Here is a 56,998-nt window from a genome sequence, read left to right as displayed (position 1 = left end):
TCAAGCGCTGTTCCATGTCACTCGTGACGTTCCCCTGGGGGATGCGTTGGCGATGGCTTCTGATTTTCTGTTTCTGGCCAAGGCGCTGAGCAAGGATGCGGCTTATGCCAGGGATACGGATTATCACGCCTGGGCTGCGCATTACCTGACTTCGATGAGCAAGGCGTTGGTGGATGATGCGGTGAAGGTGCTGACGCGGGATCGGGGTTGTGCGGCGGTATCCAAGCGGGCGGGGGCGAAGGCTGAGGGTTAGTGGTTGAGGCCTGTGGGTGTGGTTTGTGAGGGTGGTGGCTGGTTCGGCATTTTTGTTGACTGAGCGGACGCTATCGCTGGCAAGCCAGCTCCCACAGGTATTGCGGTGGGCTGTCGGGGGGTGGTTGGGCTGGCGGTATCGCCAGCCATCCTGCGCTGAAGAAATGTCCTACGGTTACTTCAGCGCTTTTACGACGCGAACGTCGATGGGAAAGCCATCCGCACCGGCCAGTTTCTTCCATCCCACGTACTGAAAAATCCCTTCCTGATCAATGAAGTCGCCTCGCTCCACGGTTTCACCGCCCAGCACGGCGACGTATTTGTAGACGCCGCAGCTGCCATCCGAACGATGGACGGTGTACACCACGTAGGGTTTGACGTATTGCGCGGCGCGGAAATGGCGGCCGCAGCCAAAATCGACTGTGATCATCAAGGTCTTCAGATTGTCTTCGCCATCCAGCTCGGCGTGCTGGTCGAGGGCGCCGATTTCGCCGACGTCGGTGAAGCCCATAGAGCGAGCACGTTTGTATTCCGGTGAGTTCAGGTGCTCGGTTTGGGCTTGGCGGAAATGCTGATCCATCGCCTCGTCGTTTTCAGCACCGCCCTTGGCCGCTAGGTCTTTGGCTTGGGAGACGACGCTTTCACAACGGGCGTAATCGGGGGAGCCGAGGCTTGGCTGGGCCAGGTTCTTGCGGTGTACCGTAATGGTTCGCAGAAAACCCTGGATGTTGGGCAAGACATCCATGGCCATCTTGCGCCCATTCTGTACATCGGTCACATCCCGCTGTAACTGCTGGCAATCGGAGAGGTAGGTTTTCCAGGCGTATTCCGGGGATTCTTCCCAATCGGCGAGTGCCGGGGTCATCACGACGGCGAAAGTGATCGCGCAGAACAGACGCGAGGCTGGAGCGAGAGTGAGCATGTGTAGTCCGTTACAGAGTTGAGGGCAGTGGCGCGACGCTACTGTTTTGTCATTTTGCTGTCCACTGGCAGCCAAGGGGACAGACTCGGACGAAGAAGTGGGACGACGAAGAAGTGGGACAGATTTATTTCTCAAGAAGAAATAAAAATTACTCCCTTTTAGCGGTCCACTTTTAGCGTTAGTGTCGTCCACTTTTTTAGCATCCAAAGATAATAAGCACGCCTTTTACTACATGCTAAAATCAAACGACCAAAAGCCAAAAAACAAACGCGACAAAAAGCAACATTCCAGCGGTAATCCAGAGTGCCAACAGCTTTCTCTTTAGGCTTAATGGCAAATTCAACAACTCATCCTTTTCAATTAGACCTCGCCTTTCGCAAAGTTTTGGACATAAGAACATCAATGCCACCGAACCGTTTCTCACCGGTTTACCGAGCAATCCAAACCCAGACAAAGCCTTACAATTACTTGCTACAAACTTACTCTTATCTAAATAACTCTCTATCAACTCAGTAAACAGATAAGAAAACACATACATCCAACATGAAGTCACCATTGCGAAAAAAATTATGAAAACCCCGATACCTGCCAATGCAATATCACTCACTGTTGCAATGACTCATAAAACACTTCATCTACCCATTCGCCAGTTCTCTCGCCACATTGCCCCCCACGCAAGCACCGAACCCACCGCCAACCAAGAAAGGGCACAGCCATTAGCTGGTCTTGAGTCAAGACCAGCCCGAGGGAAAATCGACACAAAATACGCTTTATGACAAAACGACAAATAGCGAATAAAGGGAAATTACAAAAAAAAATACTCCACCGGTGACCCATGGCGCTAACAACTTTCTCTTCAGGTGACGCGGCAAATTTGCCAACTCATTTTTTTCGACAAGACCTCGTCTCTCGCAAAACTCAGGAATTAAAAACATCAAAGCAATTGAACAGTTTCTCACAACTTTACCGAGCACCCCTAAGCCTGACAAACCTTCTCGATTGTTCGCCACAAGCTTACTTCCACCAATATGCTTTTCAATTAAATCGGTGTAGAGATATGAGAACAAAAATATCCAGCATAATGTAAAAAACAAACATACCATTGCTACTAGCCCAACATAGGCCAAAGTAAGTTCAGTCACGGCAAAGCGCCCTCATATACTATTTCACCTATTCGCTCTCCAGCTATACCACCAATTTCTCCACCACCCCATCCACCTAACGCTCCCCCAATAACAGCACAATCCAACGCGCCAGCGCCTCCGGTTGCGAAGCCAACCGCCACACAACCGATCGTAGCCGCACCGCTTCCTACCGCTCCTCCGAAGGTTCCAACAATAATATTTCCTGACAACTTACCACCCTCAACATATTTAGCTTTTCTGCATTCCGTTTCGCGCCCAGTCGTGCATGCAGCGTAGATAGACGTTCCAGCTCCAGCCACACTGAGACCAACACCCAGATAAGTACCTTTTTTCATGAGATTCGAAGCTTTCGCCACTCCATTAATAGTGTCGGCATAACCTGTAATCACCCCTGAGTGCAAATAGCTTTTCGTGGATATGCCAAGCATATTTTTTATCGAGCCTTGATTACGCAGGCCCGAGCCGTATTTAGCAAAACCTTCCAATTGATGATCAAGCTGTTTAAATAGAAACTCGCGCTTCGTCAAAAACTCATTTCGAGCCTGAGTCGCCCCGCTTCTGAGATGATCACGATGAGCTGCTTCAATTTCTTCAAGAGTTTGTTTGATACCATCAAGGTGCTTACTCCACGCACCGCCAATGCTACCTACGCCAATAGATGAATACCCAAGCGTTCTTGTTATGAGTTCATGATTCTCTACTAAAAACCCATCACCCTGCATTCCATTGGCCATGAGTGCCAAGTGAATTTCAAGCGCTTTCTTCATATAGAACGCTTCTTCAGCCGTACACGACGGTGTTGAATTATCACCTACGATTACCAGCTCGCCTGGCAGTACCACCGAATTGACAACATGTGCATTCAACACATCGAATTTTGACATCGAGTTCTTGCCAAGCTGCAATGTCGATTTCAAATAGGAATAAGGTTGCATTCTTGAATTTATAAAACTATAGGTTTCTGGCATGGATGACACCTCAGCAGTATTTTTTGTTGCTGATGCGATCCCAACCACCCGCCACATTACCTCCGCCAGCACCGTCCGTTCTTTTTTGCTGGATATAGATCGTTTTAATCCGCCCATAATTCAAGCTGATGCTTTCGGTAGGTACACCTTCATTTGCGGCTTGTGCGTAACTTGAAATGATGACTTCTTCCAGCACAACTTCGTAGTACTTCTGCTTCTCGCCTCCAGCGCGATGCAGGGTCAGGACGACTTCTTTTAGATGGTCCCCTGCGCAACTGGCCTCTATGAGCTTGCAACTGGACTTGTCCAGATTCTTGGTGAATGTGAAGTCGCTAACGGTCGTGCGCCCCGATGAGGCACCGCCTGCGGAACTGGCAGTAGACGAGGCTTCCTGGTGAGTGCTGAAACTGTACCCGTTAATTTCTATCCAGTCCTTGTGTTGGTCATCAAGCGCTTCGCCTGGAATACCTTCGATTTTGACGTAAGCGTCGAACGCCATGTGACCGTTCCTTGCAGTAGTTGTTTATCAAACTTACAGGAGAGAATTTACGTATTTCGGAACGAGTATTCGCTCATTGGGATATCGTTAAACTGACGATTCGGACCTTTCCTATTTTGTAATGGCTGGCGGGATGTAGGATGTTTCCGGCGTCACTACCTTTTTCTTCGAGGTTGGTGGTGGTTCGGCTGGCGCTATCGCGAGCAGGCTCGCTCCTACATTTGGCGTGCGCGCCCGATAGACATCAGGCGCGTACGTCCATGGGTCAATGCCCCCGCGCCACTCTCATCTAGACTCAATAAGAGGTCGTAGGCAGAACCAAACACGTCGCTTTGGTGCAGGTCATTCAATAGCGGCGTGGCAAGCTGCCTTTTATGCCCAGTAGAGGTGCGGCGAAGACCGTGCCGGGTACAAACAAGATGCCCGCCAAGGGTGCCCTGGCCTACGGCCAAATTGCCACGATACCGTGACGTGGTGTGAGTGCCGCAGCCGACACTTTCGGACGACCGACAGCCATTTGGTTTGTCCGTGACCGTGAGGATTGCTGAATGCCTGATGAGATGTTGCACCTGCCGGTGGTCAACAGTTTGCTGGAGCGCCACAAGGGCTCTGCGGGTGCGCTGTTGCCTATTCTTCATGATATTCAGGAGCACATTGGGTACGTCCCCGATGTCGCCGTCCCCGAGATTGCCCATGCCCTGAACCTGAGCCAGGCCGAGGTGCGTGGGGTGATCAGTTTTTACCATGACTTCCGTACTGCGCCGCCCGCGCGGCATATCCTGCGGCTGTGCCGGGCCGAGTCGTGCAAGAGTCGCGGTGCCGAACAGTTGGCGGCGCAGTTGCGTGAGCGCCTGCAACTGGACGACCACGGCAGCAGTGTCGATGGCAGCATCAGCTTGCGGCCGGTGTATTGCCTTGGGGCATGCGCCTGTTCGCCGGCACTGGAGCTGGATGGTCGGGTGCATGCGCGGCTGAGTGCCGAGCGTCTGGATGCCTTGCTCGACGCTTGCCGGGAGGACGCGTGATGCCGACTCTTTATCTGCCCTGTGATTCGCTGGCCCGTGCTGTGGGTGCCGACGAGGTCTCCACGGCCCTGATCACTCAAGCCCAGGAACGCAATCTGCCGCTGGAGTTGCAGCGCACCAGTTCCCGTGGCCTGTACTGGTTGGAACCGCTGCTGGAAATGGACACCCCGCAAGGTCGTATTGGCTTCGGCCCTCTGACCGCTGACGATGTGCCCTCAGTGCTCGATTCATTAAAAGACGAACCTTCAAAGCATCCACTGGCCTTGGGCCTGGTGGAAGAGTTGCCTTATCTGAAAACTCAGCAGCGCCTGTTGTTTGCCCGCGCTGGCATCACCCAGCCGCTGTCGCTGGAGGATTACCGGGCCCACGGCGGTTTCGAAGGTTTGAACCGGGCCGTCGCCATCGGCGGCGAGCAAACTGCCACGGCAGTGTTCGACTCAGGCCTGCGTGGCCGTGGCGGCGCGGCTTTCCCCGCCGGGATCAAATGGCGCACGGTGCGGGCGACCGAAGCGGCGCAAAAGTACATCGTGTGCAACGCCGACGAAGGCGACTCCGGCACTTTTGCCGACCGCATGCTGATGGAAGGCGACCCTTTCCTGCTGATCGAAGGCATGGCGATTGCCGGCCTGTGCGTCGGCGCCACTTACGGCTACATCTACGTGCGCTCGGAATATCCGGATGCGGTGGTGACCTTACGCAGCGCACTGGAGATCGCCCGGGCGAACGGTTACCTCGGCGCCAATGTCGGCGGCAGCGGTCAGGCCTTCGATATGGAAGTGCGGGTCGGTGCCGGTGCCTACATCTGCGGTGAAGAAACCGCGCTGCTGGACTCTCTGGAAGGCAAGCGCGGGGTCGTGCGCGCCAAGCCGCCGATTCCTGCCTTGAAGGGCCTGTTCGGTCAGCCGACCCTGGTGCACAACGTGCTGACGTTGGCTTCGGTGCCGCTGATTCTGGCCAAGGGTGCGCAGTTCTATCGCGATTACGGCATGGGCCGTTCCCTGGGCACCATGCCTTTCCAGCTGGCGGGCAATATTCGTCAGGGCGGTCTGGTGGAACGGGCTTTTGGCCTGACCCTGCGGGAGTTGGTTGAAGATTACGGCGGCGGCACCGCCAGTGGCCGGCCGCTGAAGGCGGCGCAGGTCGGTGGGCCGCTCGGCGCCTGGGTGCCACCGTCGCAATTCGATACACCGCTGGATTACGAAGCCTTCGCCGCCATTGGCGCGATGCTCGGTCACGGTGGTGTGGTGGTGGCTGACGACAGTCTGGACATGGCTCAGATGGCACGTTTCGCGATGGAGTTCTGCGCCGAGGAATCCTGTGGCAAATGCACGCCATGCCGCATCGGCTCGACTCGCGGTGTCGAGGTGATCGACCGCCTGCTGGCCGCGCCGGACCAGAGCGGTCGCGATGAGCAGGTGATCATCCTCAAGGACCTGTGCGACACGATGCAATACGGTTCGCTGTGCGCGTTGGGCGGCATGGCGCCCTTCCCGGTGGTCAGCGCCCTCAAGTACTTCCCCGCCGACTTCGGCTTGCAGCCCTCGGAGGCCGAGCAATGATCACTCTCTTCGACCCGAAAACCGATATCGATCTGGGTACACCGGCCCGCGACAGCCAGGTGCAAGTCACCCTGAGCATCGACGGCCGCAGCATCAGCGTGCCCGAAGGCACCTCGGTAATGCGCGCCGCTGCGCTACTGGGCACCACCATTCCCAAACTCTGTGCCACCGACAGCCTGGAAGCCTTCGGCTCCTGCCGCATGTGCCTGGTGGAGATCGACGGCATGCGCGGTTACCCGGCGTCCTGCACCACGCCGGTCACTGAAGGCATGAGCGTGCACACCCAGACGCCGAAGCTTGCGACGCTGCGGCGCAATGTCATGGAGTTGTACATCTCCGATCACCCGCTGGACTGCCTGACCTGCTCGGCCAACGGCAATTGCGAGCTGCAAACCGTGGCCGGCCAGGTTGGTCTGCGGGAAGTGCGTTACGGCTATGAAGGCGAGAACCATCTGGAGGACGTGAAGGACACCTCCAACCCCTACTTCGACTATGACCCGAGCAAGTGCATCGTCTGCAACCGCTGCGTGCGCGCCTGCGAAGAAACCCAGGGCACCTTCGCCCTGACGATTACCGGGCGCGGTTTTGAATCCCGTGTGGCCGCTGCCGGTGGGGATAACTTCCTCGATTCGGAATGCGTGTCCTGCGGCGCCTGTGTACAAGCCTGCCCTACTGCGACGCTGATGGAAAAAAGCGTGGTCGAAATGGGCCAGCCCGAACACAGCGTGATCACTACTTGTGCCTATTGCGGCGTGGGCTGCTCGTTCCGCGCCGAGATGAAAGGCGACCAACTGGTGCGCATGGTGCCGGACAAGAACGGCCAGGCCAACCACGGCCATTCCTGCGTCAAGGGCCGCTTTGCCTGGGGTTACGCGACCCACCCGGATCGCATCACCAAGCCGATGATCCGCAAACACATCAACGACCCGTGGCAGGAAGTCAGCTGGGATGAGGCGGTGACCTACGCCGCCAGCGAATTCCGTCGGTTGCAGCAAAAATACGGCCGCGATTCCATCGGTGGCATCACCTCCAGCCGCTGCACCAACGAAGAAACCTACCTGGTGCAAAAACTGGTGCGCGCCGCGTTCGGCAATAACAACGTCGACACCTGTGCGCGGGTCTGTCACTCGCCGACTGGCTATGGCCTGAAACAAACCCTTGGCGAATCGGCGGGCACCCAGAGTTTCGATTCGGTGATGCAGGCCGATGTGATCCTGGTGATGGGCGCCAACCCCAGCGATGCCCACCCGGTATTCGCCTCCCAACTCAAACGTCGCCTGCGTGAAGGCGCACGGTTGATTGTGATTGATCCACGGCGCATTGATCTAGTGGACTCGGTGCATGCCCGCGCCGAGCTGCACTTGGCGCTGCGCCCGGGCACCAACGTCGCCATGCTCAATGCCTTGGCCCACGTGATCGTCACTGAAGGGCTGCTCAATCAGGCCTTCATCGACGCCCGCTGCGAAGGCAGCGATTTTGCCAATTGGCGCGAATTCGTCAGCCGCCCGGACAACTCGCCAGAAGTACTGGGCGCCATCTGCGGCGTGCCCGCGGCCGACATTCGTGCCGCAGCGCGGCTGTATGCCACAGGCGGCAACGCGGCGATCTATTACGGCCTGGGGGTGACCGAGCACAGCCAGGGCAGCACCGCGGTGATGGGCATCGCCAACCTGGCCATGGCCACCGGCAACATCGGTCGCGAAGGTGTAGGCGTGAACCCGTTGCGCGGGCAGAACAACGTGCAGGGCTCTTGTGACATGGGCTCGTTCCCCCACGAACTGCCTGGTTACCGGCATGTCTCCAACGTGGAAGTGCGCACCCAGTTCGAACAGGCGTGGAACGTCACCCTGCAACCCGACCCGGGCCTGCGTATCCCCAACATGTTCGAGGCCGCGCTGGGCGGCAGTTTCAAGGGTTTGTATTGCCAGGGCGAGGACATCGCCCAGAGCGATCCGAATACTCAACACGTCACCGCGGCGCTGTCGGCCATGGAATGCGTGGTGGTGCAGGACATTTTCCTCAACGAAACCGCCAAGTTTGCCCATGTGTTTCTGCCGGGCAGTTCGTTCCTGGAAAAGGACGGCACTTTCACCAACGCCGAACGGCGCATCTCGCGGGTGCGCAAGGTCATGGAGCCGTTGGGTGGCAAGGCCGACTGGGAAGGCACTGTGGCGCTGGCCAACGCGTTGGGCTACCCGATGAATTACCGGCATCCGTCAGAAATCATGGATGAAATCGCCAGCCTGACGCCGACCTTCACCAACGTCAGCTACGCCGAACTGGAGCGTCACGGCAGCCTGCAATGGCCATGCAACGCCGCGGCACCGGACGGCACGCCGACCATGCACATCGAGCAATTCGTGCGCGGCAAGGGGCGCTTCATGCTCACCGGTTATGTGCCTACCGAAGAGAAGGTCAACACGCGTTATCCGCTGCTGCTGACCACCGGGCGCATCCTCAGCCAGTACAACGTCGGCGCCCAGACCCGGCGCACAGAGAACGTTGCCTGGCATGATGAAGACCGCCTGGAAATCCACCCGACCGACGCCGAGAGCCGTGGCATCAATGAAGGTGACTGGGTCGGCATCGGCAGCCGCGCCGGGCAGACGGTGCTGCGTGCGCGGATTACCGAACGGGTTGCGCCGGGCGTGGTGTACACCACGTTCCACTTCCCCGAATCAGGGGCCAACGTGATCACCACCGACAACTCCGACTGGGCCACCAACTGTCCGGAGTACAAGGTTACGGCCGTCGAAGTCAGCCGCGTTTATCACCCTTCGGAGTGGCAAAAACGCTTCCAGGCATTCAGCGACGAACAGGACCGCTTGCTCAAGGACCGCCGCAAGGCCCGTGGCGATAAAGCGGAGGTACGCCGATGAGCACCGACAACCTGATCAAGATGGCCAACCAGATCGCCCAGTACTTCGCCACTCAACCGGACCAGGAGCAGGCCGTGCTCAGTGTGCGTAATCATCTGCAGATGTTCTGGGCGCCGAGCATGCGCAAGGAGTTGTTGGCCTGGCAGACGGAGCATAAGGGCGCGGACTTGCACCCGCTGGTGCAGGCCGCGGTGAGTGGGGCTGGTTGGGAGGCTTAGCCTGCCGATCCCTGGAAATTGACTGCAAAACCTGTGGGAGCGGGCTTGCCCGCGATGAGGCCATCACATTCAACATTAATGTCGACTGGACTGACGCCATCGCGGGCAAGCCCGCTCCCACAGGGGTGGGTTGAACCCGTTACTTGTCTGCGCCTGTCACACGCACGGCAATTTCAATCGCCCTGACGCTGATCGCCGCAAAAATCGCCGTCAGCAGCACGCCATTGAAGCCCAGCAATATTGCCAAAAGCCGCGACAACGGCAGTTTCGGCACCAATTCGCCATAGCCGATGGTCAAGCCTGTCACGAAACCGAAATAGATGCCGTCGAACGGGTCCCAGCCTTCCAGGTGGCTGATGATCAGGCCGAATATAACGATGACCACCAGCATGGTGGACAGAATCGGCCAGACGATTCGAAGGGAGTAGCCGACGGCTTTGTAGAACTCTCGACGGATGTGCGACGTGTGGATGAGTTTCATGTGCTGGGTTTCCTGGCGGCGGCAGGCGGATTGGCATCCGAACAGCTTGGCACAAGAATCGCCAACCGGAAGCCGGACCAACGGAACGTGGCAGGCGCGTAACAGCGATTAAGCTGCAATGACCCGGCACTGGAAAATCCCCATGTCCAAGCACTTGCTCGCGCCTCTCCTGTTCGCCGTGACCGTGGCCATCAGCGGTTCGTCCTGCCACGACAGCCGTCAGGACGACCAGGCGCGGCCGTCCGCCAACGGAGGCAGCGGCAGGATTATCCCGCCGCAACAACGCATGCCCTCGACCATGCCACGGCCGAGGATGTAGCGCTTAGTTCGCTTCGCTTTCGCGGATCAGTTTCTTGTTGATCTTGCCGACGCTGGTCTTGGGGATTTCGGCGACGAACTTGAACTGCTTGGGGATTGCCCATTTGTTGATACGGCCGCCGTCGACGAAAGCTTGCAAGTGAGTTTCCAGCATCTTGCGATCCAGGTATTGCCCCGGCTCGCTGACGACCATGGCCATGGGACGCTCGCCCCATTGTTCATCGACGATACCCACCACCGCGACCGACATCACCGCCGGGTGTTCGCTGATCAGGCTTTCCAGTTCCAGGGAGCTGATCCACTCGCCGCCGGTCTTGATCACGTCCTTGATACGGTCCTTGATTTCCACGCAGCCGAGCGTGTCGATGGAGGCCATGTCGCCGGTGTGCAGCCAGCCGTTCTCCCAGAGCTCGGCGCCTTTTGCCGGCTCCTTCAGATAGCCTTGGGTCAGCCACGGCGCCCGGACCACGATTTCACCCAGGGATTCACCGTCGTGGGCGACGTCGTTGCCGTTGGCATCGATGATTTTCAAGTCGACCATCGGCACCGTCGTGCCAGTCTTGATGCGGATCGGCAACTGCGCTTCGCGTGACAGCGCGAGGTCTTCATCACGCAGGTAAGTCAGGCACAGCAACGGGCAGGTTTCCGACATGCCGTAACCGGCGTGCACGTGCATACCTTTGGCGCAGGCTTCGCAGGCGATGCCGAGGGTCAGGGCACTGCCGCCGAGGAGCATTTTCCAGCCGTTGAAACGGGTCGCCTTGCCTTCCTCGCAGTTGAGGATCATCTGCAAAATGGTCGGCACGCAGTGGGAGAACGTGACCTTCTCTTCGCGGTACAAGCGCACCAGGCTGTTGGGTTCGTAGCGACCGGGGTAAACCTGTTTGATGCCCATCAGCGTTGCGACATACGGCACGCCCCACGCATGCACGTGGAACATCGGCGTGATCGGCATGTATACGTCGTCGGAGCGCAGCAGCGGCTGGCCTTGGTACACGCCCAGGGTGCCGACGGCATTCAGGGTATGCAGGACCAATTGGCGATGGGTGAAGTACACGCCTTTCGGGTCGCCGGTGGTGCCGGTGGTGTAGAACAGGGTCGCCACCGAGTTCTCGTCGAAGTCGGGGAAGTCGTATTGCTCGGATGCCTCGGACAGCAGGTGCTCGTATTCGCCCAAAACAGGCAACGAGGTGGCAGTCGCTTCGTCATCGGTGAGTTGCAGGTAGCCTCTTACGGTTTGCAGTCGACCGTGGATTTGTTCGACCAGCGGCAAGAAATCATCATGCACCAGCACCACGTCATCCTCGGCGTGGTTCATGGTGAACAGCACCTGCTCCGGTGACAGGCGAATGTTCACCGTGTGCAGCACCGCGCCGATCATCGGCACGGCGAAGAAGCACTCCAGATAGCGGTGGCTGTCCCAATCGAGCAGCGCCACGGTGTCGCCCGCCTTGACCCCGGCCGCCGTCAACGCATTGGCCAGGCGGCGGATACGTTCGTTGAGCGTCTGGTAGGTGTAGCGCAGTTTGTCGGCGTAGACGATCTCCCGGCCCGGTTCATAGCGCACGCCGGACAGCAGCAATTGCTTGATCAGCAAGGGGTAGGCGTAAGCGCCTTCGGCGGGTGGAATTATTTTTGTCGCCATCATGTCGGGGTTCCTTGTCCTTTCAGAACTGCTCGGCTTGCATCGCAAACAGGCATTCGCTGCCGGCCTTGGCCGATGCGCTCAGCGAGTGGATACGCGGCAGCACGCGGGCAAAGTAGAAGCGCGCGGTGGCCAGTTTGCTGACGTAGAAGTCGTCAGTGGAATGGGTGCTCATGGCCGCCTTGGCCATCCGCGCCCACATATAGGCGTACGCGGTGTAGCCGAACACGTGCAGGTACTCGACCGAGGCCGCGCCGATTTCATTCGGGTTGCTTTGCGCCCGGTCCAGCAGCCATGCGGTGAGTTCGTCGAGGGTGTCGACGGCGGCGTTCAGTGGCTGGGTGAACTCCTTGAGATCGGCGCAGGCGTTGGCAGTGAAGTTGCGGATTTCCGAGGCGAACAACCGGTACAGCGCCCCGCCGCTGCCGACGATCTTGCGCCCGGCGAGGTCAAGGGACTGGATGCCGTTGGTGCCTTCATAGATCTGGGTGATGCGCACGTCACGCACCAGTTGCTCCTGGCCCCACTCGCGGATGTAGCCGTGGCCGCCGAACACCATTTGGCCGTGCAAGGTGGTTTCCAGGCCCATGTCGGTGAGGAATGCCTTGGCCACCGGCGTCAGCAGGGCCACCAGTTCCTGGGCGCGGTTACGGGTGGCTTCATCTGCGCTGTATTTGGCGGTGTCCAGTTGCAGGGCCACGTAGCTGGAGAATGCGCGACCGCCTTCGTTCAGCGCTTTCATGGTCAGCAGCATGCGGCGCACATCGGGGTGGACGATGATCGGGTCGGCGGATTTTTCCTTGAATTGCGCCCCGGTCGGTGCACGACTTTGCAGGCGATCACGGGCGTATGTGACGGCGTTCTGGTAGGAACGCTCGCCCTGCGCCAGGCCTTGAATGCCCACGCCCAGGCGCTCGTAATTCATCATGGTGAACATCGCTGCCAGGCCTTTGTTCGGTGCGTCGACAATCCAGCCTGTCGCGCCATCGAAGTTCATCACGCACGTGGCGGAAGCCTTGATGCCCATCTTGTGTTCGATGGAACCACAGGACAGCGCGTTGCGTTCGCCCAATGACCCGTCGTCGTTGACCAGCACCTTGGGCACCAGGAACAGCGAGATGCCTTTCGGTCCTGCCGGCGCATCGGGCAGGCGTGCAAGCACCAAATGGATGATGTTCTCGGTCAGGTCGTGGTCGCCGCCGGTGATGAAAATCTTGCTGCCGCTGACCTTGTAGCTGCCGTCAGCCTGCGGCTCGGCGCGGGTGCGGATCAGCCCCAGGTCCGTGCCGGCATGGGCTTCGGTCAGACACATCGAACCGGTCCAGGTGCCGGCGTACATGTTCGGCAGGTATTTGGTTTTCAGCGCTTCGCTGGCGTGGGCGTTGATCGACAGGCAGGCACCGGCCGTGAGCATCGGGTACAGACCGAACGACAGGCTGGCCGAGTTGACCATCTCTTCGACCTGCGCCGAAATCGCCTTGGGCATGCCCATGCCGCCGAACTGCGGATCACCGCCGACGCCGACCCAACCACCCTCGGCAAACGCCTGATAGGCCTCGGCGAATCCGTCCGCTGCGCCGACTGCGCCGTTGTTCCAGGTGCAGCCCTGTTCGTCGCTGGCGCGGTTCAACGGCGCCACCACTTCACCACTGATCTTGCCGGCCTCTTCGAGGATCGCGGCAGCGGTTTGTTCATCGATCACGTCGGCCAGGCCAGGCAATTTGGCCCACAGCCGGGATACCTGGAAAACCTCGTTGAGTACGAAGCGCATGTCGCGCAGGGGAGCTTTGTATTCAGACATTGTTGGCTTACTCGGAAGTGGTCAGGGCATTGGGCATGCCGGGACGTTCAGTGGTTTCGGTGGTTTCGGCCGGCATGACAGGCGCGGTTTGCGGCACCCGTTCGCGCAGCAGGAAGTACGACAGGGCCGGGATCAGGATCAGCGCGCCGAGCATGTTCCACAGGAACATGAAGGTCAGCAGGATGCCCATGTCGGCCTGGAACTTGATCGGTGACCAGACCCAGCACACCACGCCCGCCGCGAGGGTGATGCCCACCAGCCCGACCACCCGCCCGGTGAAGGACACCGCATTGCGATAGGCCTGGGACAGCGGCAAGCCCTGGCGCTGGAAGTGCAATTGCACGCTGAGCAGGTACAAGGCGTAGTCGACGCCGATGCCCACGCCAAGGGCGATCACCGGCAGGGTCGCGACCTTGACGCCGATGCCCATGGCGACCATCAGCGCTTCACAGAGGATCGAGGTCAGCACCAGCGGCAACAGCGCCACCAGCGTGGCGCGCCAGCTGCGGAAGGTGATCAGGCAGAACAGCGTCACCGCCGCGTAGACGTACAGCAGCATGGTGCGATTGGCTTCGCGTACGACGATGTTGGTCGCCGCTTCGATGCCGGCGCTGCCGGCCGCCAGCAGGAACTGCCGATCTTCTGTGCTGTTTTCCTTGGCGAACTTGTCGGCAATCGCCACCACGGCGTCCAGGGTTTCTGCCTTGTGATCCTTGAGGAAGGTGATCACCGGCATCAGCGAGCAGTTGTTGTTGAACAGCTCCGGCGAGTTGACCGAGGCCTGCTGCGCGGCGTAGTTGAGCACGTCCTGGTTGCGCTGGATGCTGTTGAGCTTGGGGTTGCCTTCATAGGTGCCGGCGGTGATCTGCCGCACGGCGTTGACCAGCGACGTCGTCGCCTGCACGCCCGGGTACTGTTGCAGCTCCCAGGCCAGGCGATCGGCGAGCACCAGGGTCTTGTAGTTCAGGCAGCCTTCCGGCGCGGTCTTGATCATCACCGCGAACAGGTCGCTGGACAGCGCGTAATGCTGGGTGATGTAGGCGTTGTCGCGGTTGTAGCGCGAGTCGGCACGCAGCTCCGGCGCACCGCTTTCGAGGTCGCCGATCTTCAGGTTGAGGCTGACCATGAAGCCGCCGATGCCCATCAGCACCGCGGCCAATACTGCACCGGTCGCCCACTTGGCCGTGGTGAAGCGGTCGAGCAGGTCCCACAGTTTGCCGAAACCTTTGTGGTGTTCGGCGCGGTTGTCGATTTTCAGGGCGCGCTCGGCTGCTTTGGCGCCAACGCCAACATAGGACAGCGCCACCGGCATCAGCAACAGCGAGGTGAAGATCAGCACCGCGACACCGATGCTGGCGGTGATCGCCAGGTCCTGGATCACCGGAATGTCGATCAGCATCAGCACCGCAAAACCCACCGCGTCGGCCAGCAACGCGGTGACACCGGCGATGAACAGGCGGCGGAAGGTGTAGCGCGCGGCGATCAGTTTGTGGGTGCCACGGGCGATGTCCTGCATGATGCCGTTCATCTTCTGCGCGGCGTGGGACACGCCGATGGCGAAGATCAGGAACGGCACCAGCACCGAATACGGATCGATGGCATAACCGAGCCAGGCGACGATGCCCAGTTGCCAGACCACCGCGATCAGCGAGCAGCCGACCACCAGCAAGGTGCTGCGCACGCAACGGGTGTAGGCGTAGATGATCGCCAGCGAGGTGATCACGGCCAGGCCGAAGAACATCATCACCTGGATCAGGCCGTCGATCAGGTCGCCCATCAATTTGGCGAAGCCGATCACCCGCACCTTGTACTGGCCCTTGCCCTCCTCCCCGGATTTACGCGCGGCGCTGTCGCCGGCGAATTCGATCTTGTCGCGCAACTGCTCTTCGAGCATCTGCGAGAACGCGTGGTAGTTGATCGGTTGGCCACCCGCGGCGGCTTTGTCCAACAGCGGTACGATCAACATGCTCGACTTGAAGTCGCTGGCGACCAGGCTGCCGACGATGCCGGCGCGGGAGATGTTCTGGCGCAACTGCTCGATTTGCTCCGGCTGGCCGGAATAGGTATCGGGCATCACCGGGCCACCCTGGAAACCGTCCTCGGTGACTTCGGTCCAGCGTACCGCAGGGCTCCACAGCGATTTCATCCACGCGCGGTCGACGCCTTCGGTGAGGAACAACTGGTCGTTGACCTGCTTGAGCACGTCGAGGTACGCGGGGTCGAAAATATCGCCTTGGGTGTTCTCGACCACCACCCGCACCGAGTTGCCCAAACCGCGCAACGATTGGCGGTTTTCCAGGAAATTCTGGATGTACGGCTGGCTCTGCGGAATCATTTTTTCGAAGCTGGGGCGCAGTTCAAGGCGGGTCACGGCCATGAAGCCCAGCACCACGGTGGCCAGCGCCATCAGCAGCATGAACAGCGGGCGGTAGTTGAACACCAGCCGTTCGAGGAGGTTGCCGGAGTGTCGATCGAAATCCCGCAGCTCGCGGATGACCGGCATGGCGTCTTGTTTGATATTGCCCATGTCTGGGTTCTCGCTCTTAGGGTTCGAGGGCTAGCGTCTGGGCGCCACGGCTGCCCGCGACCACCAACGCGCCAGTGGCGGACTGGGTAGCACCGGCGACCGGTGTCGGCACCGGTTGGCGCAGCAGGCGCAATTGCGCGCCCGTGCCCTGGCTGACCAGCATCTGCCCGCCCTGGGTGAACAGGCGGTAATTGCCACGGGCATCGATCAGCCCAGCGGTAATGCTCACGCGCAGGCCGCTGTCGAGGGCGCTCCAGTTGTGGCCGCCATCGGTGCTGCGCAGGACGTTGCCGCGCAAGCCATAGACGAGTACTTCGCCCGGCTTGCCGAGCACACCGAAGAAGCTGCCTTGATAAGGCGTTGGCACAGCAGCGAAGCGTTGGCCTTTGTCATCCCATTTGAGCAACAGGCCTTGTTCGCCCGCGATGTACAACGCGTCGCCAGTCGACGCGATGGCGTTGAGGTGGAAACCTTGCGGGTTGTCGGTGCGATCCTGATAGGGCGTCCAGCTCTGGCCAGCGTCCTCGGTGCGCAGGATCAGGTTGAATACGCCGACCACATAACCGACTTTGTCATTGGCAAACCAGACATCGAGCAGCGGTTTGTCCGCGCCTTGCTCGACCAGTCGCTCGCCCTCGGCCACCAGCAATGGCCACTGCTCGTTGCCCGGTTCGGCACTGGCCAGTGCCGTGTAGTGCTTGACCAGGATGTCGCCGATCTGGCGGCCGTCGAGCTGCTTGTGCCAGGTCGCGCCGGCGTCGCTGCTGTGCAGCACCACGCCGTCATTGCCCACCGCCCAGCCTTGGGTGGTGGTCGGAAAATTCACCGCTGTGAGATCGGCACTGACGGGCACGGCGGCCTGTTGCCAATGCTGGCCGGCATCGTCGGAAAACAGAATATGGCCGCGCTGGCCGACGGCAATCACGCGCTCACCGGCGCGGGCCATGCCGGACAACGGGCTGTTGATGGCCAAGGCGCTGACCCTGGCGGGCAGGTCCAGCACGTCGACATAATCGGTGGCGTGGGTGACGCCCTGTAATACGCCGAGCACTATGCCCAACGCCAGCTGCAAGCAGTTTTTATACGAACACATACCGCGTCCTCTTCGGAAAGCCGCGTCGGGACACACAGGCGTGTGCCCGACGTTCATGCTGTTGTGGGAGCGAGCCTGCTCGCTCCCACAGGCTTAGCGAATACCGGCGCCGGCCAGGGATTCCGACGACCACTGCGCCTTGGAGAGCGGCTCGATGTACTTGATGCCGCCGTACGGGCCGACTACGCCGTTGATGTTGTAGGAACCGCCCACCAGGTCGTAGATCATGAACGGCGTGGAGTCCGGCACCTGCTTGTCGTAGCTCTGGCTGAGGAAGGCGAAGGAGCCGCGATAGAGTTGACCACGGGCGTCGTACTGGTCAGAGGCCAGAGCGCTCCAGCTGTCTTCGTCGAGGTAGAAGCGGCGCTTGGCGTAGATGTGCCGGGCACCGGCCTTGAGCGTGCCTTCGACCACCCATACACGGTGTTTTTCCCAGCGCACGAAGTCCGGCGCGAGGTGGTTGGCGGTGGTCAGCGACTTCGGATCCTGGGCGTAGGTCAGCTTGTAGGTGTTGTAGGGCACGATCATTTCCTGCTTGCCCACCAGCTTCCAGTCGTAGCGATCCAGCGCCCCGTTGAACACGAACACGTCATCGTAGGTGCCCGCACCGGCGGTGCCCGGGTTCGGTGTGTCGTAAGCCAGGTTCGGCGCCAGTTTCACCCGACGCTGACCCGGCAGGTATTGCCAGGCGCGGCGTGGTTGTTGCAGCGGGTTGGCGGCGTCCTTGAGCATCACCGCTTCGCCTGCTCGGCGCGCGGGGCCGGTGTACGACAGTTTCATCTGGTAGTACACGTCGGCGCTGCTGATCGGCTGCGAGAGGTTTTCGTAGATCGGGTAGGAAATGAACGCCTGCCCGGTGGTCGCCAGGCTCGGCACACCCGCGGAGTCGACGTTCCAGGAGTCGTACTTGGAGTTGATGCTCACGCCCTGATAACGCAACAGGAAGTTCCACATCGCTTCGTTGCCCGACTGAGGGATCGGGAACGGTACGCCCGGCAGCACGTTGTCGATGGCCAGGCCGTTTTCCAGGGACTTGGCACCGCTGGCGTTCTTCACGCCGTTGTCCAGAATGGCCTGTGGCAGCGAGACGGTACGGTGAGTCGGGAACACATCGACACGGAACGTCGGGAAGCGCTTGGCCAGTTCAACGGTGGTGGCGCTGAGCAGGTTCTTGTACTGATCGACGTTCTTGCCGTCGATCACCAGCAGCGGTTTTTCGCTGGCAAACGGGTCCGGGCGCATGCTGTCACCGGATTTGAAACTGGCCGGTGGCGTGGTCAGGCCACCGTTGTAGGCCGGAATGGAACCATCAGCGTTCCCGGCCTTTTCAGCGCCGACCAGCGTCAGGCTGCTGCCCAGCTTGGCGGCTTCCTGGGTTGAAACAGCGGCCTGTGCCTGAGCGGCCAGGACCATGGCCAGCGAAACGGCCAACACGGTTTGTGCGAATTTCATCTTGTTATTCTCCTGCTTGCATTGAGCAAATCAGTGGTGAATCAAAAAGTGGTTTTCATCGTCAGGTAAACGGCGCCACGGTCCTCAGTCGTTGCGCCACCTCCGGAGAAGGCCGAGTAGCCACCGGCGTAACAGGCGTAGTTTTCGTTGCCGCTGAAGGCGTTCGGCGTAGAGCCGTCGCCACCGGTCGGGCCGGTGCTTACGCCGCTGACATTGCACTTGTCGGTTTTGCCGAAGGAGTCCACGTACTTCAGGTCGACAAAGTATTTGTTGTACACAACGGCACCGAGGCCGACGGCGTAGTTGCCGGTGTCTTTGGCACCGCCACCGGAGACCGGTGACACGCCATCGAGGCCGACGTTGACGGACATCGGCGCGTTGAGGTCAACACCGGGGAACACCTGGTACCAGGTCGGGGTGAAGTTGACCGCGATGCCCCAGTTGTCCCGGGTCGGTGCGTCGATGCCGCGATAGCTGTCCTTGCCTTTGTAGAGCGCCTCGTTCTTGCTATCGAGCTTGAGCAGGTTGCTGTAATACAACTCGCCGAGCAGGGTTGCCGAATCGAACAGCGGCGTATCGGCAATGGTCATCAGGCCATTGATCGTCCAATGCAGGGTGTCGCCGGTGGCAGCCATGCTGTCGCCCTTTTCCGGCGTGTCATAAATCACACCCGTGGCAGCAGTTCGCGCCGGCAGCAAGCCAAGACCCTGGCCCAGGCCCAACGGGCTGTTGGTGCTGACGATCGCCGGAATACTGGCCAGCGGCATGTTGTGGCGAATGTTCAGGTCCGACCCCACACTCACACCGCCGACATCCTTGGACAGGCTCAGGCCGACGATCTTGATGTTGTCGGCGTAGGCCATCTGATAGGTGGCGGTGTTCAGCGAGTTGAGGGTGTTGATCACCGCAGGCACTTGACCGGCCGGGCGGGTGCCGTTGGGGTTGGCCGAGGTCAGGCCACGGGCGTCCAGCCAGGCTTGCGGCAGGATCTCCGATGTTTCGCGGTAGTAAACGCCGAGGGTGCCGTCCAGCCAGGCTGGCGACCACTTGGCCATGACGCCCCAGTCACCGCGCTTGTCCGGCGTCAGGTCATGACCGCGACGAACGTTGGTCAAACCGTTGCACGGCGCCAGGCCACAACCAAGCGGGCTGCCCGGAACCACGGCGTTGGTGTTGCCGAGCAGGAACGATTGCGCACCGAAACCGACCAGGTCGGAACCGCCGTAGTAAGTGCCCGCTTCCGGCAGGCGCGCCTCATCCCAATCGAGGAAGTACTGGGCGCCGACGGTCAACTCCGGGTTGACGGTGAACGACATCGACAGCTGGTTGCGCGGGACGAACAGTTCCTTGGCTTCGGTGCCCGGCGATGCGGCGAGTTTGGCCAGGTCGAGGCCCGACTGGCCGTAACTGACCGAGTGCACCGGGTTGAGAATGGTCTCGCCCCAGAACACGTTGTGCTGGCCAGCCTTGACGCTGAGTATCGACTCCTCGCCCACTTCGGTGCTGTAAAACACGAAGGCATCGAGGATTTCGCCGGACGGGCCGGTGTAGTAGCGCTGCGCGTAGTTGCTCAGGTGCGGGCTGCCGGTGCCGACGTTGTCCCGGGTGACACCCGCCAGGCGCGGGTCGTTGGCGATCAGGCCCGAGGTCGAACCGTTGCCGTTGACGAACGGGTTGGAATTGGAACCGGTGTTTTCGTACGCCTTGTCGTACCAGCTGGCAGCACTGACGCGAAAGCCCATGTGGTTCTGGTAGACCACGTCCATCTCGGTCAACAGGTCGACGCGGTTGGTGATGTTGGTGCCGGCCTTGCGAAAGTTGTAATCGCCGTCGTTGTTGTTTGGCGTAGCCAACATGCGTTTGTCGGCACTTTCGGTGCGCACGCCATAGTTGTACTTGACGGTGTTATCCAGGCGAACGGTCCAGTCCGGGTTACCTGTCTCGATCTCGGCCGCATGGGCCATCGGCACCGTTGCCGCGAGAATGGCCGAGGCCAGCAATGTGTAGCGTGATGCGGTGAACCCGTGACTCTTGTTGTTGTGCATTGCGTTGTCTCCGCCTTTTTGTATTTGTTTTAAGCGCAGCCGCCCTCGCGCATTCCTCTTCGGGTCTGCGTTTTCAGGAGTGAGGGCAAATGCCAGCTGACGTGATGCCTGCCGGTTCCTGTATTAGCGGTCCTGTTTTATTGGTCCAATCGCAGGATCAGTGCCTCGGCTTGCGCCCAGTGGCCAAATCCTGCGGCCGGATTGAGATGGCCGACATCGCCCAGATCGAGCAATTCGGCGCCCCAGTTTTCAGCCATGCGGGTCACGGCGGAAAAACTGGCCAGGTGATCGTTGGTGCTGCCGGCCACGATGCTGCGGAATGGCAGCGGGCCTTGTGGCAGAGGATTCCAGCCTTGATTGCTGAGTGTTTCCGAAGAGGGATAGTTGGCCGGCCAGACTGCATCGAGGTCCGGTGGCGCGGCCAGCAATGCGCCCTTGATTGGACGGCTGTACTGCGCCGCCCAATGCGCGACCATCAGCACGCCGGCACTGTGGGCTACCAGAATCACCGGGCCGTCGATCTGCTCCAGTTCGTGCTGGATCGCCCGCACGCGAGCACCGCAGTCGAGCTTGTCGGTCTCCAGCGGCGGGACGCTGCGTACCTTGGCTAGCTTGGCTTGCAGCAACGTTTGCCAATGCTCGGCAACGTGCTCGCGCAGGCCCGGTACGATCAGAACGGTGGCGGCAGTTTGCAATTTGTCCACGGTCAACACCTTCGCTTTCTCGATATCTCGACTGGCTGTTTTCGCCAGAGGCTTTTTGTAGGGTCGACATTAAAGAGCGCCCACTCGAGGCGCTTTACATTGGACGTCAGGCACTTTTCTTTTGATGACAAATTGTCCGACACTTTATCGCCTCGACCGCTGGTCGAATAACCCCACAGGTTGGCGCAGGGTCACTGTAATCAACGGATGAGCCTGGATTGCTCGCGCAAGCAGCGCTGATTCAACGCCCGCCAGCGTGATGTCCATCGCCAACAAGACAACTGTTCAACGGTCGATGCGCTGGATATAGTCGCCACGCCCGCCCATCAGAAAAAGAAGCCATCGGCCCAGGGAAGACCTACGCATGCCCAAGCTTGTTCGCGCTGCTGTACTGACCAACTACCTGGAGGTCACCCAGTACTTGGGATTCAACCCGCGCGATGTGTTGGCCGCCGTCGGCCTGAGCAGGGCGCAATTGCAAGCCCCCGAGCATCGCATTGCGATCGACGCCGCCGTACGCTTGCTGGAAGACTCGGCCAGCGCCAGTGGTTGCCAGACGTTCGGATTGAGCATGGCCGAGTCGCGCCAGCTTTCGGACTTCGGCGTGGTCAGCCTGTTGCTCAGCCATCAGCGCACGTTGCGCGATGCCTTGCAGGTGGTGGTGCATTACCGGCACCTGATGAACGATTCGCTGGCGATCTTCATTGAAGAGGCCGGCAAGATGGTGATCATCCGCGAAGAAGTCGTCACCGAAACGCCGATGCCCAGCCGCCAGGCCACCGAGCTGGCCATCGGTGTGATGTTCCGCTTGTGCGCGGCGCTGCTCGGTTCGCACTGGCACCCGTACAGCGTCAACTTCATGCACAAGGCACCGGACAACCTGCAACTGCATCGCCGGCTGTTCGGCTGCACCCTGGAATTCGGCAGTGAGTTCAACGGTATCGTCTGCTCAGATGCCAGCCTCGACATGACCAACCCCAACGCCGACCCGGCCATGGCCCGCTACGCCCAAAGTTATCTCGATTCTTTGCAAAGCCACGATGGCACCTCGATGCTGTTCGAAGTGCGCAAAGCCATTTACCTGCTGCTGCCCATGGGCCGCGCGACCATCGAGCAAGTCGCGCAGAGCCAGGGCATGAACGTGCGCACCCTGCAACGTCGCCTCAAGGACGACGGCTGTGCGTTCAACGACGTGATCAACGATGTGCGCCGCGATCTGGTGCTGCGTTATCTGGACAACCCGAACTACTCGCTGAGCCGTATTGCCGACATGCTCGGTTATTCGATGGCAAGTTCGTTCACGCGGTGGTTCATCAGCCAGTTCGGCATGCCGCCGGCGACGTGGCGGGCGCAGAAACAGAAACCGTCCTGACAGCAGGCAAAAAAAACGGCGACCGCTGGCACGGTCGCCGCAAAGAGCGAAATCAGCATTCATTTCTCTGTGGCTGTCCGAAAACTCGATAAACAACCCTCTCCCTGTAGGAGCAAGGCTTGTCCGCGATGAGGCCGGCACATCCGGCATGAATGGCGCCTGACCCGGCGCTATCGCGGGCAAGCCTTGCTCCTACGGGTTTCGTGGCTGGTTGCATCGAGCGCTCTGTGTGAATCCTAGAAACCCCAGCGCAGCAGCAACAACACCAGTACGACGAGGAATACTGTCTCCCCCACCATCAGCAAAATCGGCTTGATCCCGACCGCTGCCAGCTCCTTCAAGCGGGTCTTCATGCCCAGGGCACTGATGGAAACCACCAGGCACCAGCGCGACAGTTCATTGACCGAGCCCTGCACCGCCGGCGCCACCCAGCCGGTGCTGTTGATGCAGGCCAGGATCAGGAAACCGACGGCAAACCACGGCAGCAATGGCGGGCGCTTGCCGGTCGGGTCGGCGCCCTGCATGCGGGTGATCATCGCTGCGGTGACGATCACCGGCAGCAGCATCGCCACGCGCATCAGTTTGACCACCGTGGCCGTGTCACCGGTTTCGGTGGACATGCTGTAACCGGCACCGACCACTTGCGCGACATCGTGAATGGTCGCGCCGAGGAACACACCTGCCACCTGCGGCGACAACTCCAGCCAGTTGGCAATCATCGGGTAGACAATCATTGCCAGGGTCGACAACGCCGAGACACCAATCACCGTGAATAACGTAGCGCGCTCTTTTTGCGGATGGTTGGGTAGTGCCGCCGCCAGCGCCAACGCCGCCGAAGCACCACAGATCGCCGTCGCCCCACCGGTCAGCATGCCGAACAGGCGCTGGAAGCCCAACGCCTTGGCCGCGATCACTGACACACCAATGGTCACCACCACCAGAATCACCACCAGCGCAATCGGCTTCCAGCCCAGCGCCGCCATTTGCTCCAGGGTGATGCGCATGCCCAGCAGTGCGACACCGATGCGCAGCACTGTGCGGGCGGTGAACTCGACACCGGCCTTGCACGGGCCGTCATCGGCCAGAAAATTCAGGGCCATGCCCAGCAGCAAGGCAAACAGCATGACCGGCGCACCGTAATGCTCGGACAGGAACGACGCGGCGGCCGCCACGATCAGGCTGACGATAAGCCCCGGCGCCAGTTCGCGCGTGCGACTGTGGATACGGGTGAGAGCGATGGCGCTCATGGCGCGGACTCCTCGCAATTGATGACGATAAACGCCTGGTCGTCGATGATCTCGACCGGGTAGTGGGTGACTTTGACCAACGTGGAATTGAGCATGTAGCCGCTGCGCAGATCGAATCGCAGGCCATGGGCGCAACACTGAATCACGCAGCCCTCAAGGCGCCCGCCGCACAACGAGGCGCCCTGATGCGGACAGCTGTCGTCGATGGCAAACAACTGCCCGTCGACGTTGAACAACGCCAGGCTTTTGTCTTCGAATTCGAACAGCGCACGGCCACCGGCCTGCGGGTGTTTGCCAGCAGGTACGGGAATGCGCCGGGTCATGCCGGCTGCCGCTCGCGCTCACTGTGCTTGAGGGCTTCGTTCATCGCCCCGAGCAGCGCCTGGGCCGGCTGTGCACCGATGACGGTCACGCGCTGGTCGAACTGGAAGCTCGGCACACCACTGGTCGCCTCCGGTGGCGCTGCAAACGGTGTGGCGTCTCCTTTCAGACAGTCGACCAAGGTGTCCGGGTCAAGGCCGCAAGAGCGGGCAATGGCGAGCAGGGTCTCGCGATCACCGAGGTTTTCGCGTCTCTGGAAATAGCCGGCGAACAGGCGTTCGAGCAACATTTCACGCTGAGCCGCATTGCCCAGCGCCGTGGCACGCTGGAACAAGCGATGGGCGTCGGCAGTGTTGGGCATCGTTTCGATGCGGCTCAGGTCAATCGCCAGTCCAACCGCCCTGGCAGCCTCCTGTACCTGGGCCTGGCGCATGGTCATGGCGTCGGCATTGCCCAAGCGCTTGCGGTAGAAATCGGCGAATGGCTCACCCTCCACCGGCATCTGCGGCAGCAACTGCACACCGTGCCACGCCGTGGTGACCTGTACATCCGGATGGCGACTGCGAAACTGCACCAGTGCATGCTCCAGTTGGCGTTTGCCGATCAGGCACCAGGGGCAGATGAAATCGAAAAACACATCAATACGTAAACGACGACTCACAACTTCACCTCTATCCCGGCTTCACGAACGGGGTCAGGCACGCTCTGACCCTGAAGGCGGGCAATATCTTTGTGGTAATGACACTTGGCATAAAAGAACACCGCTGCTGCCGCGAGGCTGACCAGCGGCACCAGTTGAAACGCGGCGTGCAAACCGATGAGATCGGACACCCGGCCAGTGATGAACGGCCCCGGCGCCAGGCCCAGCATGTTGTTGGCCAGGGTCAGCGTGGCGAACGCCGTGCCGTGGACCGAGTAATGCGTCAGGTTGGCAACCATCGCGCCGCATGGGCCGGTGGTGCCGGTGGCGATCAACATGCCCAGGCAGATCAGCGCCAGTTGCAACGGCCCTGCTTGCAAGGCAAATGCTGCTGACAGCAACAGGCAACTGCCCAGGCAAAAACCGATGGCCAGGCTGACTTTGCGCTCCGGCGAGTGACGGCACAGGCGATCGCTGAGCATGCCGCACAGGATCATCCCCGCGCCGCTGCACAACACGATGATCGCCGCCATGCCGCCAGCCTTGTCGGTGGGCATGTCGTAGTAGCGATTGAGGTAGCTGGGAATCCACACCATCACCGTGCCACCGACGAACAATTGCAAGCCGCTGGCGACGTAAGTTGCCACCACCGAACGGCTGGACCACAACGTGCGCAACGGCCGCTTGACCACCGCGACAGCCTTGGCGGCGCGTTGCGGCGCAATGCGTGCTTCCTTGACGATCAGCGGATAAAGCATCGCCAGCACCAGGCCGAACAGCGCCATGCCGGCAAACGACCAGCGCCAGCCCAGTTTGGCGGCGATGGCCCCGCCCAGCGCCATGCCCAGCACCGAGCCGAACATGCCACCGGCCATGAAGGCACTGGCCAGGGTGGCACGCATGTGTTTCGGAAACACCGAAATCACCACGGCGATGCCGACGCTGCCATAGGCTGCCTCGCCGACGCCGACCATGAAACGCGCGATGAACATCTGCTGGTAATCCTGGGCCAATGCGCAGCCAAGGGTCGCGAGACTCCAGAGCATCGCCATCAGCGCCAGGCTCTTGACCCGGCCGAAACGGTCGGCCATCAGCGACAGCGGAAACGTCAGCAGCCCGACCATCAGCGCAACGATGCCACTGAGCAGGCCGAGTTGGCCGTCGCTCAGCGCCCACTCGCTTTTCAGCAGCGGGAACACCGCGTTCAGTACCTGGCGCGACATGTAATCGGAAATCAACAGGCCGAACGTCAGGGCAAAGACGATCCAGGCATATTTACGCGCAACAACGACTCCACCGGAGTCGTCATCGTCGGCGATTGGGTGAAAGGCCATGCAGCCTCCTCAAAGCTTTGTTTTATTGTTGTTATCAAGCGTGTAGCAGTGCGTCGAGCGAGCGGTCACGGCCGCTCGCTCGCCGTGTCGGTCAGCCGCGTTGCGGCACGCCTTTCTGCCCGGCCTTGCGGTTGGGCGCCATGCCGTTGGCCAACAGGGTTTCCTCGATGCTGTCGTACTGCACACCGATGCGATAGATCTCACGGGCTTCTTTGCCCGTGGCGATTTCGCGACCCAGTTCGTGGGCAATGCGCACGGTTTGCTTGATCTGCGCCACCGAGCCGAAACGCTCGCCCTTGTGATCAATGATAGTGTCTTCGTTGCCCACGCGCGGGTGCATGCCCATGGCCATCGACATGGTGTTGAACGGCATGACGTTCTTGAGCAGCGATTCGGAGGTCAGGGTGCAACCGTCCGGCGCGCGGTGGATGAAGTTGAAGAAGTTGAACGGGTTCGGCCCGTCGAAACCACCGCCGATGCCGATCCAGGTCAGGTTCAGCGGGCCTTTGTAGACACCACGGCGCACCAGGCGCTCGAGGGTTTCCATGGCGTGCATGCCGGTCAACTGGAAGTGCGGCTGAATACCATTGGCCATCAGGCGCTTGAGGTGTTCGGCGACCCAGGCCGGACCTGCCGGCACGGTCATTTCGCTGTAGGCAGCCTGATACAGGGGGTTGGCCAGGGAAGTGCCTTCCAGGTATTCCGGATACAGCAGTTCCATGATGTTCATCTGGGTGGTGTTGATCGCCACCGTGACCTGATCCGGTTTCGGCGTCAGCTCGGCCAGCATGTGGCGGGTGTCGTCGGACAGCCACTTGGCCGCTTCACCGTCGCTTTCCGGGGCGAAGGAAATCGAGCCGCCGACCTGAATGATCATGTCCGGCACGGCGGCACGCACACCGGCGATCAGTTCGTTGAACTTCGACAGGCGCTTGGACCCTTTGCCGTCCAGTTCCCGCACGTGCAAGTGCAGGACCGTGGCGCCGGCTTCATAGCACTCGACCGCTTTGTGGATTTGCTCGTCCATGGTCAGCGGGATGTCTTCCGGGAAATCTTCGGGCATCCACTCCGGGCCGTACGGGGCCACGGTGATAACCACTTTTTCCATGTTTTCGGGGTGCAGGGAATCGTCGAAGAATTGCATGGTTTACTCCAGTTCTTATGATTGTCCCGCCCACCCGGGGTCGCGCCAGGCAGGCGTGTTTACGAGAGCGAATGCAGAGGCGGTGGATCAGTAAGTCTTGTCGCCGATGATCCCGGCGCGCTCCATCTTGCGATGGCACGGCGGGTAATCCATGACGGCGTAATGCTGGGTACTGCGGTTGTCCCAGATGGCGATGCTGTTGGGCTTCCAGCGCCAGCGCACTTGATACTCAGGGATATATGCCTGACTGATCAGGTAACGCAGCAACTCGCCCGCACCAGGGTTGGCGTCCTGGCCAAAACGCACCCGGTCAGGGGTGTGGTAATTGCTCAAGTGAGTGGTGAAGGCATTGACGAACAGCACCTTTTCGCCGGTTTCCGGGTGCGTGCGCACCACCGGGTGCTCGGCGTCCGGGTACATCGCCTTCAGCGCCAGGCGCTTCTCGATCGGCATGGCCGCGCCGAAACTGGCTTCGATGCTGTGACGGGCGCGCAGGTCGGCGATCTTCACTTTCACATCATCCGGCAGATTTTCGTAAGCCAGAACCATGTTGGCCCACATGGTATCGCCGCCCACCGGCGGGCACTCCACGCAGCGCAGCACGCAACCCATCGGCGGGGCGTCGCGCCAGGTGGCATCGGTGTGCCAGGCGTTTTCGTAGCGGTCCATCGGCTGGTCGGGGTTCTTGTAGATCTGCACCAGCCCGGGATGCTCCGGATCACTGCCGGCCACCGGATGATCTTCCAGTTCACCGAAGCGACGGGCAAAAGCCACGTGCTCGGCGCGAGTGATGTCCTGATCGCGCAGGAACACCACTCGATGCTTGAGCAGCTGGGCACGGATTTCGGCAAACAGACCGTCGTCGTGCACCGCGTCGGCCAGGTTTACGCCGGTCAACTCGGCACCGATGCTGCAGGTCAATTGTTCGACTTTCATGGCTGGCAGCTCCTTAAATGACGAAAATCGACGAGCCGGTAGTCTTGCGCGATTCAAGATCACGGTGCGCCTGCACCGCATCCTGCAAGGCGTAGTGCTGGTTGATCTCGATCTTGATCCGGCCGCTGCCGACATGGTCGAACAACTCACCGGCCAGCTCGGCCTTTTCCGCCGGGTCGCTGATGTAGTTGGCCAGGGCCGGACGGGTCAGGAACAGCGAACCTTTCATCGCCAGCATCACCGGGTCGAATGCCGGGATCGGCCCGGACGCCGTACCCACGCAGACCATCAGGCCACGGGGTTTCAACGAATCCAGCGAACCCATGAAGGTGTTCTTGCCAACGCTGTCGAACACCACGTTGACGCCCACACCGTCGGTCAGTTCGCGAACGCGAGCGGCAACATCTTCATGGCTGTAATTGATCGTATGGTCGCAACCGTGAGCCCGGGCGATTTCAGCCTTTTGCTCGGTCGAGACCGTGCCGATCACGTTCAGGCCCAACAGTTTGGCCCACTGCGAAACGATCAGGCCCACACCACCGGCAGCGGCGTGCAGCAGAATGCTGTCGCCTTCCTTGAAATCGTAGATGCGGCGCATCAGGTACGAAGACGTCAGGCCGCGCATGGTCATGGCGGCAGCGGTTTCAAAACTGATGGTTTCCGGCAACTTGATCAGCGGCGCGGCCGGAATCAGGCGCTCGGTGCTGTAGGCGCCGAGGGTGTTGAGGAAACCGGTGTAAGTGACGCGATCCCCCACCTGGACATTGGTCACCCCCTCGCCGATGGCCTGGACCACGCCGGACGCCTCAACCCCCATGCCATTGGGCATCGGGATCGGGTAAGTGCCATTGCGAAAGTAGGTGTCGGCATAGTTCAGGCCGACCGCCACATGACGCAGACGCACCTGGCCCGGACCGGGGTCGCCGACTTCAACGTCCTCATAACGCAGGACTTCAGGACCACCGGTTTCGTAAAAGCGTACGGCTTTAGCCATTTTTCTTATTCTCCAATCTGCAATATGGGCGTGTTGCATCGAATTGCGCTGATTGGACTGTAGGACCAGGCCTGTTGAGACGCTTCTCATCAGACGACAATGGCTTTTCATTTGGTGACAGGCGGGGCGGCTTCCTCCTGGGTGCCAGTGCTCGGTTCCTTGGTTTTTTCGCCAGCGGCAGGTACGGCCGGGTTGCTGAATCCGGCCTTGGCGTTTTCCGCCTTGGTCTTGTGGATATCGCAGCCCTGCAACTCGCTCACCTGGGTGCAACCGGACTTTTCCAGCTGCTGGCGGTACTTGTCGTTGATGGCATGGGCCGGGGATTGCACCAGCAGCAAAATGGCCAGTGCCGGCAGGATACGGTTGTTCATGGCAGACCCTTTCCAATCGAGATGTTCTGACACCCACAATAGCCTGTCCCGCCGCCACCTGCGCTATCATCGCCCGCCTCTGAGCCCTCAAGAGTCTTGACCCCGGATGTCCGCAACGCTGCCCCTGCCCGACGCTCAATCCCTGCCCCCGGTCCTCGCCGGCCCGCTGCTGCGGCGGCTGGAGCCCACACGACTGGTGATGTGGCTGGTGGGGTCCCGTGCGCTGGAACTGACCCTGCGTTTGCAGGGCGTTGCCGATATCCGTCTCGACGCCGGGCACTGCACGGTGATTGCGGTGGGCACGCACGCCTTCGTGCATTTGATCGATGTGTCATTGGACGCTGCCCTGCCCTTTGACCAACGTATCGAATACGACCTGCTGCTGGAAGACGGCAAAGGCATCGCCGATTGGGCGCCGCATTTGCTTTACAGCGAGGCGGATTGCCCGAACTTCGTCCTGCGCTCGCGCATCGATCAGTTGCTGCACGGTTCCTGCCGCAAGCCCCATCACCCGGCGACCGACGGCTTGCTGTGCGTCGACAACCTGTTGGCGCAAGCACACGAAGCCAAGGATCGTCCGGCGCTGCTGATGATGAGTGGCGATCAGGTGTACGCCGACGATGTCGCCGGGCCGATGCTGCGGGCGATACATGGCCTTATCGAGCGCTTGGGATTGTTCGGCGAGCATCTGCAAGGTGCCGTGGTCAGCGACAGCGCCGAGCTGTATGGCCACGCAGCGTGCTACTACCACCGCGCCGATTTGCTGCCGGCACTCAAGAGCAACGAAACCCTGCGCGATCGCTTTTTCGGCGGTGCGCGCAAGCCGATTTTCACCAGCAGCAGTGCCGACAATCATCTGGTGACGTTCGCCGAAGTCATGGCCATGTACCTGCTGGTCTGGTCGCCGACCCCATGGTCGCTGATCGCGCCAAAGCCGCCAAAACTGATCAAGGAACGTCGTGAACGCTATGCGCTGGAACAGGTGCGCATCGACGGTTTCAAGGCTGGTCTGGGCCGCGTTGCGCGGGCATTGGCGCACGTGCAGACGCTGATGATTTTCGACGACCACGACATCACCGATGACTGGAACCTCTCTGCGCAATGGGAAGAAACGGCCTACGGCCATCCGTTCTCCAGACGCATCATCGGCAATGCGCTGATCGCCTACATGTTGTGCCAGGGCTGGGGCAACAATCCGGACGCCTTTGTCGATGTCGTCGAGAAGGCCTGCGCATTCAGCGACACCGGGCAAGACCGCTATCTCGACAGCGACGTCCAGGACCGGTTGATCGATGAACTGTTGCGTTTCCAGCATTGGCATTACGTGCTGCCCACCACGCCAGCCATGGTCGTGCTCGACACCCGCACCCGACGCTGGCGCAGCGAGATGAACCTCAAGCAACCCTCGGGCCTGCTCGACTGGGAGGCCCTCAGCGAACTGCAACAGGAGCTGCTGGATCATCCGTCGGCGATCATCGTTTCACCGGCGCCAGTGTTCGGCGTGAAACTGATCGAGACGGTACAACGGGTGTTCAGCTGGTTCGGCTATCCGCTGTTGGTGGACGCGGAGAACTGGATGGCCCATCGCGGCGCGGCCCAGGTGATCCTGAACATTTTCCGCCACTCGCGCACACCGGGTAATTACGTGGTGCTGTCGGGCGATGTGCATTATTCCTTCGTCTACGAAGTGCTGATTCGCCATCGCAAGGCTGGGCCGCGTATCTGGCAGATCACCAGCAGCGGCATCAAGAATGAATTTCCGCCCACGTTGCTGGAATGGTTCGACCGACTCAACCGCTGGATGTATTCACCGCGCTCACCGCTGAACTGGCTGACCAAACGTCGGCGCATGCGCATCGTGCCGCACGTTCCGGAGCATGCTGAAGCAGGTGAACGACTGTGGAACTCCGCGGGCATCGGCCAGGTGTTTTTCAATGACAAGGGACAGCCGCAGGATATTTATCAGCACAACTCGAATGGCTCCCCGAAGACACGCATGGTGGCTCCCGAGACAGAAGATTGAAAACCGGCTGATTTCCATTTCATTTGGTGTCGCTCATGGACCTCACCCGAACCCTGATCATCGGTAACTCAGGTTCCGGCAAGAGCTGGCTAGCGCAACGGCTCGCCGAGCAATTGTGCGTGCCATGGGTCGATCTCGATCAGATTCACTGGCTATCCGACGCACACAGCATCCCCCGCCCCCGCGCCGAAGCCCTGGGCATGGCGCGCATCGTCGCTGATGATCCCTGCTGGGTGATCGAAGGGGTTTATGGCTGGATCATCAGCGAACTGCTGCACCGCGCAACAGCGCTGATCTGGTTGTGCATTGAAGATGAAGCTTGCCTCGCCAATATCCGCCAGCGCGAAGTCAACGACGACGAGCGATCGATGGCGTTGCTGGAGTGGGCCGCAAGATATCGAACACGTGATGGGTCCAGTGGGTTTGTGGCGCATCAGCGGTTGCTGGATGGATTTGCCGGTTTCCGAATCCAGTTGACCACTCAGGCTGAAATCACGGACTTCCTCAGTGCGGTTCGAAACCCGCATTGATCATTCTTTCAGCGTCTTTCTCCAAATCGGAACGGGACTACAGCTCTTACAGAAGCGTCTCTTGTCAGGGCATTAGATACTCAGCGTCTATCTGGATGAGGAGCGGGTGATGCGAGTTCTCCAGTGGTTGCTGAATCGTAGGAAAGGGAACAAGAAAACTCTGGACAGTCCCGAAGTGTTCGATGAAACGACTTATCTTTTATGCTCCAAAGCCAACGCTGAACGATTACTCAAATCGCTCGAACACTTGCGAAATCGCCCGACTCACGCCCCTGACAATCATCTCCACCTCCCGCTCATCGATGGTCAACGGAGGCAGCAGGCGGATGATTTGTCCGCGTGTGACGTTGATCAGCAAGCCGTGGTCCCGGGCGGCGATCAGGCTCAGGTCGCGGATCGGTTGTTTCAGTTCGATGCCGATCATCAGGCCCTGACCGCGGATCTGCGCGACGTTCGGATGGCCCGCCAATTCTGTGCGCAATCTTTCGAGCAAATGCTCCCCTTGAAGCCGGGCATTCTCCAGCAGCCCTTGTTCTTCGACGATATCCAGCACGGTGCAACCGACGCGGCAGGCCAGCGGATTGCCGCCGAACGTGCTGCCGTGGCTGCCCGGGGTAAAGAGCTCTGCGGCCCTGCCACGGGCCAGACAGGCACCGATGGGCACGCCGTTGCCGAGGCCTTTGGCCAGGGTCATGACGTCCGGCACGATGCCTTCGTGCTGAAAGGCGAACCACTGTCCGGTACGACCGATCCCGGTCTGGATTTCGTCGAGCATCAGCAACCATGAACGCCGGTTGCACCGTTCGCGCAGCGCCTTGAGGTAACCGGGCGGCGCCAGTTGTACGCCGCTTTCGCCCTGGATCGGCTCCATCAGGATCGCCACGATCCGCGAGCCATGCGCTTGCTGCACCTGGTCGAGCGCTTGCAGGTCGCCGAACGGCACCTTGACGAAATCACCCGGCAATTTGTTGAAGCCCAGACGCACGGCCGGGCCATCACTGGCGGACAACGTGCCGAGGGTTCGACCATGGAAAGCGTTCTCCATGACCACCACCAACGGTTGCTCGATGCCTTTGTGCCATCCATGCAACCGGGCGATTTTCAGCGCCGTCTCGTTGGCCTCGGCCCCGGAATTGTTGAAGAACGCCCGGTCCATCCCTGCCAGCCGCGTCAATTTTTGCGCCAGCCGTTGTTGCCAGTCGATGCTGTAGAGGTTGGACGTATGCAGCAGCAATCCGGCTTGTTCACTGATGGCGGCAACGATTTTCGGGTGGGAATGGCCAACGTTGGTCACGGCCACACCGGCCACCGCATCCAGATACTCACGACCGGCCTGATCCCACAGGCGTGTGCCCAGGCCTTTGTTGAAACTCAGGGCCAAGGGTTGGTAAGTGCTCATCAGGCAAGCGGCGGTCATGACATCAAGCTCCAGCAAGGGTCGGTGTTTTTGCAGTATGGTTAGCCACCTGAGCTGGATAAACGCCTCAAAACTTCAATCATTTAAAAGCCGAGCTTGATAATGGATTTATTCCAGGCAATGAGTGTTTACGTGAAAGTGGTGGAAACCGGCAGCATGACCGCCGCGGCTTTTCAGTGCGAAATGTCCACGACCATGGTCGGCAATCACCTCAAGGCACTGGAACAGCGTCTGGGTGTGCGCCTGATGCACCGCACCACGCGGCGTCAGCGCCTGACCGAATTCGGTGCCGCGTATTACCAGCGTTGTCTGGAAGTGTTGGGACTGGTGGCGGATTCCGAGCGGCTTGCAGAACAGGCCCTCGACGAACCGAGCGGCATCTTGCGCATCACCGCTCCCTTGACCTTCGGCACCGAGCGGCTGGCACCGGCGCTGAGTGAGTTCAGCCTGCAAAACCCGCGGGTGAAGCTTGATGTGGTGCTGACCAACCGCCGTCCGGACCTTCTGGAGAACGGCCTGGATGTGGCGTTTCGACTCGGCGCACTGGAACCCTCAAACCTGATCGCCCGCCCGCTGATCGACTACACCCTGACCATGTGCGCCTCGCCGCAATATCTGGCCCGTCGGGGCACACCGCAAACACCTGAAGACCTGCGACAGCACGATTGTCTGTCGTTTGCCTATCCGGCCGGGGATGACTGGCAGTCGGTGCAAAAGGAATGGCGTCTGGCCGGACCTGATGGCGAAGTCAGCGTGGGAGTCAGCGGGCCGATGCTGATCAACAGTTCGGCCGGCCTGCATCAGGCGGCGCTGACGGGTATGGGCATCGTGATGATGCCCGACGCGCTGGTCGAAGAAGACCTGCGGCAAGGAAACCTGCTGGCATTGATGCCGGATTACTGCCCGCCCAGCCGTCCGATGCATCTGGTTTACCCGCAGGATCGCCACCGTTTGCCGAAATTGCGCCGTTTCGTCGAATTCGCGGTACAGAAGTGGGGCAAGCACTCCTGACGCTTACCTCCCCTCCTTCACCAGCACCGGTTTTTCCTGATAACGCTCGGGAAACAGCTGCTTGAGCTGCGCCACTTTCGGCAGGTCATTGATCACGATGTAAGGATAGGTCGGGTGCTCGGTGAGAAAGTCCTGATGCTCTTCTTCGGCCGGGTAGAAACCGTTGTAGCTTTCCAGCTTGGTCACGATCGGTTTGTTGAAGGACTTGGCCGCGTCGAGCTGGGCAATGTAGGCCTGGGCGATTTTTTGCTGCTCGGCGCTTTTGGTGAAGATGGCCGAACGGTACTGAGTCCCGGTGTCCGGCCCCTGGCGGTTGAGTTCGGTCGGGTTGTGGGCGACTGAAAAGTAGATGTGCAGCAAGGTGCCGTAACTGACCTGGCTCGGGTCGTACGTCACTTCGACAGATTCCGCATGGCCGGTATTGCCGTCGCTGACGCGCTCGTACTGCGCCGTGTCGGCTGCACCACCGGCGTAACCGGAAACCGCATTCTTCACCCCTTTGACGTGTTGAAACACCCCTTGCACGCCCCAGAAACAACCGCCGGCGAACACCGCGGTTGCGCTGCGGGCCTGAGTGACTTCATCGAGCGCTGGCGGCGCAATCACCACCGCTTCTTCGGCACCACCCAAGGAGAACGCCGAGCATGGGCCGATAACGCTAACGGTGGCCAGGGCCAGCAGCGCACGACGCCAGGTGAGCAGGTTTTTCATGTAAGCAACTCCAGAATGATTCAAAGGGCAGGCAGGCAAAAATCAGACGGTTTTGGGCACGAACTTCATCGCCAGTCCGTTCATGCAATAACGCAGGCCTGTCGGTTTCGGGCCGTCATCGAAGACATGGCCCAAATGCCCGCCGCAACGTCGGCAATGCACCTCTTCGCGGACCATGCCGAAAGTGCGGTCCTGTCGAGTGGCCACAGCCTTGTCCAGTGGCGCCCAGAAGCTCGGCCAACCGGTGCGACTGTCGAATTTGGTGGCCGAGGAAAACAGCGGCAGATCGCAACCGGCGCAGGTGAACGTACCGTCACGGTGTTCGTTGTTCAGCGGGCTGCTGTAGGCGCGCTCGGTACCTTCTTCGCGAAGGATTTCGTACTGATCGTCGCTGAGGATCGCGTGCCATTCGCTATCAGTGTGGGTCACTTCGAACGCCTCGGCCGCGTTGACCTCGCTGATCAACGCCGAGCCTGTGGATAACTTCGGCAACAGGCCGATCGCCAGGGCCGTGACCCCGAGCCCGCTGCTCGCTACAAGAAATTGCCGTCGTGAAAACATGCTTGTCTCCCAAAACCAGGGGTGTTTCATGGAACACAGCCTAGGCTTTGGGTGATCGCCAAATCCTCACGGTAAGTTAAACAATTCGTGATAACTCGGGCGGTGGAAAACCCGCACAATGCGCTCATTGCGCCGAAGGATTGAGCTGGATGGAACAGACTAAACGCGTCCTCGTGGTCGAGGACGATACGCACATCGCCGACCTCATTTGCCTGCATCTGCGTGATGAGCAATTCGAGGTGGTCCACAGTGCCGATGGCAATGAGGGCATGCGCCTGTTGCAGCAAGGCAACTGGGATGCGTTGATCCTCGACCTGATGCTGCCCGGTGTCGATGGCCTGGAAATCTGCCGCCGCGCCCGGGCCATGGCCCGCTACACGCCAATCATCATCACCAGCGCTCGCTCCAGCGAAGTGCACCGGATCCTCGGCCTCGAACTGGGTGCCGATGATTACCTGGCCAAGCCGTTTTCCATGCTGGAACTGGTGGCGCGGGTCAAAGCCCTGTTGCGCCGGGTCGATGCGATGGCGCGCAACCTGAAGATGGACGCCGGCAGCCTGAACATCGACGGCCTGGCCATCGACCCGATCACCCGCGAAGTGGCTCTGAACGGTCGGCGGCTGGACCTCACACCCCGTGAGTTCGACTTGCTGTACTTCTTCGCCCGTCAGCCCGGCAAGGTGTTCTCGCGCATGGACCTGCTCAATGCCGTGTGGGGCTACAGCCACGAAGGCTACGAGCACACGGTCAACACCCACATCAATCGCCTGCGCGCCAAGATCGAGACTGACCCGGCGCAACCGGTGCGCATCCTCACGGTATGGGGGCGTGGCTACAAATTCGCCACCGGGGAGGAACCGCAGCCATGAGGTTGACGCTCACACAGCGCCTGTCGCTGGTGTTCGCCGTGTTGTTGCTGGTGTGCTGCGGCACGTCCGCGTGGATGCAGGTGCGCTCCAACCAGATGCATGAACAGGAAGTGGTGCAAGGCTTGTCCCGCGACCTGGCGCAACACATCGCCAATGACACGGTGCTGATGGACACCCAGGGACTGATGCCCAATGCGGTGCGCGATCTGTTCAGCAAGCTGATGCAGGTCAACCCGAGTGTCGAGGTGTACCTGCTCGATACCGAAGGCAGGATTGTTGGCAGCGCCGCGCCCGAAGGGAGGATTCGGCGCGACCGGCTCGACCTGGCGCCGATCCAGCGCCTGCTGCGGGGCGATGCACTGCCGATTCTCGGTGACGATCCGCGCAGTGTGGATACCCGCAAGGTATTCAGCGCCGCGCCACTGAAGGTCGATGGCAAACCCGCCGGTTACCTCTACGTGGTCCTGCTCGGCGAAGACCACGATCGGCTGGCCGAACGCGGTGCCACCAGTGCCGCACTCAACACCGCCCTGCTGTCCATCGGTTTGGTCGCGCTGCTGTGCCTGATTGCCGGTCTCACCGCGTTTGCCCTGATCACCCGGCCGTTGCGCCGTTTGACCGAAACCGTCAGCCAGTTCGACATTGACGGCGTCCCGGTCACCCCGGCCCTGCCCGTTACCGTAGAAAAAACCGCCAGCCACGATGAAATTGCCATCCTCGACGCCACGTTCCGGCAGATGCAGGCACGCCTCGGCGAGCAGTGGCGCTCGCTGACCCGCCAGGATCAGGAGCGCCGTGAACTGGTGGCCAATATCTCCCATGACTTGCGCACGCCATTGGCCTCACTGCACGGCTATCTGGAAACCCTGTCGCTCAAGGACGCCACGCTGTCCCCCGCCGATCGCCGCCGTTATCTGGGCATTGCGCTGGATCAGAGCCGCAAGGTCGGTGGGCTGGCGCAATCACTGCTGGAGCTGGTGCGGCTGGAACATGGTTTTGTGCAGCCGGTGCTGGAGCGGTTTTCCCTGACCGATCTGGCCCAGGACATTTTCCAGAAGTTCGAGCTCACCGCCGAAGCGCGCGAGGTCGAATTGAAGGCCACCTTTGCCCCGAACGTCTCGGTGGCGTGCGCGGATCTCGGCTTGATCGAACGGGTGCTGACCAACCTGTTCGACAACGCTCTGCGCCATACCCCACAAGGTGGCGAAATCGAACTTGGCTTGCGCCCGCTAGGCTCGTTTATCGAAGTGACCGTCAGCGATACAGGACCGGGGATTGCCCCGCAATTGCGCGACGGGTTGTTCCTGCGCCCGTTCAATATCGGCGGCGCACGGCGTGATGGCGGGTTGGGTTTGCGAATCGTGCATCGCATCCTGCAATTGCACGGGCGCGAGATTCAGTTGATCGATGTGCCGGGACGCGGGGCGACGTTTCGGTTTTCGTTGCCGATTGATGAAGAGACAGCGACTGCGTTGGCGGTGCGGTCGATGAACCTCAATACACCGGGGCAGGCTTGAGAATTGGCTTGCCAGCGATTTTGATCGTTCCCACGCTCCGCGTGGGAATGCCTCAACGGACGCTCCGCGTTCGGCTCTGGCAGGGACGCGGAGCATCCCGGGCTGCATTCCCACGCAGAGCGTGGGAACGATCACATCGCGAGCAGGCTCGCTCCTACAGGGGATCGCGATTATCCAGCAAGGCAAAAAAACGACCAACCGCCCGTTGCTCCGTGACAACGCCGCCCCGGTCCAATAGATTAGGCGACCTGAAAAAGCCCCCGTGCTTTCTCGCCCCTATTCAAGCTGAAAAAAGTAGTGAAATTTCAATGTCCGATTCCAATACCGCTGAATCCGTAGTCACCTTGTCGTCCAAAGCGGAATACGAAAACTCCATCAATCTTTCACAACACGTGCCCCAGGCCAAAACCATCAGCGAGATGGTGCTGGACGCTTTCCAGTCCACCCGCGAAAGCGACCAGATCCGCGAGCTGCGCGCCGCGATCCGTCAGGCCCACGACAGCTTCGACGATGACAAGGCGTACGAACTGATGGGCCAGCTCAAGCAGCTCAAGGACGCCGAAGCCGCCGACATCGCCGCGCTCGAAGACCTGAGCAGCAAATTCCCGATCAGCCGCATCCTGTCCAGCTTCAAGGATGACCCGGCGTTCCAGGAAATTGTCTACGGCCTGGCGCTGAAAGTGCTGAACCAGACCCACCAGGCCATCAGCAACCCGAGCGGTGGCAAGAGCAAGGCTGCCAAGGCCAAGAAAGAAGTCGAAGTGTTCACCATCAGCAAGGACGGCATGAGTGTGACGCTGCCGCTGCGCACCCCGCGCTCGCGTTTGAGCGTCGACCGTGAAGCCCTGGAATTCCTCGGTTTCAGTTTTGTTGGCGAAGGCGATGAAGCCGAGCTGGAAAACGAGACATTCCTGGACAATGCCGGCAGCGAACAAGCGGTCAACCGCAAGAACATCATCACCGCCCTGCAACAGCAGACGGCGTTCGACGGCTATAGCATCACCGCTCAATAACCTGATACCCCATTATTTGTGGCGAGCGAGCTGGCTCGCGTCGGGCTGCGCAGCGGCCCCCGGAATTTGACGGCACTTACAGATTTTCGTGAGTGCAGCGCACTCAAGCACAAGCCAGCTCCATCGCCACAGTCACCTCAGCGACTCACTTAGCGCCCCGCCCTCGTGCGGGGCTTTTTATTGCCCGCGATTGCGGCGAATCCCCGATTACTCTTCCAGTATCAACGCCAGAACACCACTTCCCTTCCCCCTTCTGCACCACGGGTCCGTCTGCGGGAAGCGTCAACTCAGTTTCCAGCCCAAGACCTCAGCGGTGCGACTGCCGAGGTCATCATGAACACGCTCCCTCTCTACCGTCAGCTGGCCAATCATTATCTGGACGCGATCCGTAGCGGCACCCTGAAAACCGGCGAGCGCCTGCCTTCGATACGGCTGATGATGGAAAAACACGCCGTCAGCCTGTCGACCGCCGTGCAGGTGTGCCGGGAGCTTGAGGACTATGGCGTGCTGGAAGCGCGACCGCGCTCGGGCAATTACATTCGCCAGCCGGATACGCCAAAACAATCCGCGCCGATCACCCTGCTCCCGCCGCTGGATACCGGGGTGTATGTCGGCATCCATGAGCAAGTGTCAGCGGTGCTCAAAGCCAGTCAGCGGGCGACGATCAAGGTCAACCTGGCCAGCACCTATTGCGCACCTCAGCTCTATCCGTTGAAGACCTTGCAGGACAACATGATCAAGACTTTGCGCCAGGATCAGCACCTGCTCGACACCACCGGTTCGACCAGCGGCAACAGTACGCTGCGCAGCGTCCTTGCCCGCCGAATGCTGACCGCCAAGACCCATCTGACAGCCGAACGCATTGTCATCACCAACGGCGCCACCGAAGCGATCAACCTGGCCCTGCGTGCCGTGACCCACCCCGGTGATACCGTGGCCGTGGAATCGCCAACCTTCTACGGCTTGCTGCAAATTCTCGAAAGCCTGAACCTGCGGGTGCTCGAAGTCCCCGCTTCGCCCCATGCGGGAATTCATCTGCCGGCCCTTGAACATTTGCTGCAAGGGCCGGAGCGGATCAAGGCGCTGATCGTCATGCCCAACCTGCACAATCCGCTGGGCAGCATCATGCCCGACAGCCACAAGGCCCGACTGGTGAAACTCTGCGCCGAGCACGATACGGTGCTGATCGAGGACGACACCTACGGTGACCTGGTGGACACCGAGCAACCGCTGTCCACCCTCAAGCACTGGGACCGCAGCGACAATGTGATCTATTGCGCTTCGCTGAACAAAACCCTGGCCCCGGGCCTGCGCCTGGGCTGGATCAGTGCGGGGAAGTGGCACGACCGCGTGGAAATGCTCAAGCACACCCAGACCCGCGGCTGCGAGAAGCTGTCACAGCTGGCGGTCAGTGCGTTCATGGGCACACCTTCCTACGAGCGCTATCTGCGACGTTTGAGAAAAACCCTGACCCAACAGCGCCAGCAAATGAGCGCAGCGATCCTGCGCTACTTTCCCGAGGGTACCCGAGTGACCAATCCGCAGGGTGGCACGTTGCTGTGGGTGGAATTGCCTGTGCAGTATTCGTCCATGGCGCTTTTTCATGAAGCGCTGGACGTCGGCATCCAGATTTCACCTGGGGATATCTTTTCCAACGCCAAGCGGTTCAGGAATTTTCTGCGTATTGGCTGTGGGACGCCGTATTCGCCGCGGATCGATGAGGCACTGGGGACGTTGGGGAACCTGCTCAAACTTCAGGGCTGATCCAACCCCTGTAGGAGCACGGCTTGCCGGCGATGGCGCCCGGGAGATTGCCATCGCGAGCAAGCTTTGCTCCTACAGCCATCATGGGATAGCACGACAAAACCTGTAGGAGCACGGCTTGCCGGCGATGGCGTCAGCACATGCAACACTGCTGTGTCTGACACACCGCTATCGCGGGCAAGCCTTGCTCCTACAGGTCAGGGGTGAGCTTTAGATCGGGGTCTGGTGCAGGCTGATGATATGCGGGTCATCATTCCAGTGCGGGAAGCGCTCGGCGATCAGCGGGTCGTGGCCGGGGATGACGTGGTCTTCGCTGTCGGCCAGGCGGTCGATTTCACTGAACGCTTCAAGGCTTTGCGCCAGGTCATCGATGATCGGAAACGGGCTGCGTTGGCGAATGTTGACCCACAGATGCGCGGCATCCGACGCCAGCACAATCCAACCACGCGCAGTATTGACCCGCACCACCTGACTGCCCGGCGTGTGGCCGCCCACGGCGTGCAAGGTCACGCCGGGCATGACTTCAACCGTGCCGTTGTGCAAACGCATCCGCCCTTCGAACAGCGGTGGCAGGGCCGACATCACGTCCTCGACTTCGTAGGTTTTATTCACCGTGTGATGGGCCATTTTCGGCCCGGTGCAGAAGCGCAATTCAGCCTCCTGCAAATGCACCGTGGCTTTCGGAAACAACCCCAGATTGCCGGCATGATCCCAATGCAAATGCGTGAGGATCAGGTGCTCGACCTGCGCCGGATCGATGTCCAGTTGGCGCAGGGATTCTTCCGGCAGGCGATACATCTGGCGATTGCGGCGATCCGCCGTGGCCGGCTGGAAACAGGTGTCGACCACGATCACCTGTTGCTCGTTGCGGATGACCCAGAAGTAATAATCCAGCGGCATCGGCGCATTCGGATCGCCGCAGCAGGCGTCGTAGAGAAAATTCTCTCGGGCGGTGCGTTGGGCATTGGCGCCGACGCGGATGGCGAACACTTCGTACACAGGAACGGACATGCACACCTCCGGATTCAAGCCGCTGCTGTAGCTTTGAGGGTTGGACGGAAATCAAAGTCGATCTGCTCACTGATGCCCAGATCGCGGGCCAGTTTATGCAGGCCACTGTAGTCGCGCATGATCGTCGCGTTCTTGTTGCTCTCGCGGGTGTCGGCAATGATCAACGCCGCGTCCTCGACGCCCAATTGCGTCAGGATCGCCTCCCACATCGAGTAGTCCTGGGCGATAAAAGCACTCAGCGCCACCGACAGGTTGCGGGCGAAAAATTCCCGCTGGACTGGCTGCATATTGGCGTACATGACCTTGGCCACCTCGGCCAGCACCTTGCTGTGGGCATATTCGTCGCGGTTATGCAGTTCGGCGACGCGGCGGTTTTGTGGCTGGATGGTCTGGTCATCCGCCAGCAGGTCGAGGTAGGCATTGACGCTGATCTCGGCCACCACCGCGAACGTGATCGCCGCCAAGTCCCGTTGCCATTGCTCAGGCAGCTCTTCGCACAAGGCTTTCAGGCGCAGGTAAGTGACTGACGGTGGCAAGTCCAGATCCTGATCCAGTGCGCGGTCGAGTTTTGTTCGTTCGATAGCGCGCAGGTGCATCAGCGTGTGGTAGTGCTCGTCGATCAGCGTCTGTTGCATGGCCTCGCGAAAATGCCAGTCGTCCTTGCCCAGGTACTGATTGGCGATGACGCTCAGCGCCGGATTCACCACGTGTTCCTCGGCGGTCACGGTGCGCAGGTTGTAGCCGATCCAGCCCCAGGTCACCACGCTGCTTTTGAGTTCATCACTCAAGGCCTGGAATGCCGGGTGATGGAAAAACGGCACCATGCATTCTGGATAATCCGGGCGCGACGGATCGAACACTTCGTTGACCTGGGCTTTGTCCGGCGCACACACCGTGGCGCGTTTGGTCCAGGCCTGATTGAGCCGAACGATCAGTTGATGATCGACTTGGGCAATCTCGATTGCTGTTTGCATGACGCAATACCTGTAAGAAGCGCACCCGCGAGGGGTGCGCCTGAAGAATGAAGGGCAACGGAAAAATCAGGCCAGCCAGTAGCGGGTGAGGTTGCGCGCCGGGTCAGTGTATCGGCTGCGGGCGTGAATCATCCGCCAGTTATCCCAAATCAGCAGGCACCCGTCGGGAATCAGCACCGGGGTGTTGTGCTCGACAAAGTAGGCCTCGCCGAGCGCCGCAAACCTGGCCAGTGGCGACGTGCCGTTGGCGACCTGCGACTGCTGTAACGCTTCCTTCGAAGGGTTCACGTCGCCATAGTGAAACTGGTTGTAGCTGAAGCGAAAAATATCGCCGTCTTCGGTCGGAGTGAGGATGTACTCCCTGACCCGGGTTTGCGCCGGCTCGCCAGGCTTGGCGGTGGCGACAAACTCCACGGGCGTGTCGTCGAGCCATTCGCGCAGTTGCGGTTCGGAGCGCTCGAGGGACTTGAGAAATTCATAACCGTCCACCAGCCCCGTGTGCCCGCCACCGCAGGTGGCCTGTTTATGGCAATGCAACGCCAGATAACGGGGCGGCGGGCCATAGACCGGCGCTTCGGTGTGCGGGCCGATGCCGTTCATGCTCTGGGAGTACGGCAACGCTTCATACCCTGGTTTGCGGGTGATGGCGAAGGCGACCTGACCGTTGAACTGCGGAATGACCTGACCGAACTCGTGCAGTGTCCCTACAACATCGTGAGCAAATTCCCCGGGGGTGAGCACCGTCCAGCCCTGCGCCGACAATTGTTGATGACGATGGCCCAGTGAAACATAAGGTGTAGACGCGACTATCCCTTGATCTGACATGGCGAAGTTCCTGGCTGTTGTTCAGGCGTTGACGGTTGAGGTGTAAGCGGCGATCAAATCGCGGCAGGCATTGCCCGGTCGGTAGGACTGCTCGTCGATGCATTGCACCGGGGTGATTTCAGCGGCAGTGCCGGTGAGAAAACACTCATCGAAGGCGCCCAGGTCGCTCGGCAGGATCGTCCGTTCGACCACTTGATAATCCAGCGCCTTCGCCAGTTCGATCACGGTCTGCCGTGTAATGCCGTTGAGGAAACAGTCCGCCACCGGCGTGTGCAATGTCCGGTCCTTGACGAAAAACACATTGGCACTGGTGGCTTCAGCAACGTGCCCGCGCCAGTCGAGCATCAAGGCGTCGTGGTAGCCGTTGTTCTCAGCGTCATGCTTGCTCAACGTGGCGATCTGGTAGTGCCCGGAGGCCTTGGCTTCAAAGGGGCTGCTGTTGGGTGGCGGTCGACGCCAGATCGCGGTTTTCAAGCGAATGCCGGCCATGCGTGCCGCCGGGTCGAAATAGCTCGGCCATTGCCAGCAAGCGATCGCCACATGCACGCGATTGAAACGTGCCGAGGTGGAAATCATCTCGCTGCCACGCCACGCGACCGGTCGCAGGTAACCTTCGACCACACCGTTGCGTTGCAGCAGTTCGTGGCTCGCCGCTTCCAGCTCAGCGGGCTCAAACGGCAGGGCAAAGTCCATCAGTTGCGCCGAGCGATACAGCCGTTCGGTGTGCTCGCGCAGCTTGAAGATTTTTCCGTTGTACACGCGCTCCCCTTCATACACCGTGCTTGCATAATGCAAGCCGTGGGTCAGTACATGCAGGCGCGCTTCGGACCACTCGACAAACTCGCCATCGAGCCAGATCCATCCTTCGCGCTGATCAAACGGGATACCGCTCATGTCCTTATCTCCTGTAAATCGTCCTACGCCGTTTGCAGCAGGACCGGTATCAATTCGGGGCTTGCCTGGGCTTCGCTCTGAAAGAAAAACGCCCGCTCGCCAAACGCCGGGCGCAGGTCGTCGAACCAGGTCACGTGCGGATCGAAGTGCGCATAAAAGGTGCGCAACACCCACTGCGGATCGCGCGCCTGCAGGAACTGCAGCACGAAGACTTTTTCGCCGGCGACGGTTTCGATGCCGTTGATCAACACCTTGCCGTAGAAGGTGCTCATGGACGGCCCGCGCACGGTTCGCGCCAGTCCGGAGACCGTGCGATAGGCCGCCTGAAAAATCTCGAAGGCCCTGGCCAGCGGCATCGCGAAGTAATGGCTGGGGCCGGTGTCGCGCTCGACGAACATGTAATAGGGCACCGCACCGAGTCGTACGCCTTCGGTCCAGAGGTCCGCCCAATCGGCCGGGTTTTCGTTGATGTGGCGGATAACCGGCGCCTGCATGCGCAGCGTTGCCCCCGTGCTGCGAATGCGTTCAACGGCTTGGCGCGCGATGTCCTGACGGATTTCCACCGGGTGGTTGTAGTGCCCCATGATCGACAGGTTTTTCCCCGCAGCCACGATGCGCCGGAACAGCTCCAGCAGGTCGAGCGCATCCTTGTCGCTGACGAAGCGCTGCGGCCAATACGCCACCGATTTGGTGCCGATGCGGATGCTCTTCAGGTGTGGCAAATCCAGCAATGGCTCGATGTAACCGGCCAGCGAACGGGTGTTCATGATCATCGGGTCACCCCCGGTGATCAGCACATCGGTGACTTCGCTGTGTTGCTGCAGATAGCTCACAAGCTCCTGGGATTCACGGGCATTGAACTTGAGTTCTTCCTCGCCGATGAACTGCGCCCAACGGAAACAGAACGTACAGTAGGCGTGACAGGTCTGACCGGCACCGGGAAAAAACAGCACGGTCTCACGGTACTTGTGCTGAATGCCCGCGAGGACTTTTCCGTCGAGCGTCGCGCTGTTGTGCGTCAGTTGCCCGGCCGGGTGCGGGTTCATGCGCAACCAGATCGCTTCGATACGACGCTTGATCGCCGCGGGATCGTCCAACTCGATCAGCTGCTTGAGCGAGGCGTACTCCTCCGGCAGCAACATGTCCTTGTGCGGAAATGTCATGCGGAAAATCGGATCGTCCGGAATGTTGTCCCAATCGATCAGCGTCCCCAGTACATAGTCGTTGGTGCGAAATGGCATGACCCGCGCCACGACGCTCATGGCTTCCTGCAATGCCGGGGTCAACCTGTCCCAATAGGGCGTGTCGCGAATGGTGCGTGCGTTATAGGGTTTGTATCTTTCCTGCTCCAACATTCCTTGCATGGCAGCGCTCCTGGTGTTTGCCCTGACGATTGCTACACGACGGCCGGCGCTTTGCGCTCCAGGTCCATCCATGCGCGAACGCTGTCGCGATCCCACTGACGACGGACATACGCCGCCAATCGCGCAGGCACCTCGTCACCGTTGGCGACCAGGCGGTTGAGCATGATTGCCAGGTCGGTGTCGGCGATGCTCCAGTCACCGAACAGATGCTCGGCCCCCTCCTCCAGCAAACGGTCGGCCACGAACAACAGGCGCTCGGCAGCGGCCCGGGCTTCGTCGGACAGCGGCGTGTCTTTCTTGCCGAAATACACCAGGTCAAACGGACGCTCTTTGCGTACCACCAGCAGATCACTGCGCAGCCAGGCCTGCAGCTGACGGGCACGGGCACGCTGCTTGATGTCTTTTGGGTAAATGCTTTTTGAACCTGGAGCGAGTTCTTCCAGATATTCGGCAATGGCCGAAGATTCCGACAGCGCAAAACCTTCGTGAACCAGCAGCGGAATTTTGCAGGTCAGCGAAAGATCACGATAATGATCCTGGTAATTATCACGGGCTTTCAAATCCACCGTCACCAGATCAAATGAAAGTTGTTTTTCCTTTAACGCCACATAAGCCGACATTGCAAAAGCACTGACATAATCCGCGCCGAGATACAGTTTTAAGCTGGTACTTTCCATGGAACGCTCCCTTGCACTAAACACATTAATCCGTTGCATTTGAAGCGATCGTAGTAAGTTGATTAAGCGCTGAACAGATACAGAAATTATCTGTTTCTATCGATACAGAAATTCGTGGCGTGTTATTCGCCAGCAAGCATTTTTGGGGTACGCAAAAACGAAAAAGGGAGTCAGCGTAGGCGGACTCCCTGGTGTGCAGCAGACGGGAAATTACAGCTGGCGGGGGATCAGGCCAACGTGGTCGGCATGGTTGGACAACAACGCCATCTGCGGCATGTTGCTGAGGTTGAGCATGGTCAGCGGCTCGATGGCGCTGGAGTTGACGAAGCCATGCTGCGTCCAGGCGGGCACCAGCAATACATCGCCTGGGCCAACGTCTACCTGCTCGGCCTCGCCCAGCGACAACGCGCCGCTGCCGGACTGGATGATGAACAGATGCCACCAGGCATGGCAATGGCCGTCGAGCGTTGACCCCGGCACCAGCCATTGCATGGAGACCGCCATGCCGGGTGTCAATTGGCAACCGTCGATATGACTTTCGTGGGCCAGCGCAACAATATCGATGTCACTGGCTTCAAGCGCCTGACGCATATCGGCAAGTTCGGCACCTTTCCATACCCGGGGTTTTATCGGTTGCCGATCCAGACTCTGGCGAAAGTCCTTATATGAAAAAAACGCACCCTGAACGTTATTCATTTTTCCGTTTCCAACTTATTCTGCCGAATGGAGTCAACCGACCTTAGGCGAACATTTCAACAGTGTAAAGTCGAACAACTTCACTTATAACGCCGATGGTCTCAACGCCACGATCATATCAACTTCAATCGCTGCATTTTTTGGCAACTGATAAACACCGACCGTGGTGCGTGTATGTTTACCGGCATCACCCAGCACGTGGCTGAAGACATCCGACGCACCATTGGCGACATCGCTGAGATCGACGAAATCCTCCGTGCACCTCACATATACCGTTACCCGAATCAGCGACTTGATCTTGTCCAGCGAGCCAATGGCATCAACGATCAAAGCCAATCCGCGGATCGCACTGATGCTCGCGGCCGCTTGCGCATCCGCCATGTCGAGGTCGCGCCCGACCCGCCCCGTGTAGTGCATTTTGCCGTTCATGCGCGGCACCAGACCGCTGATATACAGTTCGTCGTGGTGACGAATCAACGGCGCGTAATGACCGCCAACGGTGTTCTCGCCGTAGATGTCATAGTCGAATTCCCGCGCCAGAGCGATGAAGCGCTCATCACAGGTCATGTGTTGAATCATTTACTGAACCCTCTTGATCAATACTGCATGAAACATCGATCGCTACCACTTGCCCCACGCCTCACCCCACTGCCCTGGCCGGTGCTGCCAGAGGGGTGATCCCGACCTTTGTTTCAATGGCCTCGGCCAGACGCGACAGGTCCAGGCTGAGCTGCTCGTACCGCTCGTTGAACAACACGATGTGGCCGATGAACGAGAAGTTGTCCTTCACCAATGCGCTCACTGAATCACCGATGCGCTTGCTCAGCACGGCTTCCACCAGCTCGATATTCAGCGCCCGGGCGAGGGCCTGGACGTCCGGAACATCGCGCAGCAGGCCACTGGTGTTCGCTCTCAACAGGCGGATGCCGCAGTAGCCGCGCGCGACTGGATCATGGCTATCGACCTGACCTTCCACCGCCCAGCGAACCCAGCGCTCCCACGGGTCGAAGTCGATGAACGCCTTACGCGCCAGATCCCAGATATGCATGCCGCCGGGGCGCATGTTGGTTTCCACGGCCGAGGTGCGGTGGTTGGCCCTGTGGAAAACTTCGTTGTGCCAGGCTCCGTTGTCCTGCGACACCAGCCCAGCCATGTGGCGGCCGGCGGCCATCAGCCGAGCCTGGGCATCGGCCGCCAGCGGCGCAGGCACCACTTGTTGGATCTCGGCACGGTAGGCACCATCGGTGGTGGTTTTTTCGGTGATCCAGGTACTTCCGGCGACATAGTCCCAGCTGTACTCCCGAGCGTTCTGGATCAGCTCTTCGAGCACGATGCCACCCTCGCGATAGGGCTTGAGGGCCTGCCAGGCTTCGTCGCATTCGGACGGATGCCGGATAACCCGGCAGCCTCGGCTGGCGCCTTCGCAGGCGGGTTTGATGAAAGCTTTGCCGCCCAGCTCAATCACCCGCTGGCGCAGCTCCGGCAGGCTTTCGATACGGGTCGAAACGATCGGCCGATAGTCCTCGGGTGCCACCGTGGCGCAGGCTTCGAGCTGGCGGAAAATCTGTTTGTCCAACCCCGCCCGTGCCTCGGCCGGGGTAATGCCCGGCAGGCCGAAATGGTCGGCCAGCGCCGCACCGAGCAGCACGCCGCGATCGGAAAACGGCAGGACGCCGATCAGCTTCCAGCGATCTGCATTCAGGCAACCGACTACCAGTTCAAGCGAGGCCGACACGTCTTTCTCGGCCAGCGATGTAGTGCAAACGTGATCAGCGACCTGTTCGTCCTGGGGCTGGATCTGCTCGACCAGCAGGATCAGCCTCGCGTTGTACAGCGACTTGCACAAATCGCGCAGCTTCTGGATATCGTGAACCCGACTGCCGTTGTACCCCACCACTACTACGCACGAAGTCGTATTCATAAAACCCCCGACTTGCAAAGTGAAAACCGAAACGGCGATGACTCAGTCATGCAGCGACGCGATTGATTTACGGTTGAGCCCGTACCAGACCATGATCCCGGCGGCGCCAATGGCGGCCAGCACCAACGCGTTGTACGGCGGTGGCATGACCCGCATGATCAACACGGTCAGACCCGCACCGACGCCCAGCGACACTTCCTTGACGAACATGTTGTTCTGCTTGACCGAGAAGTAATCGAGATGACTGAACGCGCATTCGGCGATGGACAGCAACGCCACCCAGACCAGTGCGCCGGCCAGGGTTTCGACGTGGAATGCGGCAGGCGAAGACAGCACCGCAAAACCGCCGACGATGATGGCGATCACCGTCAGCACCTTGAAACGCCCGGTGCTCTCGATCAGTTTCATGACCGGTACTTGCGCGAACACCACCACGGCGCTGTTGAGGATCAGCATCAAGCCGTACCAGGTCGGCAGTTCGCCGGTCTTGAGCAGGATTGCTTGCGGCAGGATCGAGAACACCCCAAACAACTTGATGCCCATGATGATGCCGGCGATGACCCACGGCAGTTTGTTACCCCAACCGCTACCGTCCTTGCTGGCCGGGCGAGACACCGCGGCTTCGGTGGTAAAGGTGGCGCCCATGGCGATGGGCAGGCACAACAGGACGAACGCGGCGGCGCCGAAGAAAAACATGCCCGGGGTCAACAGTGGCGACAGCAGGATCAGACCCGCCAACAGGCTGCCCATGTTCATGGCCACGCGGTTGTAGGCTGCACCCTCTTTGGTCTGTGCCGCTTCGCTCTTGATCAGGTAACCGGCAATCGCGATACCGTAGGCAAACAACGCCGCGGCAAACATGACAACGCCCTGGTTGCTGGTGACCGCCAGCAGCACCAGGCCGGCGGCGGCGCACAGCAACGTAACGCTCAAGGAACGGCGACCGAGCACCAGCAAGGTCAGCGGCAACAGCAGCAACAAGGCCCGATAGCCGAGGGCCAGAATGCTGTTGGTGGCGGTATCGAGCCAGACGTTGGCCTTGCCCAGCACCGCGAACAACGCCACGGCCGTGATGATTCGAATGGTGAACAACCGCAGGTTGATCACCGGTTTCGCCACGACGGCGGTTGTTTCTACACTCATGCAGCACCTCTTGAACCTGGTTGACTGAACGACCGGCAAAAGGTCGACAATCCATAAACACTCCAAAGCGATAGTAGAAAGAGATGCTTGTCTTGATCAGAGCAAGTTCGTATAGAATCAAACGAACTTTACTGCCGGAGAGACCAGTAAAATGCAGGCTCAGCGCGCAGTGATCGCCGCCATCGAGTTCCAGCAGGGTGTGCCGCTGGTGCAGCAGATCGTCGATCAATTGACCGTAGCAATCAGCCAGGGCGGCCTGCCCCACGGCTCCAGGCTGCCCCCGATTCGCGAACTCTCAGACTTGATGCACGTGGGCAAATCCACGGTGGTCGACGCACTGGACCGCTTGCGAGCCAAGGGCCTGGTGGTTTCACGCCAGGGCTCGGGGCACTACGTGCACCGTTCCAGCAGCACCCTCCCGGCTAACGCCGGGCCGGACCTGCTGCCTCAGGACACCCTCAGCGTGGTCCGCCGCGCCGTGCTGCTGGACAATGGCGCACTGCGCCCGGGGGCGGGTTTTCTGCCCTCCTCGTGGCTGCCTGCCGAAGAACTGCTCAAAGCCGTACGCGGCACACTACGCGCCACCACCCTGCGCATGGGTGAATACGGTAACGCCAGCGGTTACCTGCCACTGCGTCAGGCCCTGCGGGTGAAGATGGCGACCCTGGGCATCGAGGCGCCGGTAGAGCAGATCATCACCACCGCCAACACCGTCCAGGCCATCGACATGCTGATGCGCCTGCTGGTCAAACCCGGCGACACGGTGCTGCTCGACGATCCGTGTTATTTCACGATGCACACCAATCTGGCCTGGCACGGGGCGAAGGTCATCACCATTCGCCGCGAATGCGACGGCATGGACCTGGACGCCTTGGAGCAACTGCTGATAGCCCACCGTCCCGTGCTCTACATGACCAACAACGCGCTGCACAACCCGACCGGGCATTCGTTCACCTCGGCGCAGGTTTATCGCTTGCTGGAGTTGAGTCACCGCTACAACTTCCACATCCTCGAAGACGACTTGTACTGCGACATGCAGCAACGCCGAACCCCTCGCCTGGCTGCGAGCGGGCTGGACAATGTGTCTTACGTCTCCGGGTTCTCCAAGACCCTGACCGCCAACAGCCGCGTCAGCTTCGCGGTGCTCTCCCCGCAACTGGCGGCGCGGATGGTGACCCTGAAAATGGCCTGCGGCGGCATGACCTCGGAAATGGCCGAGCAGATCATTTGCACCATGCTCAGCGATGGCAGCTATGCCAAACACATGCGCCGCACCGTGGACCGGCTCTATGAATCGAACAGCCGGGTGGCAGCGTGGCTGGCTGAAGCCGGGTGTTCGGTGTCGTCCCTGCCGGGAGAAGGGTTGTACATCTGGACGCGATTGCCAGAGGGATACAAAGCCGAATGCCTGGCCAGAAAGGGCCTGGAAATAGACCTGGTACTGGCACCGGGGACCTTGCTCAGCAAAGCGGCGGACGCCAATCAGTTCCTGCGATTCAACGTGGCGCACAGTGATCACGTGCAAGTGCGGGAGCGGTTTTTCCGGTTGTTGGATAACTCGCAAAAATAACCGACCAAACCTTGTGCGGGCTTGCCCGCGACAGCGATGTCTGAGCTGGCACTCATCGTCAATGGGCCAGTGTGGCTCCTGTTGGAGCAGCCTTCGGCTGCGCCAGGGGATGTCGTGGCAAAGATGGCTGGCGACATGAGGTCTCCCGTCACCCATCCTCCCCCAGTAACCTCGCGATATTTCAGCATCGTGCCTAGACTTCGTTCTCCACATTGGAGACGGCCCCCATGTCCTCAAGTTTGCACCGGCTTTCGCCCACCCTGACTGTCATCGATCAACGCCGGTTGCAAGTGGCGACTGTGGCCTATCACCGAGTGAAGTCGGACGACCCCTTCCAGTCGCGCACTGAGCGGCAGGCTTACGATGCTGCGGGTAGACTCTGCGCGCAATGGGACGCGCGTTTATGGGCGCAGGGCGGTGAGTCCGGATGGCCAAACCAGAGCAAGACCTACAGCCTGTCCGGGCAAGTGCTGAGCCTCGAAAGCGTAGATGCCGGCTGGCGCGCCAGTCTTTTCGGCGCTGGCGCCAAGGAACTGGAAAGTTGGGATGGACGGGGCACGTGCCGGCAAACTGCTTATGATCCTCAACTGCGCCCGGTCACTGTGCACGAGCACTTGGCGGGCGACGTCCCGGCATGCGTCGAGCGCTTCACTTATGGAATTGCGGCAGACACCGGCAACCGTTGCGGCCGGCTGACCCGTCATGACGACCCTGCCGGAACCAAGGTATTCGTCGACTTTGATGTGTTGGGGCAAGTGGTTGCGCAGACCCAGCAGTTTCTAAAAGACCTGATCCCACCCAACTGGCCCGCCTTGCTGCCAGAGCGCGCCGAGTTACTGGAGGTGGGAGCGCCGTACCTCACGCGATGGCGCTACGCCGCATCGGGCGAGATTCTCAGCCAAACCGATGCAGTGGGTAACGAGCGCCTTACCCATTACAACGTTGCAGGTCAGTTGGCACACGCCAGCCTGATTCCCGACGGAGAAGCCGAACAGGTGGTGGTGAACGCTATCAATTACAACGCAGCAGGCCAGATGGAATTCCAAAGGGCGGGTAACCAGGTCACCACCGAGGCGACCTATACGGCGGACAGCGGTCGCCTTCTGCGCTTGAATACATCCCGGCCAGACAAGGTGCTTCAAGACCTGCACTTCGTTCAGGACCCGGTGGGTAATGTATTGAGCATTGAAGATCGCGCGCAGCCGACCCAATGGTTTGACGCTCAACAGATCGACCCCGTAAGCACTTACCGCTACGACACGCTGAACCAGCTGATTGAGGCAACGGGCCGGGAAAGCGTGCTCGCCGCGATCCAGCCGGGCTTGCCCGAACTGGTGGTGCCGGGGACAGGCGACGCAAGCCGGCTGCGCAACTACAAACAGCTGTATACCTATGACGCCGCCGGGAACCTGCTGACCCTCAAACATGGGAATGCACCGCTGCGGACAATGAAGGTGGCGCTACGCAGTAACCGCAGCCTGTACATAGCCGACCCTGTGAATCCGCCGGACCTGGACAGGGGCTTTGACGCGAACGGCAATATGCTGTGGCTGGATGGAGCACAGGCCATGGCGTGGGACGCGCGCAATCAGTTGCAGCGCGTTACCCAAGTAGTGCGCAGCAGCAGCGCCAATGATGACGAAGTGTATATCTACCATGGCGACGGCCAGCGTGGCCGCAAAGTGAGCGTCAAGCAGGCGAAGGCCGTCGAACATGTGGCGCAGGTCCTGTACCTGCCAGGGTTGGAGATCCGCCGCAACACGGCCACGGGCGAGGAACTGCACGTGATGACCGTACAGGCAGGACGCAGCCGAATGAGACATCTGCACTGGCGGGCAAACGGTCGCAGGGCGTTGCCTGAAGCGCAGTCGCGCTACAACATCGACGATCACTTGGGAAGCTGTGCGCTGGAGCTTGATGAGCAAGGCGAAGTGATCAACCATGAAGGTTATTACCCCTTTGGCGGCAGCGCGTGGTGGGCGGCAAAAAGCCAGACCCATGCCAATGGCAAGACGATCCGTTATTCCGGCAAGGAACGCGATGCGACAGGGCTTTATTACTATGGCTTGCGTTACTACGCACCTTGGCTCAATCGCTGGATCAATCCGGATCCAGCGGGGGATGTTGATGGGCTGAATGTGTATCGGATGGTCAGGAACAATCCGCTGCGGTTTCGGGATGGGGATGGGAGGAATCCCGATGAGTTCGTGGAATATCTTGATGACTTTCCCGGCGCACAAGCGCCCGGTTATCAGCAAGACCCACACACATTCAGGCGTCGAGACCTGAGTGTAGAAAACGCCGTTTTACGTCAGCAAGAAGTCGAACGCGAGTTCACTCACCGAATGGAGGGGAAACACACCATTTATTCATCTTATAAGCAGCAAAGCGGCATGTATCGCTTCGAGAACGAGTTTTTACCGGGCCGATGGAGACTGATGGAAAACTATCGCGCTCCAGGCACGCAGATCAATGCCACTGACGTGACATTCGAGCAATACAGAAAAATCTCAACGAAGAACGGCTTCTTTGGGGTCTTACCGAAGGTCATTGTGCGTTGGGACGTCAAGGATGAATTCGTCGCCGCTATAGAGGGGAACAGTGAAAGGATGCTGGCGCGTTTTCTGTCCAGCAAAAATAATGGACGGTCTACCCAAAGAATTATGGATGCGTTTGGTCTTCGTGCGACCGGTATCGAGATAGTGAAGAGCCGGGATACCGAAAGAGGGGTAGACGTCAATGCTATCGCTATAAGTGTCGAGCCTATTCCTCATCATCTGAGGCGGTCCATGGAAACCTTGACCAAAGAAACCGAACGAGACTTGCGCCGCAGGAGCCGAAACCCGGTATCCCGGGTCGCCCACAGCGCCTGGCGAACCTTTAAACGTACCGTCCTGCGTACTCCCCCCTATCATGCCTTGAGGTAACCGGCCTCCAACAAAAAGCCCCGCTCTTCTCTCGAAGGCGGGGCTTTTCGCTACAGCATCTGAATCTTAAGGCGCGTACGTCAGCAACAGCTCTGCCGGCACTTTGAAGTCCAGGGACATCATCACGCTCAAGGCGGTAATGGTGAAGATCGAGAACACGAACAGCTTGCGTGCCCAGACCGTGTCATCCACTGCCTTGTAGCCGGTCCAGGCCATGTACAGCCAGTACATGCCCATGGCGGCGGCGACGGCGAGGTAGCTCATGCCGGCGTAGCCGCTGAAGGTCAGCATCAAGGTCGCCACGAGGAAGGCCAGGATGTAGAGCAGGATGTGCTTCTTGGCCACTTCGATCCCGCGCTTCACGGGCAGCACCGGAATCGATGCGGCCAGGTAATCGTTGAAGCGGAAGATCGCGATGGCGTAGGAATGCGGCATCTGCCACAGGCTGAACATCACCAGCAGGGTCAGCGCGGCCATGTCGAAGGTGTTGCTCACCGCGACGTAGCCGATCACCGGCGGCATGGCGCCCGACAGACTGCCCACCAGCGTGCCGTGAACCGACTTGCGCTTGAGGTACAGGCTGTAGAAGCCGACGTAGATCACGAAGCCGATGACGGCGAACAGAGCGGCCAACGGGTTGGCCACCTTGTACAACAACACAACGCCGAGAACACCCAGGACGGTCGCATAGATCAGGGCCAGTTTCAGGGAGATGAGGCCCTGGACCAGCACCCGGTTCTTGGTGCGTTCCATCTTGATGTCGATGTCGCGGTCGATGCAGTTGTTGAAGACGCAACCGGAGGCGACGACCAGGGACGTGCCGATCATGGCTGCCAGAAACACGGCCAGATCGACATGCCCTTTCGAGGCCAGGAAGAACCCGCCTGCCACAGAAAGCACGTTACCGAAAATGATCCCCGGTTTGGTGATTTGGATAAAGTGCTTGAGCGACATCGGGTCTACCTCACTTCGCCATCATGTACGTGTGGATGCTGAACATGATCCACAGCGACAGGCCAACCAGCAGCACGATTACAATCGCCGTGAAGACGAAGGCGATCACGTTGTTACGCTGCGCGATGGAACGGTCCAGGTGCAGGAAGTAATACAGGTGAACGATCACCTGGATCACTGCGAACAGCAGAACGATTGCCAGCGTGGTGGCCTTCGGCAGGCTCGGGTACATCACCAGACCGAACGGGATGACGGTCAGGATCACCGACAGGATGAAGCCGATGGCGTACGACTTGACGCTGCCGTGGCCAGCATCATGGCTGTCATGGGAGTGTGCATTAGCCATTACAGGGTCCCCATCAGGTAGACAACGGTGAAGACGCAGATCCAGACCACGTCCAGGAAGTGCCAGAACAGGCTCAGGCAGCTCAGGCGAGTCTTGTTGGTCGACGTCAGGCCCTTTTTCTGCACCTGATACATCATGATCGCCATCCAGATCAAACCGGCGGAGACGTGCAGACCGTGAGTACCGACCAGGGTAAAGAACGCGGACAGGAAGCCTGAACGGCTAGGGCCGTAGCCTTCGGAGATCAAGATGTGGAACTCGTTGATCTCCATCGCGATAAAGCCTGCACCCAACAGGAAGGTCAGGCCCAGCCAGGTCAGTACCGCCTTCTTGTTGCCCTTGTACAACGCCAGCATGGCGAAGCCGTAGGTGATCGAACTGAACAACA

At 60.0% G+C, this 56,998-nt stretch carries 53 protein-coding genes (1 of these 53 cut by a window edge); 16 read left to right on the top strand and 37 right to left on the bottom strand.

Annotated features, from left to right (window positions below):
* Nucleotides 1-253 carry the 3' portion of a DUF3077 domain-containing protein gene (locus D8U18_RS12080; RefSeq protein WP_131107694.1) on the top strand. 59 nt of this gene lie to the left of the window's left edge, so only the last 253 of its 312 coding nucleotides appear in the window; its start codon lies beyond the left edge, outside the window; its stop codon occupies nt 251-253.
* 174 nt (nt 254-427) lie between these two features.
* Here D8U18_RS12080 and D8U18_RS12075 read toward each other — a convergent pair whose 3' ends face one another.
* The 5 genes from D8U18_RS12075 to D8U18_RS12055 form a co-directional block, all read right to left on the bottom strand.
* On the bottom strand, nt 428-1,174 hold the full coding sequence (locus tag D8U18_RS12075; RefSeq protein WP_131107693.1) for a hypothetical protein: 747 nt from the start codon (nt 1,172-1,174) through the stop codon (nt 428-430).
* Between the two features lie 241 nt (nt 1,175-1,415).
* The gene (locus D8U18_RS12070) at nt 1,416-1,781 is read right to left on the bottom strand and encodes a hypothetical protein (protein WP_131107692.1); all 366 of its coding nucleotides are present in this window, start codon (nt 1,779-1,781) and stop codon (nt 1,416-1,418) included.
* A gap of 163 nt (nt 1,782-1,944) precedes the next feature.
* On the bottom strand, nt 1,945-2,316 hold the full coding sequence (locus tag D8U18_RS12065; protein ID WP_131107691.1) for a hypothetical protein: 372 nt from the start codon (nt 2,314-2,316) through the stop codon (nt 1,945-1,947).
* The gene (locus D8U18_RS12060) at nt 2,313-3,287 is read right to left on the bottom strand and encodes a hypothetical protein (RefSeq protein WP_131107690.1); all 975 of its coding nucleotides are present in this window, start codon (nt 3,285-3,287) and stop codon (nt 2,313-2,315) included. The genes D8U18_RS12065 and D8U18_RS12060 overlap by 4 nt, the downstream gene beginning before the upstream one ends.
* Before the next feature lie 10 nt (nt 3,288-3,297).
* Complete coding sequence (locus tag D8U18_RS12055; protein WP_131107689.1) at nt 3,298-3,786, bottom strand: type VI secretion system tube protein Hcp; 489 nt, start codon at nt 3,784-3,786, stop codon at nt 3,298-3,300.
* A gap of 548 nt (nt 3,787-4,334) precedes the next feature.
* Here D8U18_RS12055 and D8U18_RS12050 point away from each other — a divergent pair.
* From D8U18_RS12050 to D8U18_RS12035, 4 genes are read left to right on the top strand one after another with little or no spacing between them, the layout of a single operon-like run.
* Entirely contained in the window at nt 4,335-4,811 is a 477-nt protein-coding gene (locus tag D8U18_RS12050) for a formate dehydrogenase subunit gamma (RefSeq protein WP_131107688.1), read from the top strand.
* Nucleotides 4,811-6,370 carry a formate dehydrogenase beta subunit gene (locus D8U18_RS12045; RefSeq protein WP_131107687.1) on the top strand — a complete coding sequence of 520 codons (1,560 nt, stop codon included), beginning with the start codon at nt 4,811-4,813 and terminating at the stop codon, nt 6,368-6,370. Before D8U18_RS12050 ends, D8U18_RS12045 begins: the two co-directional genes overlap by 1 nt.
* Nucleotides 6,367-9,249, top strand: a complete 2,883-nt coding sequence (gene fdhF / locus D8U18_RS12040; RefSeq protein WP_131107686.1) for a formate dehydrogenase subunit alpha — start codon at nt 6,367-6,369, stop codon at nt 9,247-9,249. Before D8U18_RS12045 ends, fdhF begins: the two co-directional genes overlap by 4 nt.
* Nucleotides 9,246-9,467, top strand: a complete 222-nt coding sequence (locus D8U18_RS12035) for a formate dehydrogenase subunit delta (protein WP_056855144.1) — start codon at nt 9,246-9,248, stop codon at nt 9,465-9,467. The genes fdhF and D8U18_RS12035 overlap by 4 nt, the downstream gene beginning before the upstream one ends.
* A gap of 139 nt (nt 9,468-9,606) precedes the next feature.
* Here the strand turns inward: D8U18_RS12035 and D8U18_RS12025 are convergent, their stop codons facing one another.
* Nucleotides 9,607-9,948, bottom strand: a complete 342-nt coding sequence (locus D8U18_RS12025; protein ID WP_130930470.1) for a potassium channel family protein — start codon at nt 9,946-9,948, stop codon at nt 9,607-9,609.
* Between the two features lie 142 nt (nt 9,949-10,090).
* Between D8U18_RS12025 and D8U18_RS28725 the strand changes: the two genes are divergently transcribed.
* Nucleotides 10,091-10,267, top strand: coding sequence for a hypothetical protein (locus D8U18_RS28725; RefSeq protein WP_177435014.1), 177 nt, complete (start codon nt 10,091-10,093; stop codon nt 10,265-10,267).
* Between the two features lie 3 nt (nt 10,268-10,270).
* On the opposite strand, the gene D8U18_RS12020 is transcribed toward D8U18_RS28725, so the two are convergent.
* The 7 genes from D8U18_RS12020 to D8U18_RS11990 all read right to left on the bottom strand — a co-directional run bounded on the left by D8U18_RS12020 (nt 10,271) and on the right by D8U18_RS11990 (nt 21,533).
* Nucleotides 10,271-11,914: a fatty acid--CoA ligase gene (locus tag D8U18_RS12020; RefSeq protein ID WP_131107685.1), complete on the bottom strand. Its 1,644-nt coding sequence runs from the start codon at nt 11,912-11,914 to the stop codon at nt 10,271-10,273.
* Nucleotides 11,915-11,933: 19 nt separating this feature from the next.
* Nucleotides 11,934-13,712 carry an acyl-CoA dehydrogenase C-terminal domain-containing protein gene (locus D8U18_RS12015; protein ID WP_130905224.1) on the bottom strand — a complete coding sequence of 593 codons (1,779 nt, stop codon included), beginning with the start codon at nt 13,710-13,712 and terminating at the stop codon, nt 11,934-11,936.
* A gap of 7 nt (nt 13,713-13,719) precedes the next feature.
* Nucleotides 13,720-16,239: an MMPL family transporter gene (locus D8U18_RS12010; RefSeq protein WP_131107684.1), complete on the bottom strand. Its 2,520-nt coding sequence runs from the start codon at nt 16,237-16,239 to the stop codon at nt 13,720-13,722.
* A gap of 16 nt (nt 16,240-16,255) precedes the next feature.
* Nucleotides 16,256-17,332, bottom strand: coding sequence for a YCF48-related protein (locus D8U18_RS12005; RefSeq protein WP_131107683.1), 1,077 nt, complete (start codon nt 17,330-17,332; stop codon nt 16,256-16,258).
* Nucleotides 17,333-17,425: 93 nt separating this feature from the next.
* Nucleotides 17,426-18,784: a DUF1329 domain-containing protein gene (locus tag D8U18_RS12000; protein WP_056855138.1), complete on the bottom strand. Its 1,359-nt coding sequence runs from the start codon at nt 18,782-18,784 to the stop codon at nt 17,426-17,428.
* 41 nt (nt 18,785-18,825) lie between these two features.
* Nucleotides 18,826-20,829, bottom strand: coding sequence for a DUF1302 domain-containing protein (locus tag D8U18_RS11995; RefSeq protein ID WP_056855137.1), 2,004 nt, complete (start codon nt 20,827-20,829; stop codon nt 18,826-18,828).
* A 137-nt stretch (nt 20,830-20,966) separates the two neighbouring features.
* On the bottom strand, nt 20,967-21,533 hold the full coding sequence (locus tag D8U18_RS11990) for an alpha/beta hydrolase (protein ID WP_056855260.1): 567 nt from the start codon (nt 21,531-21,533) through the stop codon (nt 20,967-20,969).
* A gap of 364 nt (nt 21,534-21,897) precedes the next feature.
* On the opposite strand from D8U18_RS11990, the gene D8U18_RS11985 reads away from it, so the two are divergent.
* On the top strand, nt 21,898-22,905 hold the full coding sequence (locus D8U18_RS11985) for an AraC family transcriptional regulator (protein WP_131107682.1): 1,008 nt from the start codon (nt 21,898-21,900) through the stop codon (nt 22,903-22,905).
* 236 nt (nt 22,906-23,141) lie between these two features.
* On the opposite strand, the gene D8U18_RS11980 is transcribed toward D8U18_RS11985, so the two are convergent.
* The 8 genes from D8U18_RS11980 to D8U18_RS11945 form a co-directional block, all read right to left on the bottom strand.
* Complete coding sequence (locus tag D8U18_RS11980; protein WP_056855135.1) at nt 23,142-24,152, bottom strand: putative sulfate exporter family transporter; 1,011 nt, start codon at nt 24,150-24,152, stop codon at nt 23,142-23,144.
* Nucleotides 24,149-24,475, bottom strand: a complete 327-nt coding sequence (locus D8U18_RS11975) for a Rieske 2Fe-2S domain-containing protein (RefSeq protein WP_131107681.1) — start codon at nt 24,473-24,475, stop codon at nt 24,149-24,151. Before D8U18_RS11975 ends, D8U18_RS11980 begins: the two co-directional genes overlap by 4 nt.
* Entirely contained in the window at nt 24,472-25,134 is a 663-nt protein-coding gene (locus D8U18_RS11970; RefSeq protein ID WP_131107680.1) for a DsbA family oxidoreductase, read from the bottom strand. The genes D8U18_RS11975 and D8U18_RS11970 overlap by 4 nt, the downstream gene beginning before the upstream one ends.
* Nucleotides 25,131-26,447, bottom strand: a complete 1,317-nt coding sequence (locus tag D8U18_RS11965; RefSeq protein ID WP_130908093.1) for an MFS transporter — start codon at nt 26,445-26,447, stop codon at nt 25,131-25,133. The genes D8U18_RS11970 and D8U18_RS11965 overlap by 4 nt, the downstream gene beginning before the upstream one ends.
* Before the next feature lie 91 nt (nt 26,448-26,538).
* Nucleotides 26,539-27,591, bottom strand: coding sequence for a 3-keto-5-aminohexanoate cleavage protein (locus D8U18_RS11960; RefSeq protein ID WP_056855131.1), 1,053 nt, complete (start codon nt 27,589-27,591; stop codon nt 26,539-26,541).
* Between the two features lie 87 nt (nt 27,592-27,678).
* Nucleotides 27,679-28,527, bottom strand: a complete 849-nt coding sequence (locus D8U18_RS11955; protein ID WP_056855130.1) for a TauD/TfdA family dioxygenase — start codon at nt 28,525-28,527, stop codon at nt 27,679-27,681.
* A gap of 13 nt (nt 28,528-28,540) precedes the next feature.
* Nucleotides 28,541-29,521, bottom strand: coding sequence for a quinone oxidoreductase (locus D8U18_RS11950; protein WP_056855129.1), 981 nt, complete (start codon nt 29,519-29,521; stop codon nt 28,541-28,543).
* Nucleotides 29,522-29,628: 107 nt separating this feature from the next.
* A complete protein-coding gene (locus tag D8U18_RS11945) occupies nt 29,629-29,892 on the bottom strand; it encodes a hypothetical protein (protein WP_130930954.1) in 264 nt (87 codons plus the stop codon).
* Between the two features lie 106 nt (nt 29,893-29,998).
* On the opposite strand from D8U18_RS11945, the gene D8U18_RS11940 reads away from it, so the two are divergent.
* A complete protein-coding gene (locus D8U18_RS11940; RefSeq protein WP_131107679.1) occupies nt 29,999-31,915 on the top strand; it encodes an alkaline phosphatase D family protein in 1,917 nt (638 codons plus the stop codon).
* Between the two features lie 35 nt (nt 31,916-31,950).
* Nucleotides 31,951-32,445 carry an adenylate kinase gene (locus D8U18_RS11935; RefSeq protein WP_131107678.1) on the top strand — a complete coding sequence of 165 codons (495 nt, stop codon included), beginning with the start codon at nt 31,951-31,953 and terminating at the stop codon, nt 32,443-32,445.
* Nucleotides 32,446-32,671: 226 nt separating this feature from the next.
* Here D8U18_RS11935 and D8U18_RS11930 read toward each other — a convergent pair whose 3' ends face one another.
* Nucleotides 32,672-33,862: an aspartate aminotransferase family protein gene (locus D8U18_RS11930; protein ID WP_130905213.1), complete on the bottom strand. Its 1,191-nt coding sequence runs from the start codon at nt 33,860-33,862 to the stop codon at nt 32,672-32,674.
* Nucleotides 33,863-33,964: 102 nt separating this feature from the next.
* Here D8U18_RS11930 and D8U18_RS11925 point away from each other — a divergent pair, with 102 nt between their 5' ends.
* Nucleotides 33,965-34,873 carry a LysR family transcriptional regulator gene (locus D8U18_RS11925; RefSeq protein ID WP_056855124.1) on the top strand — a complete coding sequence of 303 codons (909 nt, stop codon included), beginning with the start codon at nt 33,965-33,967 and terminating at the stop codon, nt 34,871-34,873.
* Between the two features lie 3 nt (nt 34,874-34,876).
* Here D8U18_RS11925 and msrA read toward each other — a convergent pair whose 3' ends face one another.
* Nucleotides 34,877-35,584 (bottom strand): peptide-methionine (S)-S-oxide reductase MsrA, encoded by a 708-nt coding sequence (msrA, locus tag D8U18_RS11920; protein ID WP_056855123.1) that lies wholly within the window; start codon nt 35,582-35,584, stop codon nt 34,877-34,879.
* 42 nt (nt 35,585-35,626) lie between these two features.
* Nucleotides 35,627-36,145: a peptide-methionine (R)-S-oxide reductase MsrB gene (gene msrB / locus D8U18_RS11915; RefSeq protein ID WP_131107677.1), complete on the bottom strand. Its 519-nt coding sequence runs from the start codon at nt 36,143-36,145 to the stop codon at nt 35,627-35,629.
* 149 nt (nt 36,146-36,294) lie between these two features.
* Between msrB and D8U18_RS11910 the strand changes: the two genes are divergently transcribed.
* From D8U18_RS11910 to D8U18_RS11895, 4 genes are all read left to right on the top strand, one after another.
* A complete protein-coding gene (locus D8U18_RS11910; protein ID WP_056855121.1) occupies nt 36,295-37,014 on the top strand; it encodes a response regulator transcription factor in 720 nt (239 codons plus the stop codon).
* Nucleotides 37,011-38,531, top strand: coding sequence for an ATP-binding protein (locus D8U18_RS11905; protein WP_131107676.1), 1,521 nt, complete (start codon nt 37,011-37,013; stop codon nt 38,529-38,531). Before D8U18_RS11910 ends, D8U18_RS11905 begins: the two co-directional genes overlap by 4 nt.
* A 308-nt stretch (nt 38,532-38,839) precedes the next feature.
* Entirely contained in the window at nt 38,840-39,544 is a 705-nt protein-coding gene (locus D8U18_RS11900) for a hypothetical protein (protein WP_056855119.1), read from the top strand.
* A 333-nt stretch (nt 39,545-39,877) separates the two neighbouring features.
* Complete coding sequence (locus tag D8U18_RS11895; protein WP_131107675.1) at nt 39,878-41,308, top strand: PLP-dependent aminotransferase family protein; 1,431 nt, start codon at nt 39,878-39,880, stop codon at nt 41,306-41,308.
* Nucleotides 41,309-41,518: 210 nt separating this feature from the next.
* Here D8U18_RS11895 and D8U18_RS11890 read toward each other — a convergent pair whose 3' ends face one another.
* From D8U18_RS11890 to D8U18_RS11845, 10 genes are all read right to left on the bottom strand, one after another.
* Complete coding sequence (locus tag D8U18_RS11890) at nt 41,519-42,319, bottom strand: N-acyl homoserine lactonase family protein (RefSeq protein ID WP_056855117.1); 801 nt, start codon at nt 42,317-42,319, stop codon at nt 41,519-41,521.
* Nucleotides 42,320-42,333: 14 nt separating this feature from the next.
* Nucleotides 42,334-43,293 carry a diiron oxygenase gene (locus D8U18_RS11885; protein WP_131107674.1) on the bottom strand — a complete coding sequence of 320 codons (960 nt, stop codon included), beginning with the start codon at nt 43,291-43,293 and terminating at the stop codon, nt 42,334-42,336.
* A gap of 66 nt (nt 43,294-43,359) precedes the next feature.
* Nucleotides 43,360-44,118: a TauD/TfdA family dioxygenase gene (locus tag D8U18_RS11880; protein ID WP_130930960.1), complete on the bottom strand. Its 759-nt coding sequence runs from the start codon at nt 44,116-44,118 to the stop codon at nt 43,360-43,362.
* Nucleotides 44,119-44,139: 21 nt separating this feature from the next.
* Nucleotides 44,140-45,012: a branched-chain amino acid aminotransferase gene (locus tag D8U18_RS11875; protein WP_130905205.1), complete on the bottom strand. Its 873-nt coding sequence runs from the start codon at nt 45,010-45,012 to the stop codon at nt 44,140-44,142.
* A 23-nt stretch (nt 45,013-45,035) separates the two neighbouring features.
* Nucleotides 45,036-46,376 carry a 4Fe-4S cluster-binding domain-containing protein gene (locus tag D8U18_RS11870; protein WP_131107673.1) on the bottom strand — a complete coding sequence of 447 codons (1,341 nt, stop codon included), beginning with the start codon at nt 46,374-46,376 and terminating at the stop codon, nt 45,036-45,038.
* 32 nt (nt 46,377-46,408) lie between these two features.
* Nucleotides 46,409-47,053: a glutathione transferase gene (gene yfcF, locus D8U18_RS11865; RefSeq protein ID WP_056855112.1), complete on the bottom strand. Its 645-nt coding sequence runs from the start codon at nt 47,051-47,053 to the stop codon at nt 46,409-46,411.
* Nucleotides 47,054-47,263: 210 nt separating this feature from the next.
* Entirely contained in the window at nt 47,264-47,749 is a 486-nt protein-coding gene (locus D8U18_RS11860) for a cupin domain-containing protein (protein ID WP_130905203.1), read from the bottom strand.
* Between the two features lie 84 nt (nt 47,750-47,833).
* Entirely contained in the window at nt 47,834-48,328 is a 495-nt protein-coding gene (locus tag D8U18_RS11855; RefSeq protein WP_056855110.1) for a RidA family protein, read from the bottom strand.
* Nucleotides 48,329-48,389: 61 nt separating this feature from the next.
* Nucleotides 48,390-49,670 (bottom strand): biotin carboxylase, encoded by a 1,281-nt coding sequence (locus tag D8U18_RS11850; protein ID WP_131107672.1) that lies wholly within the window; start codon nt 49,668-49,670, stop codon nt 48,390-48,392.
* Between the two features lie 42 nt (nt 49,671-49,712).
* On the bottom strand, nt 49,713-50,813 hold the full coding sequence (locus tag D8U18_RS11845; protein ID WP_056855108.1) for a hypothetical protein: 1,101 nt from the start codon (nt 50,811-50,813) through the stop codon (nt 49,713-49,715).
* A gap of 151 nt (nt 50,814-50,964) precedes the next feature.
* Here D8U18_RS11845 and D8U18_RS11840 point away from each other — a divergent pair, with 151 nt between their 5' ends.
* Nucleotides 50,965-52,383 carry a PLP-dependent aminotransferase family protein gene (locus D8U18_RS11840; RefSeq protein ID WP_131107671.1) on the top strand — a complete coding sequence of 473 codons (1,419 nt, stop codon included), beginning with the start codon at nt 50,965-50,967 and terminating at the stop codon, nt 52,381-52,383.
* Between the two features lie 227 nt (nt 52,384-52,610).
* Nucleotides 52,611-55,310 (top strand): RHS repeat-associated core domain-containing protein, encoded by a 2,700-nt coding sequence (locus D8U18_RS11835; RefSeq protein ID WP_131107670.1) that lies wholly within the window; start codon nt 52,611-52,613, stop codon nt 55,308-55,310.
* Nucleotides 55,311-55,376: 66 nt separating this feature from the next.
* Here the strand turns inward: D8U18_RS11835 and cyoE are convergent, their stop codons facing one another.
* The 3 genes from cyoE to D8U18_RS11820 all read right to left on the bottom strand — a co-directional run.
* A complete protein-coding gene (gene cyoE / locus D8U18_RS11830; RefSeq protein ID WP_131107669.1) occupies nt 55,377-56,264 on the bottom strand; it encodes a heme o synthase in 888 nt (295 codons plus the stop codon).
* Nucleotides 56,265-56,274: 10 nt separating this feature from the next.
* Nucleotides 56,275-56,610, bottom strand: a complete 336-nt coding sequence (gene cyoD / locus D8U18_RS11825; RefSeq protein ID WP_007916940.1) for a cytochrome o ubiquinol oxidase subunit IV — start codon at nt 56,608-56,610, stop codon at nt 56,275-56,277.
* On the bottom strand, nt 56,610-56,998 hold a 389-nt coding region (locus tag D8U18_RS11820), incomplete at its 5' end, for a cytochrome c oxidase subunit 3 (RefSeq protein ID WP_177435013.1). The genes cyoD and D8U18_RS11820, both read right to left, overlap by 1 nt.

The organism is Pseudomonas sp. Sample_10, from assembly GCF_004321495.1.
Lineage (GTDB): Bacteria > Pseudomonadota > Gammaproteobacteria > Pseudomonadales > Pseudomonadaceae > Aquipseudomonas.
Note: the sequence above shows the minus strand (reverse complement) of the source record. Positions and strands in the feature narration are given on the sequence as shown.

Excerpts from the sequence above, each read along its gene's own strand:
- D8U18_RS12075 (WP_131107693.1), bottom strand. The coding sequence starts at position 1,174 with ATGCTCACTCTCGCTCCAGCCTCGCGTCTGTTCTGCGCGATCACTTTC.
- D8U18_RS12060 (WP_131107690.1), bottom strand. The coding sequence starts at position 3,287 with ATGCCAGAAACCTATAGTTTTATAAATTCAAGAATGCAACCTTATTCC.
- D8U18_RS12055 (WP_131107689.1), bottom strand. The coding sequence starts at position 3,786 with ATGGCGTTCGACGCTTACGTCAAAATCGAAGGTATTCCAGGCGAAGCG.
- D8U18_RS12050 (WP_131107688.1), top strand. The coding sequence starts at position 4,335 with ATGCCTGATGAGATGTTGCACCTGCCGGTGGTCAACAGTTTGCTGGAG.
- D8U18_RS12045 (WP_131107687.1), top strand. The coding sequence starts at position 4,811 with ATGCCGACTCTTTATCTGCCCTGTGATTCGCTGGCCCGTGCTGTGGGT.
- fdhF (WP_131107686.1), top strand. The coding sequence starts at position 6,367 with ATGATCACTCTCTTCGACCCGAAAACCGATATCGATCTGGGTACACCG.
- D8U18_RS12035 (WP_056855144.1), top strand. The coding sequence starts at position 9,246 with ATGAGCACCGACAACCTGATCAAGATGGCCAACCAGATCGCCCAGTAC.
- D8U18_RS12025 (WP_130930470.1), bottom strand. The coding sequence starts at position 9,948 with ATGAAACTCATCCACACGTCGCACATCCGTCGAGAGTTCTACAAAGCC.
- D8U18_RS28725 (WP_177435014.1), top strand. The coding sequence starts at position 10,091 with ATGTCCAAGCACTTGCTCGCGCCTCTCCTGTTCGCCGTGACCGTGGCC.
- D8U18_RS12020 (WP_131107685.1), bottom strand. The coding sequence starts at position 11,914 with ATGATGGCGACAAAAATAATTCCACCCGCCGAAGGCGCTTACGCCTAC.
- D8U18_RS12015 (WP_130905224.1), bottom strand. The coding sequence starts at position 13,712 with ATGTCTGAATACAAAGCTCCCCTGCGCGACATGCGCTTCGTACTCAAC.
- D8U18_RS12010 (WP_131107684.1), bottom strand. The coding sequence starts at position 16,239 with ATGGGCAATATCAAACAAGACGCCATGCCGGTCATCCGCGAGCTGCGG.
- D8U18_RS12005 (WP_131107683.1), bottom strand. The coding sequence starts at position 17,332 with ATGTGTTCGTATAAAAACTGCTTGCAGCTGGCGTTGGGCATAGTGCTC.
- D8U18_RS12000 (WP_056855138.1), bottom strand. The coding sequence starts at position 18,784 with ATGAAATTCGCACAAACCGTGTTGGCCGTTTCGCTGGCCATGGTCCTG.
- D8U18_RS11995 (WP_056855137.1), bottom strand. The coding sequence starts at position 20,829 with ATGCACAACAACAAGAGTCACGGGTTCACCGCATCACGCTACACATTG.
- D8U18_RS11985 (WP_131107682.1), top strand. The coding sequence starts at position 21,898 with ATGCCCAAGCTTGTTCGCGCTGCTGTACTGACCAACTACCTGGAGGTC.
- D8U18_RS11980 (WP_056855135.1), bottom strand. The coding sequence starts at position 24,152 with ATGAGCGCCATCGCTCTCACCCGTATCCACAGTCGCACGCGCGAACTG.
- D8U18_RS11975 (WP_131107681.1), bottom strand. The coding sequence starts at position 24,475 with ATGACCCGGCGCATTCCCGTACCTGCTGGCAAACACCCGCAGGCCGGT.
- D8U18_RS11965 (WP_130908093.1), bottom strand. The coding sequence starts at position 26,447 with ATGGCCTTTCACCCAATCGCCGACGATGACGACTCCGGTGGAGTCGTT.
- D8U18_RS11960 (WP_056855131.1), bottom strand. The coding sequence starts at position 27,591 with ATGCAATTCTTCGACGATTCCCTGCACCCCGAAAACATGGAAAAAGTG.
- D8U18_RS11955 (WP_056855130.1), bottom strand. The coding sequence starts at position 28,527 with ATGAAAGTCGAACAATTGACCTGCAGCATCGGTGCCGAGTTGACCGGC.
- D8U18_RS11950 (WP_056855129.1), bottom strand. The coding sequence starts at position 29,521 with ATGGCTAAAGCCGTACGCTTTTACGAAACCGGTGGTCCTGAAGTCCTG.
- D8U18_RS11945 (WP_130930954.1), bottom strand. The coding sequence starts at position 29,892 with ATGAACAACCGTATCCTGCCGGCACTGGCCATTTTGCTGCTGGTGCAA.
- D8U18_RS11940 (WP_131107679.1), top strand. The coding sequence starts at position 29,999 with ATGTCCGCAACGCTGCCCCTGCCCGACGCTCAATCCCTGCCCCCGGTC.
- D8U18_RS11935 (WP_131107678.1), top strand. The coding sequence starts at position 31,951 with ATGGACCTCACCCGAACCCTGATCATCGGTAACTCAGGTTCCGGCAAG.
- D8U18_RS11930 (WP_130905213.1), bottom strand. The coding sequence starts at position 33,862 with ATGACCGCCGCTTGCCTGATGAGCACTTACCAACCCTTGGCCCTGAGT.
- D8U18_RS11925 (WP_056855124.1), top strand. The coding sequence starts at position 33,965 with ATGGATTTATTCCAGGCAATGAGTGTTTACGTGAAAGTGGTGGAAACC.
- msrA (WP_056855123.1), bottom strand. The coding sequence starts at position 35,584 with ATGAAAAACCTGCTCACCTGGCGTCGTGCGCTGCTGGCCCTGGCCACC.
- msrB (WP_131107677.1), bottom strand. The coding sequence starts at position 36,145 with ATGTTTTCACGACGGCAATTTCTTGTAGCGAGCAGCGGGCTCGGGGTC.
- D8U18_RS11910 (WP_056855121.1), top strand. The coding sequence starts at position 36,295 with ATGGAACAGACTAAACGCGTCCTCGTGGTCGAGGACGATACGCACATC.
- D8U18_RS11905 (WP_131107676.1), top strand. The coding sequence starts at position 37,011 with ATGAGGTTGACGCTCACACAGCGCCTGTCGCTGGTGTTCGCCGTGTTG.
- D8U18_RS11900 (WP_056855119.1), top strand. The coding sequence starts at position 38,840 with ATGTCCGATTCCAATACCGCTGAATCCGTAGTCACCTTGTCGTCCAAA.
- D8U18_RS11895 (WP_131107675.1), top strand. The coding sequence starts at position 39,878 with ATGAACACGCTCCCTCTCTACCGTCAGCTGGCCAATCATTATCTGGAC.
- D8U18_RS11890 (WP_056855117.1), bottom strand. The coding sequence starts at position 42,319 with ATGTCCGTTCCTGTGTACGAAGTGTTCGCCATCCGCGTCGGCGCCAAT.
- D8U18_RS11885 (WP_131107674.1), bottom strand. The coding sequence starts at position 43,293 with ATGCAAACAGCAATCGAGATTGCCCAAGTCGATCATCAACTGATCGTT.
- D8U18_RS11880 (WP_130930960.1), bottom strand. The coding sequence starts at position 44,118 with ATGTCAGATCAAGGGATAGTCGCGTCTACACCTTATGTTTCACTGGGC.
- D8U18_RS11875 (WP_130905205.1), bottom strand. The coding sequence starts at position 45,012 with ATGAGCGGTATCCCGTTTGATCAGCGCGAAGGATGGATCTGGCTCGAT.
- D8U18_RS11870 (WP_131107673.1), bottom strand. The coding sequence starts at position 46,376 with ATGCAAGGAATGTTGGAGCAGGAAAGATACAAACCCTATAACGCACGC.
- yfcF (WP_056855112.1), bottom strand. The coding sequence starts at position 47,053 with ATGGAAAGTACCAGCTTAAAACTGTATCTCGGCGCGGATTATGTCAGT.
- D8U18_RS11860 (WP_130905203.1), bottom strand. The coding sequence starts at position 47,749 with ATGAATAACGTTCAGGGTGCGTTTTTTTCATATAAGGACTTTCGCCAG.
- D8U18_RS11855 (WP_056855110.1), bottom strand. The coding sequence starts at position 48,328 with ATGATTCAACACATGACCTGTGATGAGCGCTTCATCGCTCTGGCGCGG.
- D8U18_RS11850 (WP_131107672.1), bottom strand. The coding sequence starts at position 49,670 with ATGAATACGACTTCGTGCGTAGTAGTGGTGGGGTACAACGGCAGTCGG.
- D8U18_RS11845 (WP_056855108.1), bottom strand. The coding sequence starts at position 50,813 with ATGAGTGTAGAAACAACCGCCGTCGTGGCGAAACCGGTGATCAACCTG.
- D8U18_RS11840 (WP_131107671.1), top strand. The coding sequence starts at position 50,965 with ATGCAGGCTCAGCGCGCAGTGATCGCCGCCATCGAGTTCCAGCAGGGT.
- D8U18_RS11835 (WP_131107670.1), top strand. The coding sequence starts at position 52,611 with ATGTCCTCAAGTTTGCACCGGCTTTCGCCCACCCTGACTGTCATCGAT.
- cyoE (WP_131107669.1), bottom strand. The coding sequence starts at position 56,264 with ATGTCGCTCAAGCACTTTATCCAAATCACCAAACCGGGGATCATTTTC.
- cyoD (WP_007916940.1), bottom strand. The coding sequence starts at position 56,610 with ATGGCTAATGCACACTCCCATGACAGCCATGATGCTGGCCACGGCAGC.